Annotated in this window: 53 protein-coding genes, 2 pseudogenes and 1 riboswitch (1 of these 56 cut by a window edge); of the genes and pseudogenes, 23 read left to right on the top strand and 32 right to left on the bottom strand. The window is 66.9% G+C overall.

Going from position 1 to position 55,354, the window contains the following annotated elements; all coding sequences use genetic code 11:
• The 4 genes from ACM14_RS11655 to ACM14_RS11640 all read left to right on the top strand — a co-directional run.
• On the top strand, positions 1-1,046 hold the 3' portion of the coding sequence (locus tag ACM14_RS11655) for a bifunctional diguanylate cyclase/phosphodiesterase (RefSeq protein WP_063325636.1). It extends 739 nt beyond the left edge of the window; 1,046 of the gene's 1,785 nt are visible here — the last part of the coding sequence; the start codon falls outside the window, past its left edge; its stop codon occupies positions 1,044-1,046.
• 86 nt (positions 1,047-1,132) lie between these two features.
• A riboswitch (yybP-ykoY riboswitch) is annotated at positions 1,133-1,316 on the top strand.
• Between the two features lie 14 nt (positions 1,317-1,330).
• Positions 1,331-1,900 carry a manganese efflux pump MntP gene (gene mntP / locus ACM14_RS11650; protein ID WP_043824905.1) on the top strand — a complete coding sequence of 190 codons (570 nt, stop codon included), beginning with the start codon at positions 1,331-1,333 and terminating at the stop codon, positions 1,898-1,900.
• A gap of 164 nt (positions 1,901-2,064) precedes the next feature.
• Positions 2,065-2,472 (top strand): PRC-barrel domain-containing protein, encoded by a 408-nt coding sequence (locus ACM14_RS11645; RefSeq protein WP_034395775.1) that lies wholly within the window; start codon positions 2,065-2,067, stop codon positions 2,470-2,472.
• A 150-nt stretch (positions 2,473-2,622) separates the two neighbouring features.
• The gene (locus ACM14_RS11640) at positions 2,623-2,997 is read left to right on the top strand and encodes a cytochrome c (protein ID WP_043782271.1); all 375 of its coding nucleotides are present in this window, start codon (positions 2,623-2,625) and stop codon (positions 2,995-2,997) included.
• 2 nt (positions 2,998-2,999) lie between these two features.
• Here the strand turns inward: ACM14_RS11640 and ACM14_RS11635 are convergent, their stop codons facing one another.
• Entirely contained in the window at positions 3,000-3,935 is a 936-nt protein-coding gene (locus tag ACM14_RS11635; protein ID WP_012206203.1) for a LysR substrate-binding domain-containing protein, read from the bottom strand.
• A 90-nt stretch (positions 3,936-4,025) separates the two neighbouring features.
• Here ACM14_RS11635 and ACM14_RS11630 point away from each other — a divergent pair, with 90 nt between their 5' ends.
• A complete protein-coding gene (locus ACM14_RS11630; protein WP_065346250.1) occupies positions 4,026-5,387 on the top strand; it encodes an MFS transporter in 1,362 nt (453 codons plus the stop codon).
• Positions 5,384-6,022 (top strand): LysE family translocator, encoded by a 639-nt coding sequence (locus ACM14_RS11625; protein ID WP_065346220.1) that lies wholly within the window; start codon positions 5,384-5,386, stop codon positions 6,020-6,022. Before ACM14_RS11630 ends, ACM14_RS11625 begins: the two co-directional genes overlap by 4 nt.
• A gap of 116 nt (positions 6,023-6,138) precedes the next feature.
• Here the strand turns inward: ACM14_RS11625 and ACM14_RS11620 are convergent, their stop codons facing one another.
• Together ACM14_RS11620 and ACM14_RS11615 are read right to left on the bottom strand one after the other, a co-directional pair.
• Positions 6,139-6,444 (bottom strand): antibiotic biosynthesis monooxygenase, encoded by a 306-nt coding sequence (locus ACM14_RS11620; RefSeq protein ID WP_043821188.1) that lies wholly within the window; start codon positions 6,442-6,444, stop codon positions 6,139-6,141.
• 165 nt (positions 6,445-6,609) lie between these two features.
• Complete coding sequence (locus ACM14_RS11615) at positions 6,610-7,605, bottom strand: NAD(P)H-quinone oxidoreductase (RefSeq protein ID WP_139093413.1); 996 nt, start codon at positions 7,603-7,605, stop codon at positions 6,610-6,612.
• Between the two features lie 140 nt (positions 7,606-7,745).
• On the opposite strand from ACM14_RS11615, the gene ACM14_RS11610 reads away from it, so the two are divergent.
• Positions 7,746-8,642: a LysR family transcriptional regulator gene (locus ACM14_RS11610; RefSeq protein WP_034398816.1), complete on the top strand. Its 897-nt coding sequence runs from the start codon at positions 7,746-7,748 to the stop codon at positions 8,640-8,642.
• Here ACM14_RS11610 and ACM14_RS11605 read toward each other — a convergent pair.
• The 6 genes from ACM14_RS11605 to ACM14_RS11580 are packed head-to-tail and all read right to left on the bottom strand — an operon-like array spanning position 8,614 to position 14,142.
• Positions 8,614-10,575, bottom strand: a complete 1,962-nt coding sequence (locus ACM14_RS11605; protein WP_065346218.1) for a response regulator — start codon at positions 10,573-10,575, stop codon at positions 8,614-8,616. The two genes, ACM14_RS11610 and ACM14_RS11605, sit on opposite strands and share 29 nt — an antisense overlap.
• Positions 10,576-10,620: 45 nt before the next feature.
• Positions 10,621-11,481: a sensor histidine kinase KdpD gene (locus tag ACM14_RS11600; protein WP_043821193.1), complete on the bottom strand. Its 861-nt coding sequence runs from the start codon at positions 11,479-11,481 to the stop codon at positions 10,621-10,623.
• Entirely contained in the window at positions 11,478-12,476 is a 999-nt protein-coding gene (locus ACM14_RS11595; RefSeq protein WP_254662034.1) for an ATP-binding protein, read from the bottom strand. The genes ACM14_RS11600 and ACM14_RS11595 overlap by 4 nt, the downstream gene beginning before the upstream one ends.
• Positions 12,477-12,523: 47 nt before the next feature.
• On the bottom strand, positions 12,524-12,928 hold the full coding sequence (locus ACM14_RS11590) for an anti-sigma regulatory factor (protein WP_012206212.1): 405 nt from the start codon (positions 12,926-12,928) through the stop codon (positions 12,524-12,526).
• Entirely contained in the window at positions 12,918-13,292 is a 375-nt protein-coding gene (locus ACM14_RS11585) for an STAS domain-containing protein (protein ID WP_012206213.1), read from the bottom strand. Before ACM14_RS11585 ends, ACM14_RS11590 begins: the two co-directional genes overlap by 11 nt.
• 7 nt (positions 13,293-13,299) lie before the next feature.
• The gene (locus ACM14_RS11580) at positions 13,300-14,142 is read right to left on the bottom strand and encodes an STAS domain-containing protein (protein ID WP_065346216.1); all 843 of its coding nucleotides are present in this window, start codon (positions 14,140-14,142) and stop codon (positions 13,300-13,302) included.
• Between the two features lie 436 nt (positions 14,143-14,578).
• Here ACM14_RS11580 and ACM14_RS11575 point away from each other — a divergent pair, with 436 nt between their 5' ends.
• Complete coding sequence (locus tag ACM14_RS11575; protein WP_043821199.1) at positions 14,579-15,280, top strand: pentapeptide repeat-containing protein; 702 nt, start codon at positions 14,579-14,581, stop codon at positions 15,278-15,280.
• Between the two features lie 35 nt (positions 15,281-15,315).
• Here ACM14_RS11575 and ACM14_RS11570 read toward each other — a convergent pair whose 3' ends face one another.
• Positions 15,316-15,816 (bottom strand): hypothetical protein, encoded by a 501-nt coding sequence (locus ACM14_RS11570; protein ID WP_139093412.1) that lies wholly within the window; start codon positions 15,814-15,816, stop codon positions 15,316-15,318.
• Between the two features lie 103 nt (positions 15,817-15,919).
• Positions 15,920-16,183 (bottom strand): VF530 family DNA-binding protein, encoded by a 264-nt coding sequence (locus tag ACM14_RS11565; RefSeq protein WP_034395743.1) that lies wholly within the window; start codon positions 16,181-16,183, stop codon positions 15,920-15,922.
• Positions 16,184-16,389: 206 nt separating this feature from the next.
• Between ACM14_RS11565 and ACM14_RS11560 the strand changes: the two genes are divergently transcribed.
• From ACM14_RS11560 to ACM14_RS11535, 6 genes are all read left to right on the top strand, one after another.
• Positions 16,390-17,946, top strand: a complete 1,557-nt coding sequence (locus tag ACM14_RS11560; RefSeq protein ID WP_065346214.1) for a methyl-accepting chemotaxis protein — start codon at positions 16,390-16,392, stop codon at positions 17,944-17,946.
• A 26-nt stretch (positions 17,947-17,972) separates the two neighbouring features.
• Positions 17,973-18,278, top strand: a complete 306-nt coding sequence (locus ACM14_RS11555) for an NIPSNAP family protein (protein ID WP_012206218.1) — start codon at positions 17,973-17,975, stop codon at positions 18,276-18,278.
• A 112-nt stretch (positions 18,279-18,390) separates the two neighbouring features.
• The gene (locus ACM14_RS11550; protein ID WP_065346213.1) at positions 18,391-19,383 is read left to right on the top strand and encodes an ABC transporter substrate-binding protein; all 993 of its coding nucleotides are present in this window, start codon (positions 18,391-18,393) and stop codon (positions 19,381-19,383) included.
• A gap of 19 nt (positions 19,384-19,402) precedes the next feature.
• Positions 19,403-20,266 (top strand): ABC transporter permease, encoded by an 864-nt coding sequence (locus tag ACM14_RS11545; protein ID WP_065346212.1) that lies wholly within the window; start codon positions 19,403-19,405, stop codon positions 20,264-20,266.
• Entirely contained in the window at positions 20,263-20,988 is a 726-nt protein-coding gene (locus ACM14_RS11540) for an ABC transporter ATP-binding protein (RefSeq protein WP_065346211.1), read from the top strand. Before ACM14_RS11545 ends, ACM14_RS11540 begins: the two co-directional genes overlap by 4 nt.
• A gap of 47 nt (positions 20,989-21,035) precedes the next feature.
• A complete protein-coding gene (locus ACM14_RS11535) occupies positions 21,036-22,403 on the top strand; it encodes an LLM class flavin-dependent oxidoreductase (protein ID WP_065346210.1) in 1,368 nt (455 codons plus the stop codon).
• A 31-nt stretch (positions 22,404-22,434) separates the two neighbouring features.
• On the opposite strand, the gene ACM14_RS11530 is transcribed toward ACM14_RS11535, so the two are convergent.
• Positions 22,435-23,328: an amino acid ABC transporter substrate-binding protein gene (locus tag ACM14_RS11530; protein ID WP_065346209.1), complete on the bottom strand. Its 894-nt coding sequence runs from the start codon at positions 23,326-23,328 to the stop codon at positions 22,435-22,437.
• An 8-nt stretch (positions 23,329-23,336) separates the two neighbouring features.
• Between ACM14_RS11530 and ACM14_RS31505 the strand changes: the two genes are divergently transcribed.
• Entirely contained in the window at positions 23,337-23,639 is a 303-nt protein-coding gene (locus tag ACM14_RS31505; protein ID WP_139093411.1) for a hypothetical protein, read from the top strand.
• Here the strand turns inward: ACM14_RS31505 and ACM14_RS11525 are convergent.
• On the bottom strand, positions 23,603-24,304 hold the full coding sequence (locus tag ACM14_RS11525) for an alpha/beta fold hydrolase (RefSeq protein WP_139093410.1): 702 nt from the start codon (positions 24,302-24,304) through the stop codon (positions 23,603-23,605). The two genes, ACM14_RS31505 and ACM14_RS11525, sit on opposite strands and share 37 nt — an antisense overlap.
• A 224-nt stretch (positions 24,305-24,528) precedes the next feature.
• Between ACM14_RS11525 and corA the strand changes: the two genes are divergently transcribed.
• Both corA and ppk2 read left to right on the top strand, forming a co-directional pair.
• Positions 24,529-25,503: a magnesium/cobalt transporter CorA gene (corA, locus tag ACM14_RS11520; protein WP_012206223.1), complete on the top strand. Its 975-nt coding sequence runs from the start codon at positions 24,529-24,531 to the stop codon at positions 25,501-25,503.
• A 114-nt stretch (positions 25,504-25,617) separates the two neighbouring features.
• Entirely contained in the window at positions 25,618-26,538 is a 921-nt protein-coding gene (ppk2, locus tag ACM14_RS11515) for a polyphosphate kinase 2 (protein WP_065346208.1), read from the top strand.
• 138 nt (positions 26,539-26,676) lie between these two features.
• Here the strand turns inward: ppk2 and ACM14_RS11510 are convergent, their stop codons facing one another.
• Positions 26,677-32,709 (bottom strand): DUF4011 domain-containing protein, encoded by a 6,033-nt coding sequence (locus ACM14_RS11510; protein WP_065346207.1) that lies wholly within the window; start codon positions 32,707-32,709, stop codon positions 26,677-26,679.
• 201 nt (positions 32,710-32,910) lie between these two features.
• On the opposite strand from ACM14_RS11510, the gene ACM14_RS11505 reads away from it, so the two are divergent.
• Entirely contained in the window at positions 32,911-33,798 is an 888-nt protein-coding gene (locus ACM14_RS11505) for a LysR substrate-binding domain-containing protein (protein ID WP_065346206.1), read from the top strand.
• Positions 33,799-33,856: 58 nt separating this feature from the next.
• Here the strand turns inward: ACM14_RS11505 and ACM14_RS11500 are convergent, their stop codons facing one another.
• Positions 33,857-34,726 (bottom strand): DMT family transporter, encoded by an 870-nt coding sequence (locus ACM14_RS11500; RefSeq protein WP_065346205.1) that lies wholly within the window; start codon positions 34,724-34,726, stop codon positions 33,857-33,859.
• 127 nt (positions 34,727-34,853) lie between these two features.
• Positions 34,854-35,129 carry a metal/formaldehyde-sensitive transcriptional repressor gene (locus ACM14_RS11495; RefSeq protein ID WP_026062191.1) on the bottom strand — a complete coding sequence of 92 codons (276 nt, stop codon included), beginning with the start codon at positions 35,127-35,129 and terminating at the stop codon, positions 34,854-34,856.
• A 45-nt stretch (positions 35,130-35,174) separates the two neighbouring features.
• On the opposite strand from ACM14_RS11495, the gene dmeF reads away from it, so the two are divergent.
• Positions 35,175-36,209, top strand: coding sequence for a CDF family Co(II)/Ni(II) efflux transporter DmeF (dmeF, locus tag ACM14_RS11490; protein WP_065346204.1), 1,035 nt, complete (start codon positions 35,175-35,177; stop codon positions 36,207-36,209).
• A gap of 2 nt (positions 36,210-36,211) precedes the next feature.
• Here dmeF and ACM14_RS11485 read toward each other — a convergent pair whose 3' ends face one another.
• Positions 36,212-37,882, bottom strand: coding sequence for an ABC transporter substrate-binding protein (locus ACM14_RS11485; protein ID WP_065346203.1), 1,671 nt, complete (start codon positions 37,880-37,882; stop codon positions 36,212-36,214).
• Positions 37,883-37,997: 115 nt separating this feature from the next.
• On the bottom strand, positions 37,998-39,491 hold the full coding sequence (locus ACM14_RS11480) for a M17 family metallopeptidase (protein WP_065346202.1): 1,494 nt from the start codon (positions 39,489-39,491) through the stop codon (positions 37,998-38,000).
• Between the two features lie 68 nt (positions 39,492-39,559).
• On the opposite strand from ACM14_RS11480, the pseudogene ACM14_RS32040 reads away from it, so the two are divergent.
• Positions 39,560-39,712, top strand: a pseudogene (locus ACM14_RS32040) (DUF6616 family protein); the annotation flags it as partial.
• Positions 39,713-39,767: 55 nt separating this feature from the next.
• On the opposite strand, the gene ACM14_RS11475 reads toward ACM14_RS32040, so the two are convergent.
• From ACM14_RS11475 to ACM14_RS11465, 3 genes are read right to left on the bottom strand one after another with little or no spacing between them, the layout of a single operon-like run.
• Positions 39,768-40,442 (bottom strand): RraA family protein, encoded by a 675-nt coding sequence (locus tag ACM14_RS11475; RefSeq protein ID WP_065346201.1) that lies wholly within the window; start codon positions 40,440-40,442, stop codon positions 39,768-39,770.
• A gap of 40 nt (positions 40,443-40,482) precedes the next feature.
• The gene (locus ACM14_RS11470) at positions 40,483-41,469 is read right to left on the bottom strand and encodes a tripartite tricarboxylate transporter substrate binding protein (RefSeq protein ID WP_012206232.1); all 987 of its coding nucleotides are present in this window, start codon (positions 41,467-41,469) and stop codon (positions 40,483-40,485) included.
• Positions 41,470-41,516: 47 nt separating this feature from the next.
• The gene (locus tag ACM14_RS11465) at positions 41,517-42,395 is read right to left on the bottom strand and encodes an NAD(P)-dependent oxidoreductase (RefSeq protein WP_084027353.1); all 879 of its coding nucleotides are present in this window, start codon (positions 42,393-42,395) and stop codon (positions 41,517-41,519) included.
• Between the two features lie 188 nt (positions 42,396-42,583).
• Here ACM14_RS11465 and ACM14_RS11460 point away from each other — a divergent pair, with 188 nt between their 5' ends.
• Positions 42,584-43,240 (top strand): GntR family transcriptional regulator, encoded by a 657-nt coding sequence (locus ACM14_RS11460; RefSeq protein WP_012206234.1) that lies wholly within the window; start codon positions 42,584-42,586, stop codon positions 43,238-43,240.
• A gap of 6 nt (positions 43,241-43,246) precedes the next feature.
• Here the strand turns inward: ACM14_RS11460 and ACM14_RS11455 are convergent, their stop codons facing one another.
• The 6 genes from ACM14_RS11455 to ACM14_RS11430 form a co-directional block, all read right to left on the bottom strand.
• The gene (locus ACM14_RS11455) at positions 43,247-44,524 is read right to left on the bottom strand and encodes an MFS transporter (RefSeq protein WP_065346199.1); all 1,278 of its coding nucleotides are present in this window, start codon (positions 44,522-44,524) and stop codon (positions 43,247-43,249) included.
• 84 nt (positions 44,525-44,608) lie between these two features.
• A complete protein-coding gene (gene aroQ / locus ACM14_RS11450; protein WP_065346198.1) occupies positions 44,609-45,046 on the bottom strand; it encodes a type II 3-dehydroquinate dehydratase in 438 nt (145 codons plus the stop codon).
• 55 nt (positions 45,047-45,101) lie between these two features.
• Entirely contained in the window at positions 45,102-46,160 is a 1,059-nt protein-coding gene (locus ACM14_RS11445) for a Gfo/Idh/MocA family protein (protein ID WP_063325662.1), read from the bottom strand.
• Positions 46,161-46,171: 11 nt separating this feature from the next.
• Positions 46,172-47,323, bottom strand: a complete 1,152-nt coding sequence (locus tag ACM14_RS11440; protein ID WP_065346197.1) for a porin — start codon at positions 47,321-47,323, stop codon at positions 46,172-46,174.
• A gap of 91 nt (positions 47,324-47,414) precedes the next feature.
• A complete protein-coding gene (locus ACM14_RS11435; RefSeq protein WP_065346196.1) occupies positions 47,415-48,248 on the bottom strand; it encodes a shikimate dehydrogenase in 834 nt (277 codons plus the stop codon).
• 48 nt (positions 48,249-48,296) lie between these two features.
• Positions 48,297-49,691 carry an MFS transporter gene (locus ACM14_RS11430; RefSeq protein WP_065346195.1) on the bottom strand — a complete coding sequence of 465 codons (1,395 nt, stop codon included), beginning with the start codon at positions 49,689-49,691 and terminating at the stop codon, positions 48,297-48,299.
• Positions 49,692-49,887: 196 nt separating this feature from the next.
• Here ACM14_RS11430 and ACM14_RS11425 point away from each other — a divergent pair, with 196 nt between their 5' ends.
• Positions 49,888-50,658, top strand: a complete 771-nt coding sequence (locus tag ACM14_RS11425; RefSeq protein ID WP_012206241.1) for an IclR family transcriptional regulator C-terminal domain-containing protein — start codon at positions 49,888-49,890, stop codon at positions 50,656-50,658.
• A gap of 17 nt (positions 50,659-50,675) precedes the next feature.
• Positions 50,676-51,113 (top strand): DUF4440 domain-containing protein, encoded by a 438-nt coding sequence (locus ACM14_RS11420; protein WP_254662033.1) that lies wholly within the window; start codon positions 50,676-50,678, stop codon positions 51,111-51,113.
• A gap of 16 nt (positions 51,114-51,129) precedes the next feature.
• Here the strand turns inward: ACM14_RS11420 and ACM14_RS11415 are convergent, their stop codons facing one another.
• The 5 genes and pseudogenes from ACM14_RS11415 to ACM14_RS11395 all read right to left on the bottom strand — a co-directional run.
• Entirely contained in the window at positions 51,130-52,155 is a 1,026-nt protein-coding gene (locus ACM14_RS11415; protein ID WP_065346193.1) for an aldo/keto reductase, read from the bottom strand.
• A 72-nt stretch (positions 52,156-52,227) separates the two neighbouring features.
• Entirely contained in the window at positions 52,228-53,124 is an 897-nt protein-coding gene (locus ACM14_RS11410) for a sugar phosphate isomerase/epimerase (RefSeq protein ID WP_065346192.1), read from the bottom strand.
• Positions 53,125-53,189: 65 nt separating this feature from the next.
• Complete coding sequence (locus ACM14_RS11405) at positions 53,190-54,074, bottom strand: 4-hydroxyphenylpyruvate dioxygenase (RefSeq protein WP_012206245.1); 885 nt, start codon at positions 54,072-54,074, stop codon at positions 53,190-53,192.
• A 51-nt stretch (positions 54,075-54,125) separates the two neighbouring features.
• Positions 54,126-55,085 (bottom strand): Gfo/Idh/MocA family oxidoreductase, encoded by a 960-nt coding sequence (locus ACM14_RS11400; protein WP_012206246.1) that lies wholly within the window; start codon positions 55,083-55,085, stop codon positions 54,126-54,128.
• Positions 55,086-55,167: 82 nt separating this feature from the next.
• Positions 55,168-55,354 (bottom strand): annotated as a pseudogene (locus tag ACM14_RS11395) (protocatechuate 3,4-dioxygenase); the annotation flags it as partial.

Genomic DNA, 55,354 nt, shown 5'->3' with positions numbered 1-55,354 from the left:
CCAGGTTTGCCTGGGTGATCAGCGCCGGCAGGCAAGAAGATGAGGAGGCATTGGTCAACCAATTGCTGGAATACCTGCAAAAACCCATCACCAGCGCCGATCTGCGGTTCGAACTTCAACCCAGGGCAGGCGTGGTGCGGTTCTACCTGAACCAGGACGAGGTGGACGATGTCATTCGCAAGGCGATGGTGTGCGTGCAGCAGGCCGGATACAACGCTCGATCGTTTCACCGCTATGAGGAGAATGAGGACAGTCTCCAGCAACGATCCTATCGGCTCCTGCGGGACTTCGGACATGCGCTGGGCAATGGGCAGCTGCGGCTGGTGTACCAGCCCAAATTCGACAACCACAGTTTCAGCTGCAAGGGGCTGGAGGCGCTCATACGCTGGAAGCATCCACAAATGGGAGAAATCCCGCCCAGCGAATTCATCCCTCTGGTTGAAGCCACGCCGTTGATCCACAGCCTGACACGGTTCGTGATCAAAACGGCGCTGGCGCAGGTGGCGGCCTGGAAAGCCGAGAAACTCGATCTTCAGGTCTCCATCAACATCTCCCCGCGCAATCTGGATGAGGTCGATTTTCCGGACTACCTGAACGCCATGTGCAACCAGCACGGCGTTCCGCTGAAAAACATCGTGATCGAGTGCACAGAAAGCGATGTGCTGACAGGCCATGGCACGGTTCAGGCGCTTCAACAGATCAGGAAACTCGGCATCAAGGTTGCACTGGATGATTTTGGCGCCGCATATTCCAATCTTGCATCGCTCAAGAATCTGCCTGCCGAGATATTGAAGATAGACCGGTCCATGGTCTGCGACATCGATACCAATGACCGGGCCCTGTCCGTATTGAAATCCATCATGACCATGGCCTCGGATCTTGGCTATCGCCTGGTGGCAGAGGGCGTTGACAGCGCCGAAGTCTTTGATTTACTGGTTTCCCTGGGTTTCGATGAAATACAGGGCTACTATTTCAGCAGGCCCATTGAAGCGTCGGAAATCAGGAAATTCGTTGAAGAGCGCAATCGGTACGCCAACGGAAAATAGCGGCAGCCACGAAGATACGAATCATTTCCAGAGAGCCGCATGCCGATGGGGGCATAGGCCCCGATCACGCCCTGCGCTCCTAGAATCACGCATCCCTTGGGGAGTAGCCTGCTTGCAACCTGCAAGCGCCTGCGTCAACACACTCGGCATCCTGCATGCTGTGGCGCAGGCATCCGTTCTTCGGTTGGCGAGACCATCGGCATTTCACCGCGACACAGGTCACAAGGTCGGGCAGCGGTGAAGTGCCGTTGTGCGCTTGCCCGGCCGTGAAGAACCCCTCCCAGATGAACGCCGCATCCATCCTGCTCCTGGCCTTTGCCATGTCCACCGACGCCTTTGCCGCCGCCGTGGGCAAGGGCTCCGCCCTGCTCAAACCCCGCTGGTCCGAAGCCCTGCGCACAGGCGCCATCTTCGGCGTCATCGAAGCCCTGACGCCGCTGGCCGGCTGGGCGCTGGGCTATGCGGCTTCCGACTACGTCAAGGCATGGGACCACTGGATTGCCTTCGTGCTGCTGCTGGTGCTGGGCGGCCGCATGCTGCTGGGCGCCCTCAAGGCCGCTGACGGCGAAGAAGAGGCCAAGCCCGCCCGGCACGGCTTCTGGCTGCTGGTGGCCACCGGATTCGCCACCAGCATCGATGCCATGGCCGTGGGCGTGGGCCTGGCCTTCCTGGATGTGAGCATCACCACCGTGGCCCTGGCCATCGGCTTTGCCACCTTCGCCATGGTGACCCTGGGCGTCATGGTCGGCCGCCTGCTGGGCAGCATTGCGGGCCGCTGGGCGGAGGCCGTTGGCGGTGTGCTGCTGATCGGCATCGGCTCGGTGATTCTGTATGAGCATCTGAGCGCCATCTGATTGGGGGCCTGCACCCCGCCAGCGCACGGTTGCGGGAGCTTGTAGGCAAGCTCCTCGCCGCGCCGCTCGATTGGCTGACAGGCCTTTGCTTGCTTTTCCGATCTCCGTGCGCTTGGGCAGCGCTCCTAATGAGGGCTTCAAATTTTGTTTTCCAGGAGTTCTCTATGACAGGTCACAAGACGCTGAAGATGGGTTTGATCGCTGCCGCACTGATCGCAGGCGCAGCCTCCACCAGCTGGGCCCAGCCCGTGGCGGGCACCACCACGCTGGGCGTGGCGGCCACTGAAGTCCAGGCCGTGGCCACGGGCTGGAGCCTGAAGAAGTCCGTGCTGGGCAAGAGCGTCTACAACGAGGAAGGCAAGGCCGTGGGCAAGATCGACGATGTGATCGTCGCACCCGACAAGGCCGTGTCGTACGCCATCATCGGCGCAGGCGGCTTCCTGGGCATGGGCAAGCATGACGTGGCCATTCCCGTGAACCAGTTCCGCGTGGAAAACAACAAGATCACCCTGCCCGGCGCCACCAAGGACGCGCTGAAGGCGCTGCCCAAGTTCGAATACGCGAAGAAGTAAACCAGGCGCGCCCTGTCGCCTCATTCACAAGCCCTGCACTGCAGGGCTTTTTCGTGGGCGCGTGGCTGGCAGCCAGGCAAGCGTCCAGAGTGGCCGTGGAAGGCAATATGATCGCGGCGGATCAGATTCATACAAAAAATCCACGAGCAAATGAAAATACTCCTCGCCGCTTCATTGGGAATATCGTTGGCCATTCAGGCATCGCCCTGCTTTGCGGACAACAGCAATGGGAAGCAGCTCTATTCATCGAGATGCGCCATGTGCCACGGGGCAGACGCCAGGGGCACGGGCCCGCTGGCCAACAAGAGCAACCCTCCCACGCCCGACCTCACGACCGCCGCCTTCAGAAAAAGGCTGCATGATTATCCGGGCGTGATTGTCTCGTCCGTCATTCTTCGCCCGAATGGAGATTTGATTCCCCGGACCTTGCGGGAAAACGGCGTGAAAGTACCGCCCCATGCCTGGACGGTGAAGGATTTTCGTGACCTGAATGAGTATTTCAGTGGCCTGATCACGAAGAAATAAATTCAAATTGCGATTTCCTGCCTGCGCACATGCTCGCGCACTGCATCGACCAGGATGCGCGCAAGGCGGTCCACGGGCTCCGGGGCATCCAGCGCGGCGCGGCCCAGGATCAGGTCCATGGACGGCAGGGCCGGCAAGCCAAGGGCCTGTGCATCCAGCGGCCTGACGTGGGCGGGCAGGCCGAACGGCGTGCGCACGGACAGGCCCAGGCCGGCCGCCGTGGCGGCCCAGACGGCGGTCAGGCTGGCGCTGTTGAAGGCGTGCCGCCAGGCCAGGCCCTTTTTGTCCAGGGCGGCCGTCACGATGTCCCGCAGGGGGCAAGGCGCCTCAAGCATGGCCAGGGGCAGCGCCTCATCGCCCTGCGCCCCGCCGTTGAGGCCGCGCGCCCAGCCGGCCTCGGCCGCATCCAGCGATGCCGGGCCAATCCACTGAAGCGGCAGCCGCATGATGTGCTCGCCATGCACGCAGGCATGGTTCATGCCCACATCCCAGAGCAGCGCCAGGTCGAACTGGCCCAGGGCCATGCGTTCGCGCAGTTCATCGCTGCGGGCCACGCTGGCCTCGATGCGCACGTGCGGGTGGGCACGTGCGAACTGCCCCAGCACATGGGGCAGCACGCTTTCGCCCAGGTCTTCCTGCAGGCCCAGGCGCACCAGGCCGCGCAGCTCGCTGCCGCGCACGGCCGCCACGGCGCGGTCGTTGAGTTCCAGCAGGCGCAGCGCGTAGCCGCGCAAGGTTTCCCCCGCCTCCGTCAGCACCAGCCCCCGGCCGGACTTGCGCAGCAAGGGCGTGCCGCATTGGGATTCCAGCTTCTTGAGCTGGGCACTGACGGCCGATGTGGAGCGGCCCAGCCGGTCCGCCGCCCGGGCAAAGCTGCCCAGTTCGACGCCGGTGCAAAAAGTGCGCAGCACATCCAGGTCATAGAGAACGCGTGTCATTGCCAAGCCCCCGATCGTGCTGAAAAAATGGATTGTAGATACGAAATTATGTGATTTTCAGGATGGTTGAGGCCCAACATACTGCCGCCCATGACCTCCTCTTCTCCTGCACCCGGCGCCGATCCGGGCCCCCTGCCCTTGCCCTCCCCGCCCCGCCACCGATGGAAGGTGCTGGCGGCAGGCGTCATCGCCAATGCCGCGTTTTCCGTGGCTTTCAGCGGGATTCCCATGACGGCCATCCTCATGCGTTCGGGCTACCAGCTGGACACCCGGACGCTGGGCCTGGCGCTGGGGCTGATGGGCCTGGGCATTGCGCTCAGTGAATTGCCCTGGGGATTGCTGACGGACCGCTGGGGTGACCGGCCGGTGCTGCTGCTCGGCCTGTGCGGCACGGCCGTGGCCCTGGCGGCCATGGCGCTATGGGCTTCGCCATCGCCGGCCCATATCCCGCCGTTTGGCTTGCTGGCTGGCGGCCTGGTGCTGGTGGGGCTGCTGGGCGGCAGCGTGAACGGCGCCAGCGGTCGGGCAGTCATGGGCTGGTTTGCCGAAGGCGAGCGCGGCCTGGCCATGAGCATCCGCCAGACCGCCGTGCCGCTGGGTGGCGCCATCGGCGCGCCCTTGCTGACCAGCCTGGCCACGCATGCAGGCTTTGCCGCCGTCTATGGCGTGCTGGCTGCGCTGTGCCTTGGGGCTGCCGCATTCGCCGCACTGTGGATTCAGGAGCCGCCGCAGTCACCGTTTCGAAGCAAGGCCGCCGCGCCGCACCATGCCGGAGCCACCACGCCCGGACCATTGCGCGATCTGCAGGCCTGGCGCATGGCCGCCGGCATCGGCATCCTGTGCGCCCCGCAGTTCGCCGTGCTGTCCTTCGGTACGGTGTTCCTGCATGACCATGCCCAGTTGGGGCTGGGCGCGGCGGCGGCCGTCATGTCGGTCGTGCAACTGGCTTCCATGGCCTTGCGGATCTGGAGCGGCCGCTGGACCGACAGGCACCGGAACAGGCCCGCCTTTCTGCGCGCCTGCTGCCAGCTCACCCTGGCGCTGTTCGCGGGCCTTGCGGGCCTGAGCTGGGCCGGCCACCCGGCCGGGTCTGCTGCGATGGGTGTGGCTCTCATGGTGATGCTGGGTATCTGCGGCATCTGCGTGTCCGCCTGGCATGGCGTGGCCTACACGCAGCTGGCCGGAATGGCCGGCGCAGCCCGCGCGGGCACGGCGCTGGGCATGGCCAATACCTCCGTGTTCGCGGTCTGCTTTCTGGTGCCCCTGGCCATACCGCATCTGCTGTCGGCCCAGGGCTGGGGGCTGGTCTGGGCCTGTGCGGCGGCCTGCGCGGGCTGGGCCATGCAGCTGTTTGCACGGGCCGGTGCCATTCGCAACGCCAAGGCCGCGAAGACCCCCCAATTGCACGAGAATGTTGGCTGTCTTCCCCCACCGACCTCCCCCCGATCATGACCATCGCCCACTGGCTTGTTTTCTGCGGCGTCTCGCTGTTGATGTGCTTCACCCCCGGCCCCGCCGTGTTGCTGGCCATCTCCAACTCGGTGGACGTGGGCGCAAGGCGAACGGCACTGAGCTCGCTGGGCAGCTCGGTCGGCATCTTTGTGGTGTCCGGGCTGGCGATGATCGGCATGGGGACCATCCTCGCCATGTCGGCCCATGCATTTCTGGCCATGAAGGTGGCGGGCGCCATGTACCTGATCTGGCTGGGCGTCAAGCCCTGGCGCAGCAAGGACGGCTTGCTGGGCAGCGATGCGGGCCTGGCTCCCACCCAGCGGCGCGAGCGCAAGAACTGGCAACTGGTGGCCCAGGGCATGGGCGTGTCGCTGACCAATCCCAAGGCCATCCTGTTCTTCTCGGCGCTGTTTCCCCAGTTTGTCGTCCCGGGCGAGCCGCTGCTCACGCAGTACCTGGTGCTGACCACCACCTTCGCGGTCTGTGCCCTGATCTCGCACGCCTGCTACGTGCTGCTCATCTCCCTGATCAAGGGCCACCTGGTGGCACACGCCAAGCTGTTCAACCGCATCGTGGGCGGCACCTTCATCGCGCTGGGTGTGGGACTGCTCAGGACACGGCACAAGCTGGGCTGAGTGTGTGCGCAGCCCCTGCTCGCACGGGCCAGGTGCGCTGCGCAAGCCAATGCAAGCCCGCCCCCAGCGCCCGCCACGCCCACGAAGGGCGGGCGGCGCGGCCGCAGATGCCAGGCTCAGTTCGCCCGCGCATCCCTCACCACGAAATGCTCCACATGCGGTGCCTGCGCAAAGTACGGGCCGATGATGGCGCGCCACTGCGCGAAGGCGGGTGACTCGCGAAAGCCCACGGTGTGGTCTTCCAGGGTCTCCCAGTTCACCTGCAGCACGTAGCGGCCGGGCGTTTCCATGCAGGCAAGTATGCTGTGCCCACGGTATCCCCCGGCCTTGGACAGCACGTCGGCCACGGCCTGGGTCAGGGCCTGGCCGAATTCCTCGTGCCTGGCGGGATCGACCCTCAGTTCGGCAATTTCAACAATCATGGATATCTCCTGGAGAGGCGGCTCGATGTCGGCACGGAGGGCGGCCGGGGTCATCGCTCCTGGTTGAGAGACTGGATGCGCGCAGGGCTGCGCGCATCCGGAGACTTGGAATATTGCAGAACTTGAGGATTCCTGCCCAGGGGGTGCGCGCCCCGGGCAGGCGCCTTACTGCCCGGTCTGCTCGGGGATCAGCAGCAGCTTGCCCACGCTCTGGCCCGATTCCATGCGCCGGTGCGCCTGCGCGGCCTCGGCCAGCGGGTAGGTGCTGTCGATCACCGGGCGGATGGTGCCGGCCGCCAGCGCGGGCAGCCAGCGCTGGGCGAAGCGCTGGACCATGGCCTGCTTGACTTCGGGCGGGCGCGACTTCATCACCGTGCCGAAGATCCGCAGGTGCTTGTACAGCAGCACATCCATGGGCACGGCCGCCGCCAGCGCGCCGCCCAGCAGGCCCACGCAGACCATGCGCCCGCCCATGCCCAGCGAGCGCATATTGCGCTCGAGGTAGGGGGCGCCAATGAAATCGACCACCACATCCACGCCCTTGCCGCCCGTCCTGTCGGCCACCACGGCCTGGAAGTCTTCGCTGCGGTAGTCGATGAACACGTCGGCGCCAAGGCCCGTGACGGCGTCGCGCTTGTCGCCGCTGGCCGTGGCAAACACGCGCGCGCCGGCCGCATGCGCCAGTTGCACGGCCGCCGAGCCCACGCCGCTGCCCGCCGCGTGGATCAGCACCGATTCGCCGGGCTGCAGGCTGGCCAGGTGGAACAGCGCCTCATGCGCCGTGACGAAGACTTCGGCCACCGCGCCGGCGTCGGTCAGCGACAGGCTCTCGGGCACATGCATGGCCATGCGGTAGTCGATGCGCGACAGCTCGGCATAGGCGCCGCCGCCCACGATGCCCATGACGCGGTCGCCCACGGCAAAGCCCTGCACCTGCGCGCCCACCTCCACCACGGTGCCGGCGATCTCCAGGCCCATGAGGTCGGATTCGCCAAAGTGGGCGCGGCCATAGGCGCCCTTGCGGTGGGATACATCGGCACGGTTCACGCCAATCGCGGCGTTGCGCACCAGAAGGTCATGGGGCCGGACTTCGGGCCGGGCCACGTCGCGGGCCACGAGCACTTCGGGGCCGCCGAAGTCGTCGAAAACAATGGCTTGCATGCTTGTGCTGTCTTTCATTGCGCAATGAGTATTCAAAAAAGGGTTGAAGGTCCGATACCCAAAGCTTACGACTGCTCCAGGCCGCTCAAACGCAGCGATTTCGCTCTACAGTGCTGCAAATCTGCATCACCAAAACCGCCATGAACTGGGATGACACCCGCATCTTTCTCGCGCTGACGCGCACGCCCTCCCTGCGCGCCGCCGCGCGCAGCCTGGGCGTGGACCAGGCCACCGTGGGCCGGCGCCTGAACGCGCTGGAGGCCGAGCTGGGCAGCAAGCTGTTTTTGCGCGCCAGGGATGGCTACCTGCTCACCGCCGCCGGCGAGGCCGCGCTGGGCGCCGCGCGGCGCATGGAAGGCGCGGCGCTGGACCTGCGCACGCGCATCGAGGGGCTGGACGACAGCCCGGCCGGCCTGGTGCGCGTGACCAGCACCGACTCGATCGCCACCGAATTCCTGCTGCCCGCCATAGAACGCCTGCAGCAGCGCTGGCCCGGCATCCGCGTGGATCTGGAGGTATCCACGCACATGCTGAACCTGGGCCGCCGCCAGGCCGATATCGCGTTTCGCAACGTTCGCCCCGAGGCACCCGAGCTGGTGGTGCGCCGCGTGGTCGCCTGGCCCGTGGGACTGTTTGCGAGCGCAGCCTACGTGGCGCGCTTTGGCCAGCCGTCGGCAGAGGACGAGTTGCGCGGCCACCACCTCGTGGTCTATGGCCCCTTCCTGGAACAGCGGCCCGTTCCCACCATGGTCGATGTGCCCGCGCGCCAGGCCCGGATCGCCATGGCCGCCAACTCCAGCCTGCTGGTGCGCAAGGCCGTGGCGGCCGGCATCGGCCTGGGCGAAATGCCCGTGAGCATGGGCGAGCGCGAAGGCCTGCTGCGCATCTGGCCCCAGCGCCAGCGCTCGGACGACTACGAGGTCTGGCAGGTCATGCACCCCGACCTGCAGCGCACGGCCCGGGTGCGCGTCACGGCCGAGTTCCTGGCCCAGGCGCTGGGCCAGACGATCAGCCCTGCTCCAGCAGCACCCGGATGAGGAGGTGCGGCTGCAGCGGCTTTTCCAGATAGTGGTCAAAGCCTGCCTGCAGCGCCTGGGTGCGGTCCTGCTCCCGGGCAAAGGCGCTGAGCGCCACGATCTTCACCTGTCTTGTTCCGCCAAAGTGCGCGGCCTCCGCTTCGCGCAGGGCCTTGACCAGCTGGAACCCGTCCTTTCCCGGCAGCCCTATGTCGCTGACGATGAGGCTGGGCCACTGCGCCTGGACCAGGGCCATGGCCTGGTCGAAGTTCTCGGCACTCCTGACGGTGGCGCCCTGGTCGGTCAGCACCACTTTCAGCATTTCGCTGGTGTCCGCGTTGTCTTCAACGATGACGATGTCCTTGCCTTTCAGGGATTCGCCATTTTCAAGATGCACATTCATCGGGTCGGCCTGGGAGGCGCTTGCCTCGTGCAGCGGAATCTCCACCCGCATGGTGACGCCACGGCCCACGCCTTCGCTGTGGGCACGCACGGTGCCCCCATGCAGCTCCACCAGGTGCTTGACGATGGACAGCCCCAATCCCAGGCCGGAATGGCCACGGGTGGCGGGGGCGGAGGCCTGCGAGAAGCGCTCGAAGACATGGGGAAGGAATTCAGGCGCGATGCCCACGCCCTCGTCCGCCACGCTCATCACCAGGCTTTCGTCACTGATTTCAAGGCCCACCTTCACCACGCTGCGCGCATTGGAGAACTTGATGGCGTTGGAGACCAGGTTCCACAGGATTTGCTGGAATCGCGTGACATCGATCCACGCCATGATTTCATCGGACGGCGCCTCGAACTGCAGGGTGATGTTCTTGTCGGCGGCGTTGTCGCGCAAGGGCTCCAGGCTTTGCACGGCCAATGAGCAGACATTGACCTCCTCGCGGTGCAGATTGAGTTTTCCCGTCGTCAGGCGCGAGATATCCAGAATGTCCGCAATGATGCGGCTTTGTGCCTTCACGCCTTTCTCGATGGCATCTATGCCCTTCTTGAGCATGGCCTCGCTGAGGTTGGCGCGCTTGAGCAAATGCGTGCCCCCGTTGAGCAGGGACAGCGGCGTGCGCAGTTCATGCGAGAGCACGGCGACAAAATCATCCTTGGTGCGGCTGATGCGCTCTGCGGCCACGCGCGCCGCCTGCTCCTGCTCCAGCATCTGCTGGCGCTGCCTCTCGAACTCCAGGGACTCCGTCAGGTCCTGGGCCACGGCCAGGCGGATGCCGGGCTCGATGGGATCGGAGAACTTCCAGGAGATCAGGCGCTCCTGCCCGTCTGCCGGGAGGATGGGGAACTCGCCGCGCCAGGACTTTTCGGGGTCTTCGGCCAATTGCTGCGCAGCTTTTTCCCGAACGGCCTGCGGAACAAAGCCGATCAGCGGCTTGCCCGCCAGGTCTTCAATGCCGCGCTGCAGCAGTGCCTGCGCCTGGGAGTTGGCATCGCTGATCAGGCCGCCGGCGCTGACCAGCATCATGGCCGCCGGCGCCTGGTCATAGATGGCGCGAAAGCGTGACTCGCTGCGGCGCAGCCCGTCTTCCGCCAGGCGTGCGCGGATCAGGGCATGCAGCGTGGCAATCAACAGCTGCGGCTCCACGGGGTGCACCATGTAGGCATCGGCCCCGGCGTTGAGGCCCGCCACCTGGTGGTTGCTTTTCACATACTCGGCCGACAGGTGCACCACGGGAATCAGGCTGGTGTGCCGCGCACCGCGGATGGTGCGGCATACGTCAAAGCCCGAGATATCGGGCAAGTGCACATCCAGCACCACGGCTGCCACGCCGGTCTCCGACAGGGCAATGGCCTTTTCCCCGGTTTCCGCCTCGACCGTCTGGAATCCAGCCGCCCTGATGACCCGTGCCGTGGAGTAGCGCGTGGCAGGGTTGTCGTCAACGACAAGAATGGTGTGCAGGCTTCGGTCGAATGAGGGAAGAATCATTCCAGTCGTGTTCTTGGGCATGATGTTCCTGTTGTTTTTGATGGGATGAAGACCGGCTTGGCCGTATCAGGCCTTCAGATCCTTGGTATCGACCGGAAGATGCGCGGGAACGATCACGGAAAAGGTCGAGCCTTCGCCCAGGGCGCTTTGCACTTCCACCCAGCCCCCCAGAAGCTGCGCCAGCTGCTTGGACAGGGCCAGGCCCAGGCCCGTGCCCCGCAGGCGCTTCTGGATGGGTGAATCGACCTGGGTGAAGTCATTGAAAATCGCGTCGTGGAATTCCGAGGCGATGCCTATGCCGGTATCCGCCACCGAGAATTTCACCAGCATGTCCCCCACCAGTTCTGCCGACACCTTGATCTCACCCTGCGGCGTGAATTTCAGCGCATTGGAGATGAAGTTTCTGAGGATCTGCGAGAGCTTGCGGTTGTCGGTGTAGAAGCGCGGCAGATCACCGGGCTCTTCGAACACCAGGCTCAACTCCACGTTGTCCGCCATGGCCTTGAACATGCCGCGCAAGGCGGCAAACAAATCCATCATCTCGAACCAGCCCGGCGAGATTTCCAGGCGGCCCGCCTCGATCTTGGCCAGGTCAAGCAGGTCGTTGACCATCTCGGAAAACTCGGCGGCGGTTTCCTGGATGAAGCCGACCTGCCGGGTCTGCTCGGTGGTGAGCGGTCCATCCACATGGTCCAGCAGCAGGCGCGCGTTGCTGCGGATGGCGCCTATGGGCGTGCGGAACTCATGGCTCATGTAGGAGAGGAAATGGCTCTTGAGTTCGGTGGCCTTGCGCAGCTTCTCGGCCTGCACATCCAGCTCACCGTAGAGCGCGACCACGCCGCGATTGGTCTCGTCCAGCTCCTCGCGCAAGGACCTGATCTCGGCGCGGCACAGTTCCAGTTCGGCTTTGAGCTCGTCTTCGTTCATTGTTCTTCCTCGGCCTTGAGGACGACCACGGTGGCGTCATCCCTGCTGCGGGTGTTGTGCCAGAGAAGGCAGGCGGCCAGCAGGCCGGGGTCCCTGCCCAGCAGGCCCGCATAGTCCTCATGCTTCCAGCGGGCAGACACGCCGTCGGAGTGCAGCACCAGAACGCCATGGTCAAGACTGGAGCAGTCGTCCACCCTGGGCCGCGAGATCTGTACACCTGCCGTGCCGTGCTGGCTGCTCAGGGAAAGGCTGGCCACGCCATTGAAAAGCCTGCCACTGATGTTTCCCGCACCGCAGCTGTGCACGGCCTGTGCGCCGAAGCGCACCGCCAACAGGGCCGCCCCGCGCGTGCCGCGCAGCGCTGCATGGGCCTGGGCCACGAACTCGTCCAGCGGCATGGCGGCATCGGCACCGCCGTTCCGGTTCTCGTTCCCGTTCCCATTCCAGTTCTGCGACGCAAAGACATCGACCGCCGCACGGGCCGCCTCGCCCGCCAGCGGTCCATGGCCCAGGCCGTCGACCACCAGCACCTCGGCCAGCCCCACGCCTGACCTGACCGCCCAGGCGTCGCCGCTGATGGTCTCGGGCGCAACGGCCAGGCAAACGGCGCCCATGCGCAGCGACAGTGCCGACGGCGCCCTGCGGCCTTCGCGCAGCCGCGCCAGACTCACCGTGCCGGTGGCTTCGGAGACGACAAAGAAGTCGTCGGCCACCCTGGAGATGGCCCCCAGGCCCGTGCCCGGCGAGCCCGAGCCGGTGCTCACCCCGTCCTGCATGGCGGTGGCGATGTCCTCGATGCCCGGGCCGCGATCGACACAGATGATTTCGATGTCATGCAGGGGCGGCCGCGCGGCTATCCAGATTTCAGCATCCCGCGCATGCCGCACCAGGTTGGTGGCCAGCTCGGTCGCCACCAGCCCCGAACGGCCCATGTCCTCGTCGCCCCAGCCCATGTCGGAGGCCAGTGCAACCACATGGCGCCTGACCTCGCCCACACGGCTCGCATCGCCTATTGGAAATGAACGATGGGTCCAGCCCCGGATTACTTCCACTTGGTGATACTCACTCGTGTGCCCTGGCCCAGCTCGGTTTCTATCTTGAAATCATTCACCAGCCGCTTGCTTCCCGGCAGGCCCAGACCCATTCCCATGCCGGTGGTGAAACCATCGGTCATGGCCATTTTCAGATCCTTGATTCCAGGCCCTGTGTCTTCAAAAATCAATTGCAAGGCCTGTTTTCCATTGACTTCGATGATGGCCCAGTTCATGTGGCCACCTTTTCCATGAATCAGCGTATTGCGGGACAGCTCGCTTGCAGCGGTAATCATCTTTGTCTGATCGACCAGCGAGAACTTCAGCATCTGGCAAAGCGAGCGCACCGTTTGGCGCGTGGCAACAATCTGCTGCTCGTTTTGTAACGGCATTTGGCCGCTGCGATCATGTTCCAAGGGTGGCTCCCGACTGCTGGGCCCGCAAAAGGGCCATTCCCCTCTCGACGGTCATCGCCGTCCTGACCCCGCCAAGGGACAGGCCCAACTCCACCAGGGTGATTGCAACGGCAGGCTGCATGCCCACCACGACGGTGGCGGCAGACAGGATGCGGGCAATGCCCGAGATGGTCACCAGCATGCGCCCGACGAAGGAGTCCACCACCTCCAGCGCCGAGATATCGATCATGACGCCGCTGGCGCCCGTGCTCGCGATGCGCTCGGCCAGGTCGTCCTGGAGCGCCAGCGCCGTCTGGTCCTGCATGTCGATCTGGATGGAAACCAGCAGCACATCGCCCATGCGCAGGATTGGAATGCGGTCCATGGATGGCTCACTCCTGTGCTTGGCGGGTGATGCGCCAGCCGGTCTTGCCCATGGCCAGCTTGAGCGCCTCGGCCAGCGTGGCCTTGGTGGTGATGTCGCGCATGTCGATGCCCAGGTGCACGATGGTCTGGGCAATCTGGGGCCGGATGCCGCTGATGATGCAGTCCGCGCCCATCAGGCGAATGGCCGTCACGGTGCGCAGCAGGTGCTGGGCCACCAGCGTGTCCACCGTGGGCACGCCGGTGATGTCGATGATGGCCAGCTCCGACTCGGTCGACACCAGGCTTTGCAGCAAGGACTCCATCACCACCTGGGTGCGGTTGCTGTCCAGCGTGCCGATCAGCGGAATGGCCAGCACCCCCTCCCACAGCTTGACGACGGGGGTGGACAGCTCCAGCAATTCTTCCTGCTGGCGGATGATGATCTCCTCGCGTGCCTGCTGGAAGCTGCTGACCGTGTGCTGGGCCATGTTGTCCACCAGCACGGTGGCCCTCCAGATTTCCTGGATGGCCGCAGCAGGATCGCCCGACAGCCCGCGCTGGATGTGTGCGAACAGCGGCTTTTTCAGCGACAGGATGAACTGGCTGGTTTCTCCGGCACGCTGGCCCTGGGCGGCGCGGGTGCGGGACAGCTCGGCCAGCAGGCGCCGCGCGGGATTCCAGCCCTCGTCCGAAAACCTTTGCGGATCGGCGCCGGAGGCGAAGGCGCCCACAATGGCGTTGATAATCCCCCGCGCTTCTTTTTCAGAATTCTTTCCAAGCGTGGAATCACCCATGCTGGCCTGGGCCATCCAATCATGGATCAAGGCATCAATATCATTTTGGAGTGTTTGCTGGATAATTCCGGTCATAGATATTTGCTGGATTTCAAATCAATTATTCGTTGAGGCTGCCAGGGAACTGCATTGGTGAAAATACAGCTGGTGTACCAACCATGTTTTTCTACAGATTATTCACTGATGCCCTCGTCACGCGAGACACAATTTGTAATATCAAATGGCATCTTCCTGTAAGGGTTTTTCGACAGATGCATGTCCGCCAAGCCGCGACCTGGTCAGCAAGCCCCCGGTACGCAGCCACGGGTGACGCGGGCACGCCGGTTCCGCCCCTCCTGGAGGGCGGAACCGGCACCGGAGGCAGCCCGCAACCCGTGTGCTCACAGGTTTTCTCATCCGTCAAACTGCGCAATGCATGCCCTTGGAAAATCCCAAGGACATTTCACACCTGGGCGCGGCAAGGCCATACACTGCCCAGCCTTTCTGAAATACGCCATGCCTGATATTGACCATGCAAACAACGCCTTCCACAAAAACCATCGTCAATCAGATTTTTGATGAGGACCGTTTGTCGGAGCTATTGAAACAAGAAGCCTCTCATGGCCTGGGTTTCGAGCAATGCGAATTCGATGGATTGAATCTCTATCAACTCGATTTGCAGGGCGCGCAATTTGTGGAGTGCAGTTTTGCCGACACCTGCTTTGAAAGCTGCCAACTGGCCGGCACCCGCTGGCTGCATTGCAAGGCGGGCCGCGCCGATTTTCGGCTGGCAAACCTGACGGATGCCCTGTTTTGCCAGAGCGACCTGAACAACACCAACTGGGAATTGGCCAAGCTGGCCTCAGCGCGCTTTCTCGAAGTCAAGCTGACCGGCGCCAGGTTTGGCGGTGCGCAAACCCTGGGCATTGATTTTCATGAGTCCCTGCTGATTGGTGCCGATCTGCGCGGCATGTCCTTCCGCAAGAAAACGCTGGAAGGCCTGAACTTCAGCGATGCCGATCTGGCCGGCTGCGACTTCCGCGATGCCGTTTTCCACAAGGCAAGCCTGCGCGATGCCCATCTCAAGAATGCCCGGTTCGATGGCGCGGACCTGCGCTCGGCGGACTTGCGCGGCTTGACGATTGCCTCGCTCAGCCAGCATTTCAAGGGCAGCCTGATCTCGCATGAGCAGGCTGCCGAGTTGGTGGGCGGGCTGGGCGTGCGCGTGATGTGAAGTCGAGGCGGGTGCGCCGCCACCGCCATCCGCACTCAGTAAACGATGTCGTGCTCGTACAGCAGCCTGGAGATGTCCTTGGGCACAAAGCCTGTCAGCAGCGAGTTCTCGTCCAGCAGATTGATGAACTCCCCCGCCGTGCCGGACTTGGAGTGGTCAATGATGAAGTCCAGGAACTCCTCGCTGACGCGGTCACCGTCCTGCTCGAAGGACCAGCTGTGCTCCTGGCCGCCCGACTGGAAGCGCAGCGTGACGGTGTCGCCCTCCATGCCGGATTCGATGCCCTCATAGCCGATGGCGCCACCGCAAGCCTTGGCGAAGCGCTTGAGCAGGGCCACGTAGTCTTCGTCGGCCTCGTTGTCTTCCCCAATGCCGCCATCGAACAATTTGACCTGGGCGGCCTTGGTGTGCTGGCGCAGTGCCGCCATCAGGGCGTACTCGTCCTCGATGGAGGCGATGTCGAAATCCGCAGGCACGATGCCGTGCGTCTTCATGGCGGAGGCAATCACGGCGACAGGGTTCTGGCTCTGGGTCATGGCGGTGTCTGAAAGGGTTGCGGGATCGGAGACGGTGCCGATGATAGGCGCAGCCTGTGCCTGCGCACTGGACATCTTGTCCGGTGGCATCCGGCTTGCGCCTTCAGTCTGTGGAAGCGGGGCTGCGCCTGTCCTTGCGCAGCATGTCCAGATAGAGCGCTTCCACCTTCTCGCGCGCCCAGGGCGTCTTGCGCAGGAATTTGAGGCTGGAGCTGACGCTGGGGTCCAGCGTGAAGCAGCGCACCGGAACCTGCCGTGCCAGGGCAGGCCAGCCATAGCGGGCCTCCAGGGCACGGACGATGGCTTCGAGCGTGACGCCGTGCAGCGGATTGCGGGGCTGGGCAGCGGGGGGCGGAGTTTCTTGCATGGGGTGATTCTCCCTTGTGATGGACCGCAAGCCTGGCAGTGCGGTGCACGCGCTGGTGCCGAGGTTGGCAGCGGCAGGACAGGTTCCGCAGAAACGGGACCGCGCCGGCACTGTGCGAGCGCGGAAAAATTTGTAAACACATGAAACCAAAGAGGAAGTTTCTGTAGCATTCACGGCGTCCCTGCCTCTTCTTCGAACCCGCTTCCATGCCTGCCCTGTCCCTTCGCCAGAAACTGCTGGCTCCGCTGGTTTTCTGCCTGCTGGCGCTGCTTGCGCTGACCCTGTTCAACGCCTACCAGGCACGCAGCAAGGCCTATGAGGCCCGGCAGCAGGCGCTGCGGGACTTTGTCGATTCGGCAGACAGCCTGATTGCCGCCATTGCGGCAGAGGCCAAGGCCGGCAAGCTGCCTGAAGAAGACGCCAAGGCCACGGCCATTGCCCGCGTGGGGCAGCTGCGCTATGCCGGTGGTGCGGGCTACATCACCAGCATCACGACGGATTCCGTGGTGCTGAACAACCCCGCAAGCCCGGGCATCAACGGCAAGAACATGGCCGGCTTCCAGGACGCCAAGGGCAGCTACCTCTACCGCAGCATCGCCGCCGTGGGCGCTTCTGCCCAGGGCAACGGCTACCTCACCTACTGGTGGCCCCGTCCCGGCGCGAAGGAGCCCAGCGAGAAGCTGGCCTATGCCAAGCGATCCACCTCCTGGAACTGGGACCTGATCGCGGGTGACTATGTGGACGACATCCAGCACGCCTTCATCGCCACCATCATCAAGTCGGTGGCGGCGCTGGCGGTGCTGGGCGCACTGCTGTCGTTGATCGCCTGGATGGCCACGCGCAGCGTGCTCCAGGCCATCGGCGGAGAGCCGGCCGTGGCGGCAGCGATCGCCAACCGCATCGCCGCCGGGGATCTGTCGCAAACCGGGCTGGAGGGGGCATCGCACGCACCGGAAGGCAGCGTGATCGCGGCGGTGCAGCGCATGAGCGAGCAGCTGCGCCAACTGGTGACGCGCATCCACGACACGGCGGGCATCATCCACCGCTCGGCCGGCGAGATTGCCACGGGTAGCCTGGACCTGTCGCAGCGCACGGAGCAGCAGGCCAGCTCGCTGGAGGAAACGGCGGCCTCCATGGAGCAGTTGACCGCCACGGTGCACCAGAACGCGGAAAACGCGCAGCAGGCAAGCCAGATCGCCTCGGGCGCCTGCGCGGTGGCCGAGCGCGGCGGCACCGTGGTGGACCAGGTGGTGAGCACGATGGGCGAGATCAATACCTCGTCGCGCCGCGTGGTGGACATCATCGGCGTGATCGACGGCATCGCCTTCCAGACCAACATCCTCGCGCTGAACGCGGCCGTGGAGGCTGCGCGCGCTGGCGACCAGGGGCGCGGCTTCGCGGTCGTGGCGGGCGAGGTGCGCACCCTGGCGCAGCGCAGCGCCTCGGCCGCGCGCGAGATCAAGACGCTGATCCAGGCCTCGGTGGAGCGTGTGGATGCCGGCGCCACCCTGGTGGACCAGGCCGGGCAGACCATGCGCGAAGTGGTCACCACGGTGCGCAACATCACAGGCATCGTGACCGAGATCGCCTCGGCCAGCCGCGAGCAAAGCACCGGCATCGAGCAGGTGGGCCATGCCGTGACCGACATGGACCGCGTGACCCAGCAGAACGCCGCACTGGTGGAACAGTCCTCGGCCGCCACGCAGGTGCTGCAGCAGGAGTCGGAGAAGCTCTCCCGCCTGACGGCATCGTTCAAACTCTAGGCTTCGCTTCCCTTCTCTTTTCAGACATGATCACCTGCTACCTGCGCTACATCATCGACCCGTTCAAGGCCAAGGAATTCGAGGAGTACGGCAAGACCTGGATTCCGCTGGTCGAGAAATTCGGCGGCAAGCACCACGGCTACTTCCTGCCGTCCGAAGGCGCCAACAATGTGGCGCTGGCCATGTTCAGCTTCCCCAGCATGGCGCTGTACGAGGAGTACCGCATCAAGTCCATGCAGGACCCCGAGTGCCAGGCCGCCTTCCGCTACGCGGAGGACACGCGCTGCATCCTGAGCTACGAGCGCAGCTTCATGCGCCCGGTGTTCGGCTGAACCTCCCCCCGCGCCACGCCCATGTGCGTGGCGCGCGTTTGCAAATACGGAATCGGTATTTTCACAACTGAAGCACGCTAACTAGCATCCATCCCATTGCAATCTTTTGAGGATGGAGCGCGTGAACAAGCGTCGTTTCCTGCTGGCCGGCCCTTCTCTGCTGGCCGCTGCCGCCCTGGCTTCCACCACCGCCGCGCGGGCTGCGGCGGATCCCCGGACCCGATTGGTCGTCGCCGACCAGAGCGAGTTGCTGCGCCACCTGCTGGATGCCAGCGGTGAGCGCAAGCGCCTGGGCTTTCAGCTGGAGCTGCCCAACTTCGCGGGCGGCCCGGCCATCTTCGAGGCCATACGCGCAGGCGCGCTGGACATTGCCTATGTGGGCGACACGCCGCCCATCCAGGCGCGCGCCGCCGGTGTGCAGTTGCCCATCATCGCCACCTTCACGCGCGAGCGCGCCCAGTACCGGCTGGTGCAGCGTGCCGATGCAGGCATAGAGCGCCTGGCCGACCTGCGCGGCAAGCGCCTGAGCTATGTGGAAGGCTCGGGCCGCCAGGTCTTCCTGATCGAGGCATTGACACGCGCGGGCCTGACGCTGGCCGACGTGAAGCTGGTCAACCTGCGCGTGGCCGAACTCAACGACGCGCTGCGCGCCAAGGCCGTGGACGTGGCCGTGCTCATGGAGCCCCATGTCACGCGCCTGGGCAAGCAGATCGGCGCGCGGCCCGTGCCCGATCCGCAGGAGCGCACGCTGCTGCCCGCCACCTCGTACATCTACGCACGGCCCGACGTGCTGGCCGACCCGGCCAAGTCCCAGGCCATCGTCGATTTCCTGGGCGCCTTCGTGCGCGCAGGCAAGTGGAGCAATGGCCACGAGCAGGAATGGGGCCGCCACTACTACACGCAGTTCCAGCGCATCGATGCGGAGAGCACGGCGGCCATCCTGGCATCGCAGTCCGACCTGCTGTTCCAGACGGCCGCCGAGGCGCAGCCGCACCACCAGAAGCTGATCGACATCCTGCACGCCGCCGGCAGCCTGCCGCAGCGGCTGGATGCGGCCGGCTCCTTCGTGACCACCTACGACCGCGTGATCGTGGCCAACCGATGAACCGGCCAGAAAACACACGATGACGCAAGCGCAACTGGACATCAACGCGGCCGGTCTGGCACCGGCCACCGCAGCCACCGCTCAATCCGAGCCCGCCACCCGGGCCGCCGTGCAACTGGTGCCCGCGCGCCTGTCGCAGGGCGCGCTGCTGGTGGGCCCCGGCCTGCTGCTGGTGCTGTGGGAGGCGGCCTCGCGCCTGGGCTGGCTGTCGCCCGAGACGCTGACCGCGCCCTCGCAGGCCCTGGTCGCCGGCTACGGCATGGTGGCAGACGGCAGCCTGCTGCCCCACCTGCTGGCATCGGCAGGCCGTGCCTACAGCGGGTTGCTGCTGGGCGTGGTGGCTGGCGTGCTGCTGGCCCTGGCCTCGGGCCTGACGCGCACGGGCGAGGCCCTGCTCGACGGCCTGGTGCAGATCAAGCGCGCCGTGCCCACGCTGGCGCTGATTCCCCTGGCCATCATCTGGCTGGGCATTGGCGAGTCCATGAAGATCTTCCTGATCTTCACGGCCGTGCTGGTGCCCGTCTACATCAACACCCACGCGGCCCTGCGCGGCATCGACATCGGCCATGTGGAGCTGGCCCAGACCCTGGGCCTGTCGCGCGCCGAATTCATCCGCAAGGTGGCGCTGCCGGGCGCACTGCCGGGCTTCTTCGTGGGCCTGCGCATTGCCGTGTCGCTGTGCTGGACGGCGCTGGTGGTGCTGGAGCTGATCAACACGCAGACCGGCATCGGCTACCTCATGAACCGCGCCCGCGACTGGGGGCAGACCGATGTGATCGTGGTGGGCATCCTCATCTACGCCCTGCTGGGCCTGCTGTCCGACGCCGTGGTGCGCCGCATCGAGGCGCATGTGCTGTCCTACCGGAGGTCGCTGGGATCATGAGCCATCACCCCACCCCGGGTGCCGTGCGGCTGCAGCGCTTCACGCGCAGCTTTGGCGGCAAGAACGTGCTGGACGCCATCGACCTGGACATTGCCCCGGGCCAGTTCGTGGCCCTGCTGGGCGAGTCCGGCTCGGGCAAGACCACCTTGCTGCGCGCGCTCGCGGGGCTGGACGGCCATGCGCAGTCCAGCGGTGCGGCCAGTGCGCAGGGCAATGTCTCAGTGCTGTTCCAGGATGCTCGCCTGCTGCCCTGGCTGTCGGTGCTGGACAACCTCACGCTGGGTCTGGACGCGCGCGCCGTGCTGCCCGCAGCACGGCAAATCCTGCACGACGTGGGCCTGCAGGACAAGGCCGGCGCCTGGCCCGCCACGCTGTCGGGCGGGCAAAAGCAGCGCGCATCGCTGGCCCGCAGCCTGCTGCGCAACCCGCACGTGCTGCTGGCCGACGAGCCCTTCGGCGCGCTGGACGCGCTCACGCGCATGCGCATGCACGGCCTGCTGCTGCGCCTGGTCGAGCGCATACGGCCCACGGTCATCCTCGTCACGCACGACGTGGACGAATCCCTGCTGCTGGCCGACCGCATCCTGGTGCTCAGGGACGGCCGCATCGCCGAGGACCACGCCGTGGACCTGCCCCATCCCCGCCGCCCCGACCATCCTGCCTTCATGCAGCTGCGCGCCACCTTGCTGCGCAGCCTGGGCGTCGAGACAGAGATCGCCTGACGCCGGCCCCGCCCGCGAAACAACCCACACAACAAAGGACTGCTCCCATGTCTCGGCAACTGCACCTGAACCTGTTCCTCATGACGCGCGGCCACCATGAAGGCGCCTGGCGCCATCCCGGCGCCAACCGCAAGGCGCTCACCGACCTGGAGCTGTACGTCGATGCCGCACGCATCGCCGAGGCCGCCAAATTCGACGCCGTCTTCCTGGCCGACAGCCTGGTCGGGCCCGAGAACGGCCAGCAGATCACCTCGGGCCTGCTGGACCCGCTGGTGCTGCTGACGGCACTGGCGCTGCGCACCGAGCGCATCGGCCTGATCGGCACCGCCTCCACCACCTACAGCCATGCCTATACGCTGGCGCGCCAGTTCGCCTCGCTGGACCATCTGTCCAAGGGGCGGGCGGGCTGGAACATCGTCACTTCCTGGGCGCCCAACGCGGGCCTGAACTTCGGACTGGCCGACAACGTGGACCACGGCGACCGCTACCGCATCGCCGAGGAATTCGTGTCCGCCGTCGATGCACTGTGGCGCAGCTTTCCGGCCAGCGCCCTGCTGGACGACACGGCGGCCGGCCAGTTCCTCGACGCATCGCAGATCCAGCCCATCCACTTCGAGGGCAAATACATCCGCACGCGCGGCCCGCTCAACGTGCCCGGCAGCCCGCAGGGCCGGCCCGTCTTCGTGCAGGCCGGCCAGTCCGAGTCCGGCCGCGCCTTTGCCGCGCAATGGGCCGAGGCCATCTTCACGGCCCACGGCTCGCGGGAATCGGCCCAGGCCTTCTATGCCGACATCAAGGGACAGGCGCAGCAGCTGGGCCGCCGCCCGCAGGACATCGTGATCCTGCCCGGCATCAGCGCCGCCATCGGCTCCACCGAATACGAGGCGCGCCAGGTCTGGGAAGAGCTCGACAGCCTGACCAGCATCGAGGTCGGCCTGGCCCGCCTGTCCGCACGCTTTGGCGGCCACGACTTCTCCGCCGTGCCGCTGGACCGCCTGCTCACGCGCGACGACTTCCCCGATCCCGACAAGGTCGAAGCCTCGCGCAGCCGCGCCGTGGGCTACGTGGAAACCAGCCTGCGCGACGGCCTCACCCTGCGCGGCCTGCTCAAGCGCCTGGCCGGCGCCCGCGGCCACCTGGCCGTGGCCGGCACGCCCGAACAGGTGGCCGACATCATCGAAGACTGGTTCAAGCACGGCGCAGCCGACGGCTTCAACGTCATGCCGCCCATACTTAACCAGCAGTTCGAGCTGTTCACCAGCGAAGTTGTGCCGATCCTGCGCAAGCGCGGCCTGTTCCGCGAGGAATACGAAAGCCGCACGCTGCGCGGGCATTTCGGGCTGGGGGAGCTGGCGGGGAAGGGAGCGGTTGGTGCCCCAGCCGCCCGCCCAAGGGAGCAAGCGCTGGCGGCTTGACCGATGCAGCGCTGCGGCTGCACAGACAGGCCTACAGCAGAATGTCCGCCGTGGGGTACTTCCAGAAGTCGCGCAGCAGGTAGCTGATCGGCAGGTTCAGATTCGTGGAGCTGGGTGGAATCGGCTGCAGGAACCACTTCTCGTAGATGGGGTGGATTTCGCGGCTGGTGATGATCCGCTTCATCTCTTCATCGACCAGTTTCTTGAACGCGGTATCGGCCTTCGGCAGCATGATGGCCAGGGGTTCGGTGGACAGGAACTTGCCCACCACCTTCAGGGCGCGTGGATCGGGCCGTGCAGCGGCCAGCCCGTTGAGAAGCACGTCATCCATCACGAACGCGTCGGCTTCGCCCTTCTCCACCATCTCCAGGGCCCTCGCGTGATCGGGGGCCTCCACAATGGTGATGCCCATGAGGCGCTGCCTGTTGGCCTGCGTCACCAGGGCCATCGGGCTGGTGCCCTTGGTGGAAACCAGCTTTTTGCCCTTGAGATCCTCCATCGCGTTGACGGTGCTTTCGGCCTTCACGAGCATCCGGGCGCCGGTGATGAAATGGGGAACCGTGAACGCCACGGTCTGGCGCCGCTGCGCGTTGTTCGTGGTCGAGCCGCACTCCATGTCGGCCTTGCCCTGCTCGATCACGGCCATGCGATTGGCGGGCGTGACCATCAGGAACTCCACCTTCATGTCCTTCCTGCCTGTCTGCTTGCGCACCGCCTCGGCCAGGCGAAGGCACAGATCCAGCGCGTAACCGACGGGCTTGCCGCTGCGCGTGTCGATGTAGGAGAAGGGGACCGACGATTCCCGGTGCGCGATCACCAGCGCGCCACCGGCATTGATCTTGTCCAGCACACCGGCTGTCGATACGCCGCTCAAGGCCAACAGGCCCAACGCACCCAACGCAATTCCCCACTGGCGAAAGATCATCGAAGTCCTTGGATCGCAAGCGCTGGGCGGCGCCCAGCAGTGTCGTGACAGGTTATACACGTATTGTTACCAGATGTGCAAACCTGAGCTTACGCGCCCCCATCCTCATCCAGCAGTTCGAATCGTTCGCCAGCGAAGTCCTCCCCATGCTGCAAAAGCGCGGCCTGTTCCGCAAGGAAGACGACAGCCGCATGCTGCGCGGGCATTGCGGGCTCGGGGAGCTGGCAGGGGCGGCGAGTGGGAGAAGGCGTTGGCTGTCTGATGCAAAGCCGACCTATCGTGGCGCGGCCATGGCAACACAGGCCTCATGAAACGCCACGATGGCCTTCGTGCAAGCCTGGGGCTCCGCCTGAAAAATGAAATGCGGCCCGGCAATGCTTTCAACGCGCGCATTGCCGGATATGGATGCCACGAGGCCCGCCGCATTGGCTGGCATCAGCCTGTCGTGGCTGGCTCGCAGATAAAGCAAGGGCTGCCGCACACGAACGCCCTGCGCCAGCAGATCAACCTCCAGAGCCTGCCGGACGCGGCCCGCCCAAACCACCGGAGCAACCGTCTGCAGGGCCTGCTTGAGCAAGGCGCGCCCGGACGCTGTCGCATGGCCATTGCTCAGCACTCCATCGAGCAGCCACATCGGAGCGCATGCCGCCGGGACCCATGCCAACAGCCCAGACAGGCTAGAAAGGACTGACTTCAAGGGCAAATCCAGGCGTGCGAACGAGGCTCCCAGAATGACGCCCCGAACCCGCGTGAGGTGCTCCGCCGCCAGGCGCAACGCCAACGGTCCCGAGAACGATTCGCCGATCAGCAAAAACGGCCCGGCGGGCAGACGGGCTCGCACATGGCCCAGCAGTTCGTCATAGGAAAGCGGCTCATCCGTCGGATAGGTGATGACCTGCACCTGAAAGAACGTGGACAGAACCTGCGCGAACTCCGCCAGCAGCAAGCCTGTGCCGTCCAGACCAGGCAGGATCACCAGTCTGGGCAAATCCTGGCCCTGGCCATGGCTCTGCCCCTTGTTCTCACCCGCTCCACCACTCACTCCCCTCATCGGACATCGCTCCCTCAAAGGCCCAACCATAGCCGAAGCACGCCCTTGATTGGCGCCCGCATGTGCGGCAGCCCCGGACCTGCTCCAGGCTATCCGCCCTCCCCCGTTGTGGCAGGATCACCAGCACCAGAATTACCGAGGGAACTCCCATGCTGATCAACTGCGTCGCCTACGAAAACGGGGCCAAGCTGGCGGACATTCCCGTCGCCGACATCAGCAACTACATAGAGCGGCCCGGCTGCTTCGTCTGGGTGGCGCTGGCGGACGCCACGCCGGCCGAGCTGGAGGAGATGCGCCAGGAGTTCGGCCTGCACGCCCTGGCCGTGGAGGATGCGCTGCACGGCCACCAGCGGCCCAAGCTGGAGGAGTACGGCAGCTCGCTGTTTGCCGTGATGCACCTGCTGGAGCCCGAGCCCGAGCGGCCCGGGCACTTCAACCACGGCGAGGTCGATGTCTTCGTGGGCTCCAACTACGTGCTGTCGGTGCGCAACCGCAGCAAGCGCGGTTTCCTGGGCGTGCGCGAGCGCTGTGAGAGCGAGCCGGAGCTGCTGCGCCACGGCTCGGGCTTTGTGCTGTATGCGCTGATGGATGCGGTGGTGGACCGCTACTTTCCCATCATCGACGCGCTGGAGGTGGAGCTGGAGCAGATCGAGCAGCAGATCTTCACCAAGGGCGCGGCGCGCGACAACATCAAGCAGCTGTATGAACTCAAGGGCCGCGCCATGGACCTCAAGCACGCCGTGGCCCCCCTGCTGGAAGCCGTGGGCAAGCTCAACGGCGGGCGCGTCCCCCAGATCTGCGTGGGCTCCAGGGACTACTTCCGCGATGTGATGGATCACCTGGGCCGCATCAACGCCCAGATCGACACCATGCGCGACACCGTGGGCACGGCCATCCAGGTGAACCTGTCCATGGTGTCCATCGAGGAAAACGAAGTCACCAAGCGGCTGGCAGCCTGGGCCAGTATCTTCGCCATCTGCACGGCCTTCTTCGGCGTCTGGGGAATGAACTTCGAGAACATGCCCGAACTGAAGTGGCAATACGGCTATCCGGCCGCACTGCTGTTCGTGCTGGGTGTTTGCGGCCTGCTTTACTACAAGTTCCGCAAGGCGGGGTGGCTATAGGCGGCGGGAAGGCGAGCGGTGCCAGGGTATTCACCCAGCCACACCGTCACAGCCGCGTCACACATCCACGCCACCATCCCAGGCGCCAACTCCTGGACGCCCGGATTCCCCACCATGTACGACGAACTTCTGCCCGACCACCATGATTCGCTGATGCAGCGCATCGAACGCGATCTGCTCGACAGCTACGACGAAGAACTGGAGATGGAGATAGACGACGCCCGCCTGAGCAGCGGTGGCGACGATCTGGACGGTGCCGACTCCGTGAGCCGCCAGACCTACTTCCGCGAACTGCTGCGCCTGCAGGGCGAGCTGGTCAAGCTGCAGGACTGGGTGCAGCACCACAAGAAGAAGGTGGTCATTCTCTTCGAGGGCCGCGATGCGGCCGGCAAGGGCGGCGTGATCAAGCGCATCACCCAGCGCCTGAACCCGCGCGTATGCCGCGTGGCCGCCCTGCCCGCGCCCAACGACCGCGAGCGCACGCAGTGGTATTTCCAGCGCTATGTCTCCCACCTGCCTGCGGGTGGCGAGATCGTTCTCTTTGACCGCAGCTGGTACAACCGCGCGGGCGTGGAGCGCGTGATGGGCTTTTGCTCCGACGAGGAGTACGAGGAGTTCTTCCGCTCCGTGCCCGAGTTCGAGAAGATGCTGGTGCGCTCGGGCATCACGCTGGTGAAGTACTGGTTCTCCATCACCGACGACGAGCAGCACCTGCGCTTTCTGGGCCGCGTGCACGACCCGCTCAAGCAGTGGAAGCTCAGTCCCATGGACTTCGAGAGCCGCCGCCGCTGGGAGGACTACACCAAGGCCAAGGAAGCCATGCTGGAGCGCACCCACATCGCCGAGGCGCCCTGGTGGCTGGTGCAGGCCGTGGACAAGAAGAAGGCGCGGCTCAACTGCATCTCCCACCTGCTGACGCAGCTGCCCTATGAAGAGATAGAGCACCCGGCCATCGTGCTGCCAGAGCGCACGCGCAATCCCGAATACACACGCAACCCCGTTCCCCAGCACATGTACGTTCCGGACAAGTACTGACACCCCCTGAGGCGCTTCGCGCCTTCCCCCTCTCTACCCGCTTTGCGGGGGAGGGGGACGACACCCCCGGTGCGGGGGCGGCCCTTCCTTGGTGTCTCTGGCTTCAGCAAGTGCCCATTTCATGCGCACGGCCGACTTTCAGACCTTATGCGCCTCGCCGTCCTCCACGGATGCCTCGGACGCCTCAGGCGTCTCTGGCGCTGGCTCTGCCCCGGCGACTGCAGCCGCCTGCGGCACCTCGGCAACCTCGGCCGCACGCTTGCGCCGGTCCTGCTCCAGCAGCGCGGTCAGCGCCGCGTGGATGCGCTCCAGCGTGCCGCCCGGGTTGACCCACCAGTCCGTGGACCAGATGCGCAGTATCTGCCAGCCCAGGCCGCGCAGCACCTGCTCGCGCAGCTTGTCGCGGTCGCGCGCCGTGGCCGAGCGGTGGTAGGTGGCGCCGTCGCACTCCACGCCCGCCAGGTAGCTGCCCGCATGGTCCGGGTGCACCACGCCCAGGTCCACGCGGAACGAGGATGCGCCGATCTGCGTGTGCACGCGCCAGCCCTTGCGCTCCAGCGCCTGGGCCACGCTGGCCTCGAACGGGCTGTCGAAATCGCCCTGGCTGCCATGGTGCGACTCGGCCAGCGCGCGCGGGCCGCGCTCGGCAAATTCCAGGAAGTGCTTGAGATCGCGCACGCCCGCTGCCTGGGTGCGCGACAGGTCCATTTGCTCGCCGCGCAGGCTGGAGAAGATGCGCAGTTCCTGCCGCGCCCGCGTCACCGCCACGTTCAGCCGCCGCTCGCCGCCGTCGCGGTTGAGCGGGCCGAAGTTCATGGACACCGCGCCCGAGATATCGGGCCCGTAGGTGATGGAAAAGTACATGATGTCCCGCTCGTCGCCCTGCACGCTTTCCAGGTTCTTGACGAAGACGGGCTCCAGCAGCGCATCGGAGAAAAACGGCTCCAGCCCCGGGTCCTTGCGGCGCTCCTCGTCCAGCAAATCCTCGATCAGGCTTTGCTGCTCGGAGTTGAAGGTGACCACGCCGATGGTGGCACCCGACTGCGCAAACCCCGGCGACTTCAGCCGCGCCACCAGGTCGGCCACCAGGGCCTTGGCCTCGGGCTGGTTGATGCGGGCGCCACCCTTCTCATAGCGGCCCTGCACGGCGTGGAAGCTGACGGCGCGGTCATCGGTGACGGGCGAGGGAAAGGTCACCAGCCCGCCGCCGTAGTAACGGTGGTTGCTGAAGGCGATCAGGCTTTCATGGCGCGAGCGGTAGTGCCACGACAGGTTGCGCGTGGGCAGGCTGGCGCCCAGGCATTCGTCCAGGATGCTTTCCATGTCGCCTTCCACGCCCTGCGTGTCGTCGTCGAAGGTGTCGGAGGTGTCGGCGCGGCCGAAGAAGCTGGTGGGCGGCAGCTGCTTGGGGTCGCCCACCATGACCACCTGCCTGGCACGCGCCATGGCGCCGATGGCGTCCCAGACGGGGATCTGCGAGGCCTCGTCGAAGATGACGATGTCGAAGTTGCTGGTCTCGGCGCTCAGGTACTGGGCAATGGACAGCGGGCTCATCAGCAGGCAGGGCGTCAGGCGCAGCACGGCCGAGGGGATCTGCTCCAGCAGCTGGCGCAGCGGCAGGTGCTGGCGCTTCTTGGTGATCTCGCGCCGCAGAATGCCCCACTCGCTGTTGCGCTGGATGCTGTCGGCCGACGGCAGGCCCGCGCACAGCCGCGCGCGTATCCACTGGCGCGTGACCGAGGTGAATTCATCGTCCAGCGCGCGGAAGTCGGCAATGCGCCGCTCATGCTCGGCAGAGACGAAGCGCTTGAGCACCTCGTCCTCGTCCACGGCCAGCGCCAGCCACCAGCGCGCGTAGTTGACCTCGAAGGCCTTGGGCGCTTGGGCCGGCGCCAGGCTGCCGGACTCGATGGCATCGGCCAGCGCACCCAGCCCGCCCGCGCGGGCCGCGGCCTGGGCATTGCGCCAGGCGCACCAGGCATGCAGGCCGCCCTGCCCGGCCAGCACGCCGCCCGCCGTGGCCGCCAGTTGCTCGGCCGTGCTCTGGGCCAGGGCACGCTGCTGCGGCTCGCCATGGGCTGCCGCCGCGCTGAAGGGGTCTATGGCCGCGTGCAGGCCGGCCAGGCTGTCCAGCAACTGCTGGCAGGCCATGCCGACCGCGGCGCCCTCGCCCAGCTCGGCGCTGCGCAAGGCCAGCACCTGGTGCAGCGCCTGGCGTGCCTGGGCCAGCTCGGCCTCCTGCCAGCCCAGCCCGGTCAGCCCTGCCTGCAGCGATCCCTGCAGGCGCAGCGCATGCTCCACGGCTTGCGGGCGCGTGTCCAGGCCGTCCCAGACGCCGGGGCAGCGCAAGCGCAGATCGTCCAGCGCCAGCAGTTGTTCCTCGATGGCGCTGCGGGCCGCCAGCTGCGCATGGGCCTGCTGCAGCGCCGCACCACTGCGGCCCTGGGCCACGGCGGCGTGCGATGCCATCAGGCCGCCGCGCCGCGTCAGTTGCAGGCGCTCGCGCTCGAAGGCCAGCCCGTCCTGCAAGGCCTGGGCATCGGTTTCCAGCCCGCGCCACAGGCCGTGGCTGGCATCGGCCAGCGGCAGGTAGCCATCGAGCTGGCGGTCGATCTGGTACAGGGCCTGCAGGCGCTGCACTTCGGCCGCCCAGCGCTCACCGCCATGGCCTTCGGCCACGGCCTCCAGTCCGTCGAGCGAGAAGGATTTCTGCGCGCGCGCGGCCAGCAGGGCCGCATTGGCCTTCAAGGCGCTGCGCGCATGGTCGGTGCGCGTGCGGTGTCCGGCCCACAGGCCGTCGGCTGCGGCGCCGGGCTGGATCTGGTCCAGTTCCTCGCGCAGACCCCGGATGCGCACCAGGGCGGCCAGGTCATCGGCCACGCGCGGCTCGCCCGTGCCCTCGATGGTGGCCTCCAGCGCCGCGCGCACCTTGCGCCGGCCCAGCCAGGACAGCGGCCACAAGGACTTGCCGGCCCTGGCCCATTCGCGCTGCAGCTGCGAGACATTGAGCTGGCCCACGCCCGGGCCGTACTTGACGGACAGGCCCTGGCGCAGCGCCGCGATCTCGTCGATGCACTGCAGGCCGCGCTCCAGCTCATCGCCCAGGGCCACGGGCCAGGGCGTGCCCAGCCCGGCCTGCAGGCGCCGGCGCTGCGCCAGCAGGTCCAGCGCCTGGGCCAGGCGCGCATGCAGCTCGGCCGGCCAGGGCGCCGGAATCTGTGCAGACAGATCACCGTGCTGCGCCAGCAGCTGCAGGCCCGATTGCAGGGATTCTCCAATGCGCGCGCCGTCAGGCAGCACGCAGAAGGCCAGGTTGCGGCCTGCGGCCGCAGGCAGCGCGCGCGCGATCACGCCCAGCGCCGAGCGCGCCTGGCGCCCCAGCGCCGGCCACTCGATGCGCAGCAGCCGGCCCAGCTGCTGCGCCGCCTCGGCAAAGCCCTGGCCTGCATCGTGCAGCGCCTGGGCGGCATCCACCATCTGCTGCTGCCAGCGCACGGACCAGTCGCTGGCCTGCACCGTGGCCAGGGGCCCGTCCTTCAGATGCTGCGCGCCCACGGCCTGGGCATTGGCCTGCAGGCGGCCCGCAGTCTCGCGCAAAAGGGCCAGGCCCGCTTCGTCATGGGCCTGGGGCGTGGGCCAGTGAAATCCCAGGCGCGGCAGCGCCTCGCCACCGGCCACGGCGCCAATGGCGCGGTAGATGGTCCAGCCGTTGGCGTGGCGCCGGTGCAGGCGCTCCACATAGGCCGACAGCTGCTCGCGCAGGCGGCCGAGCTGGCTGGCCTTGGCGGCCCAGGCCTCGGCATCCACCTGGCCATGCGAGTCCCAGGATTTCTGCAGCTGGCCCAGCACGTCGAGCTTGCGGCTCTTGTTGGAGTGCAGCTCCAGGCAGAACTCGCCCAGGCCCACTTCGCGCAGGCGGCGGTAGACCACGTCCAGCGCGGCGATTTTCTCGGCCACGAAGAGCACGCGCTTGTCCTCGGCCAGGCACTGCGCGATCAGGTTGGCAATGGTCTGGCTCTTGCCCGTGCCCGGCGGGCCGATGAGCACGAAGTCCTTGCCGCGCGCAGCGGCCATCACGGCCGACAGCTGCGATGAATCGGCCGGCAGCGGGCTGAAGACCTGCTGCGGCGCGAACTCCTGGTCCAGCCGCCGCGTGTCGGGAAAGGCGATCTCCGAGCGATAGGGCTCGCGCGGCGTGTCGATCAGGTGGGCGACCACGGGCGAGCTGCGCAGCTGGTCGGCGCGCTCGGCCAGGTCCTTCCACATCAGGTACTTGGCGAAGGAGAACATGGACAGCACCACGTCCTCGCTGACCTCCCAGCCGCGCACGTCCTTGATCGCCTCGCGCACGCGGGCCCAGATGCCGGCGATGTCCAGCCCGGCCTCGTCGCGCGGCAGGTCGCCTGCGGGCACGCCCAGCTCCAGCTGGAAGTCCTGGCGCAGCATCTCGACCAGCGTGGGGTTGAAGCGCGGCTCGTCCTCATGCGCCTGCAGCGTGAAGCCCGAGCGCGCGCTCTTGCGCTCCAGCGTGACGGGCAGCAGGATCAGCGGCGCGCGCACGCGCACATCGGGCTTGTCGGGCCGGCTCCAGACCAGAAAGCCCAGGGCCACGAACAAGGTGTTGGCGCCGCCTTCCTGCAGCGCGTTGCGCGCGCCGCGGAACAGCTCCACAAAGCGGCTGTCCAGCTCCAGCGGCTCCAGGTCGATGAAGACCTCGCGCCGCTGCAGCGCCTCTTCGGCGTGCGCGCCGCGCAGGTCTTCCAGGCTGCGCGCCTCGTGCAATGGCTGGCTGCGCGGGTCCTTGCCCTGCATGAGCTCGGGGCTGGGCAGCAGCTTGAGCACCTGGCCCCGGGCCAGCGTGTCCTCCAGCGCGGGCGCGGCCACCTGCAGCAGCAGCGATTTCTTGCCGGGCTTGAAGTTGAGCAGCGCATTGCGCAGCGACAGGTCCAGCAGCCGGCGCTGCCAGCGCGCCAGCCTGTCCTTGGGATCGAGTTGGGAGGTGGGCACTTCGCGTGCCTGCGCCTGCGCCAGGAGTTCGGGCGGCGGCTCCACGGTGAGCCGTGGCTCGACCTGGCCTTCGCCCGCCTCGGGCGCGGCGTCCTGCGGCTGAGCCAGCGCCAGCGGGCGGATGCGCTGCATGCGTGCGCGCCGCACGTCCACCAGCAGCTCGAACTGGTCCTCATGCTCTTCGGCCAGCTGGCGCGCGCCCTGGGCAATGGCCTGGCTGAAGGCCACGGCCTGGCCTTGCGCGGCCAGCGTGGTCTCGAAGACCACCAGCTCCTGCAGCTTGAGCCGCTTGCGCACGGCCGTGATGTCATCGACCACGGCGGTCGAGAATTCCTGCCTGCCCAGCCACAGGCCCACGAAGGCATGGCCGCGCGTGAAGACCAGCAGCGGGTTCAGGTGCGCCTGCTCCAGGCAGGAGGCGAACAGCAGCGTCAGGTCCAGGCAGGTGGCCAGGCCCGCATCCAGCACCTGGGACGCGCCGCGTATCTTCTGGCCCGCATGCTCGAAGCTGGCCGGCGGCAGCGCGTAGTTGAGTTTCTTCTGGAGCACGGAAGTCCAGATGGCCGAGGCCAGTTCCCAGGCCCGCTGCGGCCCCTGTTCATAGCCGTTGATGGCGCCGGACTTGCCCGCCGACTCCAGCGCCTGCGCCGCGCCCTTGAGGATACGGTCCACGGCCGGATCGTTGGGTTGCACGAAGGCCGCCACCATCTCGGGCAAATGCCCCAGGCCGCCCCACTGGTTGCGTGCCAGCAGTTCCAGCGGGTGTTCGTGCCGGGCCAGCACCGTCTCTGCCGGCTGGCCGCTGCGCAGCTCCAGCCGCAGCACGGCGGGCTCGGCCTCGGTCAGGCGCGAGAGCAAGGCGCCGTCCAGCGCCACATCCAGGTCGGTCAGCGCATAGGTGCTGTGCGCGGCCACCGACTCCAGGCGCCAGGTGCGCGGCTTGATGAAGGCAGGCTCCGAGGCCAGGTGCAGGCTCAGCGCCTGCAGCGGCAGCTCGCTCTCGTTGACGATGGCCAGCTCCAGCAGCGCGGGCACGGCGTTCTGGAAGTCGGCGAGATTGAGCTTGGCGACGGTGCCGATGCGCAGCTGCGGGGCCGTCTGCGGCGCCTGGGCGGCGGCGGGGGCGGCATCTGCGGGGGAATCTCGGCGGGGGTCTTCTGTCATGCGCGGTAGTCCTTGGCTGGCCAGCAGGCGGCGGGAATTGTCGAAATCCCGTCATATTCCTGGCCTGACGATTGTCCGCTGCGAATGGGGCGCCGTGTCCGAGATGGGCGGTTTTCAGGGGTCACTGTTTGCAAAAAATGAGAGCATGGATGAAGGCGCCGGCCACCGGCGCGCCCGGCTCCAGTACGATGCCGGCCAGCCATGCGCAACATCCCGCCCCTTCACCTCATCGCCGCCTTCGATGCCGTGGCGCGAAGCCAGAGCTTCAAGCAGGCGGCCGAAGAACTAAACCTTTCGGACAGCGCCGTCAGCCACCGCATCCGCGAACTGGAAAAGCTGCTGGGCACCCCGCTGTTCCACCGCACCACGCGCGTGGTCACGCTCAGCGCCGAGGGAGCCTGGCTGCACCAGCAGACCCGCGCCCCGCTGCAGGCGCTGGAGACCACCTTCGGCAGCCTGGTGCAGGGGCGCGACGTGGTGCGCATCAGCGCCCTGCCCTCGTTCGCACGGCTGCGGCTGGTGCCGTCGCTCACGGCCTTTCAGCGCAGCCACCCGGAGGTGTCCATCGCCATCGATCCGACCACGCGCACCGTCAACCTCCAGCAGGGCGAGGCGGACATCGCCATCCGCTTTGCACACCAGGCGCCTCAGGCACCTCTGGCATTCCACTGCGAACGCCTGCTGGACGACGAATGGTTTGCCGTGGCCGCGCCACGCTACCTGGAGCAGTTCGAGGGCCTGGATCTGGCCGGGCTGTTCCGGCGGGCCAGCCTGCTCTCGCACAGCCGCCAACCCTGGGAGCCCTGGCTGCAGGCCGCGGGCCTGCGCATCTCGGCAGCCCAGCGCCAGCTCAGCTATTCGGACACGGGCTTCATGCTGGACGCGGCGCTGAACCTGCAAGGCATTGCGCTGGGCCGCCGCTCCCTGGTCCAGCGCCTGCTGGCCGAGCGCAGCCTGGTGCGCGTCTCGGACACGGCCATCCCCTGCAGCCAGAGCTATTTCCTGCTGGCTTCCGAGCGCGCCATGGTCTCGCGCCATGGCGCGGCCGTCATGGACTGGATTCGTGCGGTGGCGGCCGAGGCCGGATAGCCGGGCGCCGCCGCCAGCCACCCGCGTTCACGCTTCGCACGCTCACGCCCCCACATCCTCAGCGCGCCATGGTCAGCGCAATGCCCAGCAGCACGCCCGCCATGGCCGCCGCCTTGGGCCGCAGATGGCGTTCGGCAAAGAACCGTGCCGACAGCGCAAACACCATGACCAGATTGGCGCGGCGCAGCACCGAGATCACGGCAATCTGCGCGCCCTCCATCTGCACGGCGGCCAGGTAGATGGACTCGGCCAGCACATAGGCCAGCGCAATGGCGGGCACGGCCCAGTTGCGCCCCAGCAGGCTGCGCAGCTCCAGCCCGCGCCAGATCCAGGGCAACAGCAGCAAGGCCAGGGCGCCGCGCTGCAGCGCAGACCAGGCCTGGACGGCAACCAGGTCCATGCGCAGCGTGGCCAGAATGTGCTTGTCGTACAGGGCATTGGCCGAAGACAGCAGCGTGGCCGCCAGCATGCACAGCACCCAGAGATTGCGGCCAAAGCCTATGCCCTCCTTCCGGCCGACCAGGGAGAACAGGTAGTACGAGGCCATGGACACCGCCAGACCCAGCCATTGCCACCAGCCCAGGTGCTCGGACAGCAGGAGCACCGCGCCCAGCGCCGTCCACAGCGGCCCGCTGGCACGCACGCCCGCAGAGATGGACAGCGGCAAGGCCTTCACCGAGTAGTACGACAGCACCCAGGTGGCCACCATCATCAGCGACTTGGGCAGCAGCAGCATCTGCTGGCGCAGGTCCAGCGCGGCGGACGAGGAATCGCCCATCGCCACGAAAGGCAGCCACAGCAGCGCGCCCAGCGCCGAGCACCAGAACACCACCTCCAGCACGGACTTTTCCCCCAGCGCCAGCTTGGTCAGAAAGTCATATGCCCCCAACACCAGGCCGGCCAGCAGCCCCAACACCATCCAGTCCATATCCGCCTGCACTCCTGCATTGACAAGGGTGCAAGCGTAGGAGCGATGGCTGCAGGCATTGCTGAGACCTGTGCGGCGATTGCGCAATCGCGCTCATGAATGCGCGGCCCCGCGGCAGGGCCGGCCATCACTTCATGTACGAGCGCATCACCGACAGCACCAGGTCCACGTCGTCATCACGGGCCTGGCCGCCGGCCGTGCCATCGGCCAGATGGGTGCGCACATGGCCTTCGAGCACCTCGAAGATCATGCCGTTGACGGCGCCGCGCACGGCTGCCAGTTGCTGGAGGATGGCCGCGCAGTCGTGCTCGGCCTCGAGCGCGCGCTCCAGCGCCTGGGCCTGGCCCTGGATGCGGCGGATGCGCGTGAGCAAGCGCTTCTTGTTCTGAATCGTATGTGCCATGAGGGCCATTCTAGGCGCCTGCACATACTGGGGTACAGTATCTGCATGCGCAGCATTCCATCCCTCTCGACCGCTGGCGGCGCCAGCCCCAGGCAGCATTCACACCGTTTCGACGAAGGCAACCCGCTGGGCGAGCGCCGTGCCATGCTGGCTGCGGGGCTGACGGCGGCCATGATGGTCGGGGAGATCGCAGGCGGGTACGGATTCAACTCCATGGCGCTGCTGGCCGATGGCTGGCATATGGGATCGCACGCGCTGGCGCTGGGGCTCTCAGCTGGCGCCTATGCGGCCGCGCGCAGATTGGCGGGAGATACGCGCTTTGCCTTCGGCACCTGGAAGATCGAGGTGTTGGCCGGCTACACCAGCGCCATCTTGCTGCTGCTGGTGGCGGGCGGCATGGCCTGGCAGTCGGTGCAGCGCCTGTTCTCGCCCTCGCCCATCCACTACGAGCAGGCCCTGGGCGTGGCCGCGCTGGGCCTGCTGGTCAACCTGGTCTGCGCCTGGCTGCTGAAGGGCGGGCACGGGCATCACCATGGTCACGGTCACAACCACGGACATCACCACGGGCACGGCAGGCATGCGCACGGCGGCCACGCGGGCGACCGCCATCACGGCGACCACGGTGACCATGACGACCACGGCGATCTCAACCTGCGCTCGGCCTACCTGCATGTGCTGGCCGATGCCGCCACCTCGGTGATGGCCATCGCCGCCCTGTTCGGCGGCATGGCCTGGGGCCTGGGATGGCTGGACCCGGCCATGGGCCTGGCCGGCGCCGTGCTGGTGGCGGCATGGGCCCTGGGCCTGCTGCGCGACAGCAGCCGCGTGCTGCTGGACGCCGAGATGCACGCCCCCGTGGTCCGCGAGGTGCGTGAGGCCATCGCCCAGGCGCCGTTTGCCGCGCAGATCTCCGACCTGCATGTCTGGCGCGTGGGCAAGGCGCGCTACGCCTGCATCGTGGCGCTGGACGCGCCCGCAGGCGTGGACCCCGATGCCGTGCGCCAGCTGCTGGGCGTGCACGAGGAACTGGTCCACGTCACGGTGGAGGTCAACCGGCCGCAGCCGGCTGCGACACACTGAGCCTATTGCGCGCCGGCCACCGCAGCCTGGCGCGCACCGGGCTGCTTGAACAGCTTGAAGTACGGCGTGTTCGACGGATTCACCGGGATGTCGAACTTGCGCACCATGGCATAGGTCTGGATCTGGTCGTGCAGCGGCAGGTAGATCAGCTCCTTTTGCACCGTGCTCCAGATGGAGTGGATGGTGGCATCGCGCTTGCGCGCATCGCCCTCGGAGGCCAGGGAGACGATCTGGCTGTCCAGCTCGGCATTGCTGTAGCGCGTGGCATTGGTGTTGCCCCGGCCGTTCTTGCCGCGCGTGTGCACCAGGTAGTCGAAGACATAGGCCGAGTCATAGGTGGGCACGCCCCAGCCGTAGAGGTAGAAATCCGTTTCCTGGTTGTTGATGGCCGCCGTCTGGATGGCCAGCGGCCGGGACGACACGGCGGTCTTCACGCCGATGCGGCCCAAAAAGCCGGCGATGGCCTGGCAGATGGCCTCGTCGTTCAGGTAGCGGTCGTTGGTGCAATGCAGGGTGATGCCGAAGCCGTTGGGATAGCCGGCCTCGGCCAGCAGTTTCCTGGCCTGGACAAGGTCGGCCTTGCCCACGGCGCCAAAGGATTTCTCGTAGCCGTGCACAAAGGGCGGCGCAATGATGTTGGTGGGCACGGACAGGCCGCGCATCACGGCGCGCTGTATGGCCTGCCGGTCGATGGCCAGCTGGAAGGCCTGGCGCACGCGCAGGTCGGCCAGCGGGTTCTTGTCCTTCACATCGGAATGCGACAGCGGGGCGGCGCCCACGTTCAGGCCCAGGAAGATGGTGCGGTTCTCGGCGGCCTGGTTGATGCGAAAGCGCGGGTCGGCGCTCAGGCGCGCAATGTCCTGGATGGGCAGGTCCTGCACGAAGTCCACCTCGCCCGACAGCAGCGCCGCCACGCGCGTGGCCTGGGACTTGATGGGCAGGTAGACCAGTTCGTCGATTTCCAGCGGGAACAGCCCCTTGCCCCAGTAGCCGGGAAACTGCCGCAGCACGGTGCGCGTGTCCTGCTCGCGCGAGGCGATGACGTAGGGCCCCGTGCCGTTGGCGTTGCGCGTGGCGTAGTTCTCTTCCTTGGCCAGCGCGTTCTGCGGCTGCTCGGCACCATGGGTCTTGGCCCAGGCGGCGCTCAGGATCTGGATGTTGATGAGGCTGGCCGGCAGCAGCGGGTTGGGCCCGTTGGTCCTGATGTGCACGGTGAAGGCATCGACCTTGGTCACGTCGGTGATCGAGGTCAGCAGCGAGCGCATGTCCGAGGTGGCCGAGCGCGCACGGCGCAGCGAGAACAGCACGTCGTCGGCCGTGAACAGGCTGCCGTCATGGAACTTCACGCCCTTGCGCAGCTTGAACTCCCAGACCGAGGGGTCGGCAGTCAGCGCCCAGGACGTGGCCAGGGTGGGCAGCAGCTTGCCATCGGCCGTGCGGATGATCAGCGGCTCGTAGATCTGGTGCAGCAGGTTGTGGTTGGGGCCGTTGTTCAGCGCATGCGGGTCCAGCGTGGATGCGTCGGTGGAGCGCGCCCAGCGCAGGGTTTCGGCCTGGGCGGGCGGTGCGCACAGCAGGGCTGCGGCCAGGGCGGGAAGCAGTGCGGAAGTTCGCAGGGTGCGCAAGTGGGTGCGCAGCAGGGAAAGGCGAGGCAGGAAGCGTCTTTGGGTCATGAAGTGTCCTGGCAGCCGGAACAAGATCGCAGGAAGGCGGCGGCGGGTGCCGCGCCGGCTGCACCAGACGGCCGATTGTGTGGAGCCACCAGCCCGCCGCAAAGCCCGATTGCGCCTATGCAAATGCGCTGCGCGCAGATGCAAAGCGCTGCGACAGCAGGGCGTACAGCGCGCGCAGGCCCTGGGCCTCGCCGCCCCTGGGCCGGCCGGGGCGCTCCTCCAGATTCCAGGCGAACAGGTCCAGGTGCAGCCAGGGCAGCTCGGGCGGCACGAAGCTCTCCAGGAACAGCGCAGCCGTGATGGCGCCGCCCTGTGGCGTGCTGGCGGCGTTGAGCAGGTCGGCCTGGTCGGAACGGAGCATGCGGCGGTACGGGGCCCACAGGGGCAGGCGCCACAGCGGGTCGGCCTGCGCGCGGCCCTGGGTCAGCAGGGCCTCGGCCCAGCCGTCATGGTTGCTGAACAGCGCGGGCAGGTCCGGCCCCAGCGCCGTGCGCGCAGCGCCCGTAAGCGTGGCCAGGTCGATCAGCAGCGCGGGCGGCGTGGGCGCGCTGCAAATGGCGTGGTGCAGCGCATCGGCCAGCAGGAGCCGGCCTTCGGCATCGGTGTTCTCGATCTCCACGCGCCGGCCGTCTCCGGCCTCGATGATGTCGCCGGGCCGCAGCGCACCGGCACCCACGGCATTCTCCACCGCAGGCACCAGCAGCTTCAGGTGGATGGGCAGGCCCGCCTGCATCAGCAGATCGGCCAGGGCCAGGGCGTGCGCGGCGCCGCCCATGTCCTTCTTCATCCAGCGCATGCCTGCGGCGGGCTTGAGGTCCAGCCCGCCGGAGTCAAAGCACACGCCCTTGCCGATGAGCACCACATGGGGCAGCGCGGCATCGCCCCAGGTCAGCTCGGCCACGCGCGGTGTCTGGGCCGCTGCCCGACCCACGGCGTGCACCAGGGCAAAGCCTGCGGCAGGCAGTTCGTCGCCCACCCATTGCCGGTAGCGCGCTCCATGGCGCGCGGCCAGGTCGGACACGGCCTGGGCCAGCTGTTCGGGACCCAGCTGGTTGGCAGGCAGGTTGACCAGCCGCCGCACCTCGCCAATGGCTGCGGCCATTGGCGCAACAGCGGCCTGCTCATCGGGGCTTGCCACCAACCGAGCGAGTGATAGAGCGAGTGATGGAACGGTTGCCGCATCCGACTGCCGCGCCTGGCGGGTCGATGGCAACGCGCCCAATGCCCAGCCCAGGAGCAGATGCGGCCTCTGAGCCTCATCCGCATCGGTGAGCGTGTAGGTGCCGGGCGGCAGCGCAGCCGGCAGGCCGGCCAGCTGCCACAGCGGCTGATCCGGGTCCACGCCGACCAGCACGCCAGCGAGGGCAGTGCCATCGCCCTGCCCTTCCCTCTGCACTTCAGCCTGCATGCCGGGCAACAGCAGCATGCGGCCCGGCTGCGCATCAAAGCCTGCGGCGCGCGCCCATCGGGCCTGGGCCGGGGGCAGTTGCTCCAGCACGGCCGCCAGCGTGGCGGGCGTGGCACGGTGCAACGCCGTGGCGGGTTGGGATGAAATGGCAAAGGCGCCGGGACGGGAATCGGAATGGACAGTTGTGATGGGGCTGGACATGGCGTGGTCAAAGCGCGCCAGCCTAAAGGCCAGCCCGGCTATCGCAAACAAGCCTGCCGCATATGGATATGCGCATCTGGCGCTTTCCCGATACAGCCGCGCGCGATGCCCTGCTGACGGGCATCAAGGCCAGCGGCTGGTACGGCTACTTCGACCATGTGAACGCGGCCAGCGGCACGGGTGGCCTGGAAAGCCATCAGAAGGCGCTGGCCGAGGCCTGAGGCGGACGAGCGATGGGTGCTGGATGGGTGCTGTATGGGTGATGCCACACCGGCGCTACGGCTGAATCGGGCACCCCAGACGCTTGAGCGTCTCGTCGATCCATGGCGCGCTGTAGGTACCGGCAGCGATGTCGGCCACCATCTTGGCCTCAACGACCTGCTTTCCGTGTGCTGCATCCAGCAGGGCCTGCGCCTGCGCATGCGGTACGCACAGCAAGCCATCGTCATCGCCAATCATGAGGTCACCGGGCTCGATCACCATGCCATCGATGGCAATAGGCACATTGATTTCGCCCGGGCCGTCCTTGTAGGGTCCGCGGTGCGTGACGCCCGCGGCGAATACCGGGAAGCTGCCAGCACGAATCCATGCCGCATCCCGGATCGCGCCATTGATCACGATGCCGCCCAGCTGGCGACGCATGGCGTCTCCGACCATGATTTCTCCGATGAGTGCGTTGGTGAGGTCGCCCCCCGCATCCACCACGATCACGTCACCTGGGCTGGCCAGTTGAAGTGCCTTGTGGAGCATGAGGTTGTCGCCCGGGCGTGTCTTGATGGTCAACGCGGGGCCTGCCATGCGCCCGCCGCCGTGCATGGGGCGCAGCCGCGCGCCGCCAGCCGTCATGCGGGCCATGCAGTCGCTGACGTTGGCAACAGGCACGTCGAGATAGCGCCTGGCAATATCGAGGCTGACAGCGCGTTGCCGCTTCAGAATTTGAAGACCGATCATGGTGTGGTTCTCAGAGTGGATGGGATGAAAGCCGTGCCGCTCAATCGAGCGTGGTGCCAGAGCTCTTGACGATGGGTGCCAGGCGTGCGCGGTCGCTGGCGTAGAGCCTGGCCATGTCCTGCGGTGTGCCGGTGATGAGTTCGGCGCCGGAGTCGGCGATCTTCCTGGCCGTGTCGGGTGCGTTCACCACCTTGTTGATGGCTTCGTTGAGCTGCTTGACGATGGCGTCGGAGGTGCCGGCCGGGGCCATCACGCCCCACACGCTGGCCAGCTCCACGCCCTTGATGCCGGATTCGGTGTAGGTCGGCACGTCGGGCAGCAGCTTGGAGCGGCTCGCGGTGGTCACGCCGATGGCGCGCACCTTGCCCGACTGGATGTGCGACAGCAGCGTGGGGACGGAGCCCATGTACATGTCGATGCGCCCGCCCAGCAGGTCGGGCATGGCCTGCGCCATGCCGCGAAACGGCACGTGGGTGAACTTCACATTCGAGCTTTTCTGCCAGGCCTCGCTGATGAGGTGCGAAATGGTGCCGGTGCCCGGCGTGGCAAAGCTCAGGCGCCCGGGGTCCTTCTTCGCCGCCTGGACGATGTCGTCCAGGGACTTGTACGGCGAATCGGCATTCACCACGAGCACGGCCGGGCCGGCTGCGACCAGGGCCACGGCGCGCAGGTCCTTGTCGGGGTTGTAGGTGAGCTTGGAGTACAGCAGCGGGTTGAGAACCACGTTGTCGGTCTGCGCCATCACCAGGGTCAGGCCGTCGGCGGGGGCCTTGGCCACCTGGTCCAGGGCCAGGTTGCCACCGGCACCGGGCTTGTTCTCCACCACGATGGCCCACCCATGGGCCTCGGTGAGCTTGGTGCCGACCAGCCGCGTGAGGTTGTCGGTGCCGCCACCGGCCGGAAAGGGCACGATGAACCTGATGGGCCGCTGCGGATAGGTGCCCTGGGCATGGGCCGGGGCCATGGCGGCAGCGGTCAGTGCCAGCAGGCCGGCGAGGGCCAGGCGGCGTCGGGTCGGGGTCGTCATTGCGGATGTCTCCTTTGGTGGTGTCGGTTGGCGCAGGGGTACGTTGATCAGGCTTGGCTGGCGAGCACGTGGCTGCCCAGCCAATCGATGGCCTCGTCGGTGGAGGTGCCGGTGAACGGCTGCGCCGCATGCGCCCGGGCCGTGGCGGCGAACAGCGCCTCGACGGCGGGCGAGGCGATGGGCGACAGGCCGTTGCGGGCCATCTGCTGCCGGGCCTCGGCCACCTCGTTGCGGCGGCGTGCGGAATGCGGGATGTGCGTGCGCACCATGGACTCCATCAGCGTGCGCAGCGGTGTCTCGTCGATGTCCTGCAGCACGGCATGCAGCTGCTCGCGCAGGCCCATCTGCTGGGCCGTCACCAGGCACTCCACGGCCAGCGCCTCGGTCCCCTTGGTGTAGATGCTGCGCAGGAGCTTGAGCGCGGCGGCATCGCCCGGCTGTCCGCCCACCACGCGAACGCAGCCGCCAAAGGGCAAGAACAATTCCTGTACAAAACCGGCCTTGCCACCGGCCACGAGCAGCGGCGTCTTCCTGCCGCCCAGGTTGACCGCGCCGGTGATGGCCACGTCCACGAAGTGCACCGCCCTGCCCTGGGCGACGCGCCGGGCCAGCTCGCCGCATTCGCGCATCTCCTGCGGGTCGGCCGTGGTCATGTCCACATAGACCACGCCATCGCGCAGATGGGGCAGGCAGGCCTCGAACAGGCTGCGCGCCACGGTGCCGAACACGGCGCTCACCACCACGTCGGCCTCGGCCAGCCAGGCACCGGGCGCGGTATGCACCTGCGCACCAGCGGCCTGCACGGCGTCGGCCACCGCAGCGTTGGGCTGCAGGTCGCACAGGCCCACCAGGCTGTGCCCCTGCTCCACAAAGGCCTGCATGTAGCAGGCGCCGACCATTCCACCACCCAGTATTGCGAACTTCATAAAAGTACAAATTTAAAACATTGAGCGCAGTCTATGGAGTGCACCTCCGATCTATCCATAGAGATTTCCCGTAGAACTGCGAATATTTGTACTTGTTTTGTATTTTTTCGAATGAAGCGCAGCGCAGCGAGCCCCTCCGTCGTCACCTAGAATCGGCGCACCATCCCCACCCACCTGGTGCAAACACAGTGCAAAACGTGAAAGACAAGGCGTACGAGGTTCTGCGGCAGCGGCTCATCGGCGGCCACTACCGACCCGGCGAACAGCTCAAGGAGGAGCCCATTGCCCGCGACCTGGGACTGAGCCGCACGCCGGTGCGCAATGCGCTGCACCGCCTGGTGGAAGATGGCCTGGCCACCGATGGCGCGGGCCAGGGTATCCGCGTGTCGGAGTGGAGCGATTGGGATGTGGAGGAGACCTTCCAGCTGCGCATGCTGCTGGAGCCGTACGCCTCGTTCCTCGCGGCCACGCGCGGCGGCGAGGGGCTGGCCGATGAGCTGGAGGCCAGCAACCAGCGCATGGAGGCCGGCATTGCCGCTGGCCACGACGGCATTGGCGAGGTGCAGTCAGCCAACCGGGATTTTCACCACGCGCTGATCGAGGCATCGGGCTCGCCGCGCCTCAAGACCATGCTGGCGACGATGATCGACATGCCGATCATCAAGCGGTCGTTCTACATCTACACGCCCGAAGAGCTGGTGCAAAGCCTGCACCACCACTGCGACCTGGTGATCGCCATACGTGCCAGGGATGGAGAGCTGGCACGCCAGGTGATGCAGCTGCACCTGCGCATGTCCTACCACCGGTTCATGAAGCATCGGGGGGAATACCGCGCGGATGCATGAACAGTGTCATGACCGGGGCTGAACCCTTTGCGCTGACCGCAACCGGTACAGCCACGGCAGCCAGACAAAGGCGATAAGGACCAGCACAACGCCTGCCAGCGCCATGGGCAACACCATCGGCCAGGCACCGTGGCGCATCGTCGGATCGACAAATTGCGCCGCCAGCTGGCCGGCGCAGAAGGCCACGCACATGATCGCGAAGCCCGAACACGACACGGCCCGCCCGGCCAGCTGCGGCGGCAGGCCACCCACCGCGCCCGCCTGGCCGCAAGGCTGGTGCAGGCCATGGCCCAGCGCATACACCGCGTGCCCCAGCAGCAGTGGAACGGGCGAGGCCGGCGCCAGCACGCAGCCGGCGATCTGGATGCACGGCCCCAGCAGACTGAGCGAAGCGCCCAGCTGCACCGTGCGCACCGGCCCGTGGCGCGACAGCAGGCGCCGGCACCATGTGATGCCCAGGATGTAGACCAGCGAGCCGCCCGCTGGAATCCAGCCGTAGAGCACGGGCGACAGGCCGAACAGGTCGACGTACACCATCGGCGACAGCAGCAAAAAGCAGAAGATGCCGCCGTAGGTGGCTGCGGCCAGTGCCGTCCAGGCGCAAAAGCCGGGGTCGGCGATCACCTGGCGCACACCGCCAGCGGATACGGATACGGATACGGATACGGATACGGATACGGGTACGGATGCGAGGACCGGGGAAGACTCCGCTGGCGCTTGCCGCGTCTCGCTGAAAGTGCGCCAGCACAGTGCCAGCAAAGCCAGCGAGTAGACGCCCATCGCCACCAGCACCCAGCGCCAGCCGGTGGCCTGGACTCCCCATGCACCGGCAATCGGCGCCACCAGGGCCACCAGCCCCAGGCCCATCAGGCCGCGGGCCATGATGCGCGGCCCTTCATGGGCCGGATACAGGTCGCGCACCGCAGCCCGTGCGCACACCAGGATGGCAGCCATGGCCGCGCCCTGCACGGCGCGCCAGGCCACCAGTGCGTCCGCGCTGCCCGCCAGCGCGCAGCCTGCCGCCGCTGCCGTGTAGCAGGCCAAACCCGTCAGCAGAACGGGCCGGCGCCCGAAGCGGTCGGCCAGCGGCCCGCACACCAGCTGGGCGACACCGAAGGCCAGCATGAACACGGTCAGGCTGCTGCTGGCCGAGCCCAGGTCGCGCGCGATCTCGGGCAACGCCGGCAGATAGCCATCGGTGGCGACCGGCTGCGCGGCCAGCAGCAGCGGCAGCAGCAGGAGGAAGGAAACGGAGCGGCGCGGGCCGGGATCGGCGAAGTTCATCTCAATGAAGCCTGGTCACGGCATGCAGCGCGTCGAGCGAGGGAGTTCGAAGGACGATACATGGCCAGTTGCGCGCCATGCATCCTATGCGACGGCGGACAGTACGGCCCGCAGGCCCAGCAGATAGCTTTCCGCGCCGAAGCCGCAGATCTGGCCCCGGGCGATGTCGGCAAACACCGAGTGGTGGCGAAAGGGCTCGCGCGCATGGATGTTGCTCATGTGGATCTCCACCACGGGCACGGTGAGCATGGCCAGCGCGTCGCGGATGCCGTAGCTGTAGTGCGTCCAGGCGCCGGCGTTGATGAGCACGCCATCGACGCCGTCCCGAAAGCCCTGGTGGATGCGATCGCACATGGCGCCTTCGCAATTGGTCTGGAAGCTGTCCACCTCGCAGCCCAGCTGGCTGCCCAGGCTGCGCAGCGAGGCGTCGATCTCGGCCAGCGTGACCGTGCCGTATTGGGCAGGGTCGCGCTGGCCGAACATGTTGTGGTTGATGCCGTGCAGCATCAGGATCTTTTTCATGGTGGCTCCGTGGCTCGATGTCATGGATGGAGGATGCGCGCCGGTGGTGTTCGGGTCACGCCGTGGTGTCGATGGCGGCGCCCATGCGGGCAGCCTCTGCAATGGCCTCGGTGATCTGCAGGTTGCGCAGGCCATCGTGCACGCTGACCAGGGGCTGCGCCAGGCCGCGCGCCACCTGCGCGAAATGCGCCATCTGGCGCACCAGCGGGTCTTCGCGCTCCACGGCGGCCACATCCAGGTCGAAGGGCTCATTCCAGGAGCGCTGCCCGGCCGATGCATAGGTCTTCAGCCGCATGCTCGGTATGGCCAGCGAGCCGAAGGTGCCCGCCACCAGGTAGCAGTCTTCGTCCTCATAGCTGGCATAGGCCTTGTTCTCCTGCGAGGTCTGCTCCCAGCTGCGCGCGCTGGCGGCCGTGTCCGAAAGCACAAAGCTGCCCAGCGCACCGCTGGCAAAGCGCAGGTTGATGGCCACCGTGTCTTCCACGGCAAAACCGCGCGTGGCATGCGAGGCGAAGGCCTGCACGGCCACGATGTCGCCGCACAGCATGCGCAGGTTGTGGACCTCGTGGATCATGTTGAGCAGGATGGGGCCGCCCCCGGCCTCGCGGCGCCAGGGGCCTTCCTCGAAATAGGCGTCCGGCTTGTAGAACAGGGCCGCGCCGGTCACGGCCACCAGGCGGCCCAGCCGCCCCTGGGCAATGAGGGCCGCGGCCCGCGCCATGATCGGGCTGTGGGCGCGGTGGTGGCCCACCAGCACGCGGGCGCCGCTGCGCTCGGCCAGCGCGGCCAGGCGCTGTGCCTCGGCCACGGTGGAGGTGACGGGCTTTTCCAGCAGGATGGGCAGGCGCGCATGCATGCACTGCGCCGCCTGCGGGGCATGCAGGCGGTTGGGCGTGGCCAGCACCACGGCGTCGGGCCGGTCATGGGCGATCAGCTCGCCCAGGTCGCGCCACAGCGGCACTCCGGCCCTTTGGGCAAGCTCCCGGGCTGCGGGCGCCGGGTCCACGATGGCGGACAGACGGCAGTCCGCCTGGGCCCCGATGGCGGCGATATGGGCCTGGCCGATCGCGCCGGCGCCGGCCACGGCAATGCGAAGCGGGTGCAGCTGTGCCATGGCATGCCCCCTCAGAAGCGGTGCAGCACGCCCAGCTGCACGCCCTTGATGGTGCGGCCGTTGACGTCGTCGGCCGATGTGAAGTTGGGCTTCATGCCGCCCGAGGCCGCCAGCCTAAAGCCCGCATTGCGGTCGTTCTTCAACTGCTCGGCCACCGCGTAGAGCATGGTGCGCTTGGACAGGTCGTAGTAGGCCGCGACCGCGCCGCCCGATGCGCCGCGCCCGCTGTCCGAGCCATCCTGTATGCGGCCCCACAGCGCGCCCACGCGCAGCTGCGGCGTCACGCGGTAGTCGGCCGACAGCTGCCAGACGCGGTAGAAGCGCCGCACATCGGCATTCGTGCCCGCCACCAGCCCGCCCACATTGCCCAGCACCGTGCCCGTGTTGTTGCCCGCCGAGCCCGCCGTGCTGTTGTTGGACCGCACAAAGGCCAGCTGGACCTTGCCCTTGCCGTAGTCGTAGTTGGCGTAGAGGTTGTCGTAGCGGACCGCGTCGGTATAGGCCGCGCTCTGCGGCGCACGCGCATACAGCCCCGCATAGCCCACGCGGTAGGGGCCGTGCAGGTAGTCCAGGCCCAGCTGGTAGATGGCCTGGCGCGCTGGAGCACCGGTCTCGGCCATGGCGTAGTGGGCCTCGAACAGGACACCGGCCATGCGCGGCGAGGTGTAGGAGATGTCGTTGTCGAAGCGCGAGGGCACGCCGAAGTTGTTGACCATCGATCCCAACGTGCGCGAGGTGAAGTCGATGTAGTCGCCGCGCCCGAAGATCACGGTGTTCTGCCGTCCCAGCCGCACCTCGCCCCAGCCGCCGCCCAGGCCCACCCAGCTTTGGCGGTCGAAGCCGCGCGTGCTGTCGGCCTGCGTGCCGTTGTCGGCGTTGATGCCCATCTCCAGCTGGAACTTCGCGTACAGGCCGCCACCCAGGTCTTCCTGTCCGCGAAAGCCCAGGCGGCTGCGCAGCAGGGCACCGTCCTCCAGCGTGGTCATGGATGCGCCCGAGCTGCTGCGCATGTGGTTGATGTACTGGTCCACGCTGCCGTAGATGGTGACCGAGGACTGGGCGTGGGCGCCCGCGCCCCAGGCGCCCAGCACGGTGGCGAGGGCCAGGATGCGAAGGGCCCCGCGCTGCGGCACTCGCGGTGTCTGGTGCATTTGCTGTTGCATGGTCTTGTCTCCTTCTCTGTGAAAAATGCTTTTTCGGGCGTGGCTGCGCCCTGCCCTGGACGCATTCAGGGCCGGTTGTCTGTCGGCTGGATCAGTAGGAGATGTGGGCGGTGGCGCGCAGCTCGTCGGGCGTGGCGCTGCCGAAGCCGAAGAATTCGAGGTAGGCGGGAATCATCTCGAACAGCATGTCCGTGCCCACCTGGAAGTCGCAGCCCTTGTCGCGCACGGCGCGCAGCAGGGGCGTGAACTCGGACTTCATCACCACCTCGCCCACAAAGGTGGTGGGCGCAATGCGCTGCACATCGAACGGCAGCGGGTCATCGTCCTTCATGCCCAGCGGCGTGGCGTTGACGACCACGTCAAAGCCCTGCGGGTCCCTGGAGCCCGTGCCCACCTTCATCCTCGGGTAGTAGGCAGCGAGCCGCCCGGCCAGGGCCTGCGCGCTCTCGTCCCGCGTGTCGAACAGCATCAGCTCGCCCACGCCGGCCGCCGCCAGCGAGGCGGCAATCGCCGAGCCCACGCCACCCGCCCCGGAAATCAGCACCCGCGCGCCCTGCAGCTGCCGCCCCTTGCGCAGCACGCCGCGCACAAAGCCTGCGCCGTCGAACTGGTCGCCCAGCAGCGAGCCGTCCTCGCGCCGCAGCACGGCATTGCAGGCGCCTGCAATGTGCACGGCAGGCGTGACCTCGTGCACCAGGTCCACCACGGACACCTTGTGCGGCATGGTGATCAGCGCGCCGCGCAGGTTGGTGAAACGCATGATGGCCGCGAAGTCCGGCGCGAAATGCGCCGCCTTCACGCCCATGGGCACGACGCAGGCGTCTATGCCCCGGCCGTCGAACCATGGGTTGTAGATCATGGGCGACTTGAAGGTCTCGGTCGGGTCGCCGATGTGCGCGATGAGGGTGGTTTTTCCGGAAATCATTCCCTGGGCTTTCGGATGCTTGGGTTGGCGGAATGTGGCGTGTGCAATTCAACGGCCGGACTGGGCCAGGGCCTGGGTGCGCAGGCGCTCGTACTCGGCGGGGTCCACAGGCTGCGCACCGGCCTCGCCCAGATCCTCCATGCGCACGCGGTAGGTCTCGCGGGCGCTCCAGGCGGCCAGCGCTGCGACCACGGTGATGCCGAAGGCGATCAGCCCCACCGTCAGCCAGATGTTCTGGGATCCCGGAGGCGCCACGGCCGTGAACAGCGCGGGCAGCATGGCGGTGATGGCCGTGCCCACGTTCTGCGAGATGGCCATGGCCGAGACGCGTGTGCGGGTCGGGAACAGCTCGGGGTAGAAGCTGGGGAACACCGCGTTGTAGCCCTGGTAGACCACGCCCCACATCAGGATGGACATGGCGAAGGCCAGCGGCATGTTGCGCGTGCTGATGGCGTAGAGGTAGCCGATGGCCAGCAGCCCGGACAGCAGCGCGCCGAAGATGATGGGCGGGCGCCGGCCGATGCGGTCGGACAGGTTGCCCACCATGGGGATCACCAGCACCGCGACGATGTTGCCCACCACGGGAATCCACAGGTACATGTCCTTGGCGAAGCCGATGCCGTAGGCGGGCTGCACCGCGTAGGCCGCGCCGAAGATGGTGGCCACCACGGGGATCACGTTCATCAGCGCCATGCAGACCACGCGCAGCATGTCGGGCGAATGGTGGCGGAAGGCCTCGACCACGGGCGAACGCGGACGCGCCTCGCTGCGGCCTGCTGCCGTGAAGGCCGGGGTTTCGTTGACCTCGCGGCGGATGATCCAGCCCGCGATGATGACGACGAAGCTCAGGATGAAGGGAATGCGCCAGCCCCAGCTGTTGAACTGCTCGGTGGGCATGTAGTGCGCCAGCGGCAGGAACACGGCCGCTGCCAGGATCTGGCCGGCCTGCACGCCCTGCAGCGTGAAGCTGGCGAAGAAGCCGCGCCGCCCGAACGGGGCATGCTCCAGGATCATGGAGCTGGCGCCCGAGATCTCGCCGGCCACCGCAAAGCCCTGGATCAGCCGCATCAGCACCAGCAGCGCCGGTGCCCACAGGCCGACCTGGTCGTAGGTGGGCAGCAGCCCCACGGCGATGGTGGAAAAGCCCATCAGGAACATGCACCACACCAGCACCTGCTTGCGCCCGTGCGTATCGCCCAGGTGGCCCAGCACGAAGGCGCCGATGGGCCGCGCCACATAGCCCACGCCATAGGTGGCCAGCGAGGCGATGATGGCAATCGCCGGATCACCCTGCGGAAAGAAGATCTGCGGAAAGATCAGCGCCGCAGCCGTGGCGTAGATGAAGAAATCGTAGTACTCCAGGGCCGAGCCTATCCAGCCGCTGGTGGCGGCCTTCCTGGGTTGGTGCTGCGTTGACTGCGTATGTACCGGTGTTGCGCTCATGTGTTGTCTCTTCCGGGCAAAAGATCCCCGCTGCGGCACGTGATGGATGCTTGCGGCCAGGCCAGCGGGATGTAAAAAATGTAGTTCCCGCCTATGGATCTGCCCAAGCCAATTTCCAGGGGCATGTGCGCTGATCGCACCGCGCTGTTCGATAATCGCACGCACCCAGGGTTAATACGGAAAAATCAAAACCGTCATGACAACACCTTCCACCCTCGCCCAGCGCGACTGGATTGCCGGACTGGAACGCGGCGTATCGATCATCGAAGCCTTTGACGACGCCCACCCGCGCATGACGGCCGCCGAGGCCGGCCAGCGCACGGGCATGACGCGCACCGCCGCGCGGCGCTACCTGCTGACGCTGCAGCACATGGGCTACGTGGCGGGGGACGGCAAGCTGTTCTGGCTCACGCCGCGCGTGCTGCGGCTGGGGCAGTCGTACCTGGAGTCGGCGCGGCTGCCGCGCATCGTCCAGCCGTTTCTGCAGCGCGTGGCGGCCGGCACCCATGAAACCGCCTACCTGGCGGTGCTGGACGACGACGAGGTGGTCTACATCGCGCGCAACGGCCCCAACCGCAACATGAACACCGGCTACGTGCTGGGCGCGCGCGTGCCGGCCCAGGTCACGGCGGCCGGCATGCTGATGCTGTCCATGCGCAGCGACGCCGAGCTGGAGCACTGGCTGGACAACCGCGCGCTGACGGTCTTCACCTCGCACACCATCACCTGCCCCGCCGAAATGCGCCGCGAGCTGGCCCTGATCCGCACCCAGGACTGGGCGCTGTGCGAGCAGCAGCTCAACCTGGACTCGCGCGGCATTGCCGTGCCGCTGCGCGACCGCCACGGCGCGCTGGCCGGCGCCCTCAACATCACCATGCCCATGGGCCGCGAAACCGGCAAGGACGCCGTGGCGCGCGTGCTGCCCATGCTGCGCGAGACGGCGCAGGCGATGAGGGATCTGATCTGATGGTGAACAACATGGCCATGGCGCAACTTCCTGACCTGGACATGCATGGCGGCGACGACCGTCTGCTGCAGCATCTGCAGGCACTGGAAGTGCGGCTGCACGATCCGCAGGTGCGCTCGGACGCAGGCCAGCTGCAGGCGCTGCTGCATGAAGACTTTCTGGAGTTCGGCCGATCGGGCGGCGTGCACGACCGGGCCGCCACCGTGGACAGCCTGGCAGCCGCCTTGCCAGCACAGGCCCCTGCCCGGCTGGTGTCAGGCGGCTTTGCCCTGACGCGCCTGGGGCCGGACAGCGCGCTGCTGACCTACCGCTCGGCCAGCGAGGCCGAGGATGGAACGGCCGGCAGGCATACGCTGCGCTCCTCGGTCTGGCTGCGCACGGCCCGGGGCTGGCAGATGCGCTTCCACCAGGGCACGCCCACGGCGCCATTCGACCTGGCCGCATCCATGCCATGAGCGGCCTGCGGCGTGTTCAGACGGTCTCGAACGCGTACTTTTCCGTATCCACCTCGCGTTGCGAGGCCACGGCATAGCGGTCGCCCTGGATGCGCTCGGGCTTGAAGAGGTCGTCCAGTTCGGCCAGCAGGGCCGCATCCAGGCGCACGGCGCCGCCGCGCAGGTCTTCGTGCAGGTGGTCCACGCTGGTGGTGCCCGGCAGGGCAATCACATGCTCGCCCTGGTGCAGCACCCAGGCGATGGCCAGCTCGGCCAGCGTGCAGTCGGCGCGCTCGGCAATGGACTGCATGGGCGCGAGCAGCTGCAGGTTCTTCGCATAGGCCTCGGGCGCGAAGCGCGGCATGGCGGCTCGGATATCGCCCTTGACCAGGCCCTCGACCTCCTGGAGCTTGCCCGTGAGGAAGGCGCGGCCCAGCGGGCTGAAGGCCACGTAGGCAATGCCCAGTTCCTTGCAGGCCTGCAGCGTGCCCAGCTCGGCATTGCGCGACCACAACGAATACTCGCTTTGCAGCGCGGCGATGGGGAAGGTGGCATGGGCGCGGCGCAGCGCGTCGGCGCCGATCTCGGACAGGCCCAGGGCGCGCACCTTGCCCTCTTCCACCAGGCGCGACATCTCGCCCACCGATTCCTCGATGGGCACGCGGCGGTCCCAGCGGTGCAGGTAGTAGAGGTCGATGACATCGGTGCCCAGGCGCTGCAGGCTGTCTTCGCAATTGCGGCGCAGGGTCCTGGGGTGGCCATCGATCACGCGGCGCACCACGCCGTCGTCGCCGCGCACGCCGGCCATGCCGCATTTGCTGGCCAGGGTGATGTGGTTGCGGTGGGACTTGAGCACGGGGCCGACCAGGGATTCGTTGGCGCCGAAGCCATACAGCGCCGCCGTGTCGAACAGCGTGACACCGGCGTCCAGCGCCGCATGCAGCACGGCCTTGCCCTGCTCGGGCGACGGCGGATGGCCATAGGCGTGGCTGAGGTTCATGCAGCCCAGGCCGACGGCGCTGACGGAGAAGGGACCCAGGTGGCGAGTGGACAGGTTGGTCATGGTTTTCTCACAGGGAAAAGAAGCAAGGGAGCGGCCAGCGCTCCCTTGCAATGTCGAAGGCCCATTTTGCCGTCAAACCGACGTGCCCCTCACGCCCGTGCGCGCCCAGGCCGGCAGCGGCACGGGCCGGTGCAGCACGTCGTCGTTGAGCCACAGGGCGCTGCGGCGCGCACGCTCGGCCACGGTGTCCAGCGGCAGTTGCTGGTAGTCGTCGTTGAAGACCTCGAAGCTGTAGTCGCCCCGGTAGCCCAGGCGGTCCAGGCGCAGCACCAGGTCGGCCAGGCGCTCGCTGTGCACGCCCTCGCCCGGGAACACGCGGAAGGTGCGCGCCGTGGCCATGCGCTCTTCGAAGGTGGGGGCGTCGTGCCACATGAAGTCGGACAGCTGCACCAGGAAGATCTTGTCGCGGTCGATCAGCTCCAGCGCGTCCAGCGGCGTCTTGGCGGCCAGGATATGGAAGGAGTCCAGCCCGATGCCCAGATTGGACGTGTCGGCACGGCAGACCACGTCCCAGCTGGTGGTGAACTCATTGACGGAGCGGCCCCAGGACAGGCCCTCGTAGGCGATCTTCACGCCCAGCGGAATGCCGAGCATGGCCAGCTTGCGCAGGTCGCGCGCAATCACGTCGAGATCGCCCGTGGCATGGCGCGAAGTGGACGAGCAGGCCAGCAGCACGGGGCTGCCGATCTCGGCGCACATCTCCAGCATGGATTTGGCGATGTCCACCTTGTAGTGGTGCAGGTGGTCGGACAGGCCCTCGAAGTCGCGCAGCACCTGAAAGCCCGTGGGCCGCAGGCCGCTGGCGCGCACGGCCGCCGCTGCCGCCTTGACGCCGCCCGGATGGCCGGCCAGGTCGCGCGCACTGAGCATGACCTGGGTGAAGCCCGCGCGCCGGATGGCGTCGAGCTTGGCCTCCAGCGAGCCATTCAGAGTGATGGTGTCCATGCCATAGCTGTCCAGCAAGCCCATGTTGCCCTCCAGGATCGTTGTGTGTATCGGCGGTTGAATCGGACGGCGGCGCGCCAGGCTTTGCGCTAGGCGTCGCGGTGCACAAGCTCGAACACCACGGTGCCCATGGCGTTGCGCGTGAGCGCGCCGCGGTCATCGGGGTGCAGGCGGCTCGATTCCACGAACTCCACGCCGCGCTGGCGCAGCGCCTGCACGGCGCCAGGCACGTCGGTGGTGCCCAGCCCGATGCGCTGCAGGCGCTCGGGCATGTCGTCCCACTCCAGGCCCGGATCGGGCTCGATGAGCTGCCACAGGAAGCGCTTGCAGGGGCTGCGCATGAGCTTGCCCTTGGGCAGGATGCCGAAGCGCTGCGCGTCGGGCAGCAGGTGGAAGTCGAACATGCGTTCGAAGTAGGTGATCCAGTCGGCGCTGCGGCCACGCCCTATGTACTGGACCACGCCGAAATAGCCCAGGCCGGCCAGCGCCGGTGGATGGGGATCGGCCCCGGCGATGGGCTTGAAATCGATGTCATAGATGGAGAACTCCTGCCATCGATCGACAAAGTAGAAGCGGCTGCCACCCGGGCCGTGGATGGCCGGGATGTGCAGCTCCATCGCCTGGGCCTGGCTGGGCGCCGCCCAGGCTCCCAGCTCGATGCAGCGCGTATGCGCCTGCAGGGCATCCTGCACGCGCAGCGCCACGGCCGAGATGACGGGCTGCCCGTCCGAGGCGGCATTGGCCAGCGCATCGGCAGCGCCCGCATTGACCACCAGGTTCATGTCCCCCTGCCGGTACAGCGTCACCTCGCGCGAGCGGTGCCGCGCCACGGGGCGAAAACCCAGCCCCTCCAGCACCTGGCCCAGGGCCTGGGGCTGGCTGGTCGTGTACTCGATGAACTCTATGCCGTCGATCCCGAGGCGATTGGACGCCTCGGGCACGTCTTCCCGGCTGCTGGAGGAGGAATCGGTCATTGCGGTACTCCGGATGGAAACATGGTGCGCTGCGACGGCTCGCCGGGCGGGTCAGGCCTGCAGTTGCTGCTCTAGATCATGGAGGACCTGATAGCAGGGCAGGACCTGGGCCACGCTGGAATTGGGCTCGCGGCCTTCGCGGATGGCGGCGAAGAACTCGCGGTCCTGCAGCTCGATGCCGTTCATGGAGACATCAACCTTGGAGACGTCGATCTTCTCTTCCTTGCCGTTGACGAGGTCGTCATAGCGCGCGATGTAGGTGCCGGTGTCGCCGATGTAGCGGAAGAAGGTGCCCAGCGGGCCGTCGTTGTTGAACGACAGGCTCAGCGTGCAGATGGCGCCATTGGCGGCCTTGAGCTGGATGCTCATGTCCATGGCAATGCCCAGCTCCGGATGGATGGGGCCTTGGACGGCATTGGCCTTCACGATGGGGCTGCCGGCCTGGTAGGCGAACAGGTCCACGGTGTGGGCAGCGTGGTGCCACAGCAGGTGATCGGTCCAGCTGCGGGCCTGGCCCAGCGCGTTCATGTTGGTGCGGCGGAAGAAGTAGGTCTGCACATCCATCTGCTGGATGTTGAACTCGCCGGCCGCGATCTTCTTGTGCACCCACTGGTGGCTGGGGTTGAAGCGGCGCGTGTGGCCGCACATGGCCACCAGGCCGGTCTGCTTTTGCAGATCGGCCACGGCCTGGGCGTCCTTGAGGCTGTCGGCCAGCGGGATCTCCACCTGCACATGCTTGCCGGCCTTCAGGCATTCGATGGCCTGGGCGGCATGCATCTGCGTGGGCGTGCACAGAATGACGGCGTCCACCTCGGGCAGGGCCAGGCTGTCGGCCAGCTCGGTGGTCACATGCTTGATGCCGTACTTGTCGGCCACTTCCTGGGTCTTGGCCAGCTCGCGGCCCACCAGGGAGACGACTTCAACGCCGTCGATGTTCTTGATGCCGTCCAGGTGCTTGATGCCGAAGGCACCGGCGCCCGCCAGGGCGACTTTGATGGTCTTGTTGCTCATATGAGTCTCCGTAGAGCCGCCTCAAGGAGGCGAAGGCCCCCTCGGGGGGCAGTGAATACACGCAGTGATGAACGTGGGGGCCTCAGCCGTTCTCCAGGATGAGATGTCCCACGGCCGTATTGGACGCGGGCACATGGTAGAAGCGGTGGTTGACCTTGGGCAGCGGCGCGGGGCCATCCACATCGGCCATGGCGCCGCGCGCGATCAGCCACATCACCAGCTCGATGCCTTCGGAGCCAGCCTCGCGCACGTAGTCGATATGCGGCATC

It is taken from the genome of Delftia sp. JD2 (genome assembly GCF_001682645.1).
Classification (GTDB): Bacteria; Pseudomonadota; Gammaproteobacteria; order Burkholderiales; family Burkholderiaceae_C; genus Comamonas; species Comamonas acidovorans.
Note: the sequence above shows the minus strand (reverse complement) of the source record. Positions and strands in the feature narration are given on the sequence as shown.

Bases quoted from the DNA above. Each gene is read 5' to 3' on its own strand.
- mntP (WP_043824905.1), top strand. From the start codon at position 1,331: ATGAACGCCGCATCCATCCTGCTCCTGGCCTTTGCCATGTCCACCGAC.
- ACM14_RS11645 (WP_034395775.1), top strand. From the start codon at position 2,065: ATGACAGGTCACAAGACGCTGAAGATGGGTTTGATCGCTGCCGCACTG.
- ACM14_RS11640 (WP_043782271.1), top strand. From the start codon at position 2,623: ATGAAAATACTCCTCGCCGCTTCATTGGGAATATCGTTGGCCATTCAG.
- ACM14_RS11635 (WP_012206203.1), bottom strand. From the start codon at position 3,935: ATGACACGCGTTCTCTATGACCTGGATGTGCTGCGCACTTTTTGCACC.
- ACM14_RS11630 (WP_065346250.1), top strand. From the start codon at position 4,026: ATGACCTCCTCTTCTCCTGCACCCGGCGCCGATCCGGGCCCCCTGCCC.
- ACM14_RS11625 (WP_065346220.1), top strand. From the start codon at position 5,384: ATGACCATCGCCCACTGGCTTGTTTTCTGCGGCGTCTCGCTGTTGATG.
- ACM14_RS11620 (WP_043821188.1), bottom strand. From the start codon at position 6,444: ATGATTGTTGAAATTGCCGAACTGAGGGTCGATCCCGCCAGGCACGAG.
- ACM14_RS11615 (WP_139093413.1), bottom strand. From the start codon at position 7,605: ATGCAAGCCATTGTTTTCGACGACTTCGGCGGCCCCGAAGTGCTCGTG.
- ACM14_RS11610 (WP_034398816.1), top strand. From the start codon at position 7,746: ATGAACTGGGATGACACCCGCATCTTTCTCGCGCTGACGCGCACGCCC.
- ACM14_RS11605 (WP_065346218.1), bottom strand. From the start codon at position 10,575: ATGCCCAAGAACACGACTGGAATGATTCTTCCCTCATTCGACCGAAGC.
- ACM14_RS11600 (WP_043821193.1), bottom strand. From the start codon at position 11,481: ATGAACGAAGACGAGCTCAAAGCCGAACTGGAACTGTGCCGCGCCGAG.
- ACM14_RS11585 (WP_012206213.1), bottom strand. From the start codon at position 13,292: ATGGACCGCATTCCAATCCTGCGCATGGGCGATGTGCTGCTGGTTTCC.
- ACM14_RS11580 (WP_065346216.1), bottom strand. From the start codon at position 14,142: ATGACCGGAATTATCCAGCAAACACTCCAAAATGATATTGATGCCTTG.
- ACM14_RS11575 (WP_043821199.1), top strand. From the start codon at position 14,579: ATGCAAACAACGCCTTCCACAAAAACCATCGTCAATCAGATTTTTGAT.
- ACM14_RS11570 (WP_139093412.1), bottom strand. From the start codon at position 15,816: ATGACCCAGAGCCAGAACCCTGTCGCCGTGATTGCCTCCGCCATGAAG.
- ACM14_RS11565 (WP_034395743.1), bottom strand. From the start codon at position 16,183: ATGCAAGAAACTCCGCCCCCCGCTGCCCAGCCCCGCAATCCGCTGCAC.
- ACM14_RS11560 (WP_065346214.1), top strand. From the start codon at position 16,390: ATGCCTGCCCTGTCCCTTCGCCAGAAACTGCTGGCTCCGCTGGTTTTC.
- ACM14_RS11555 (WP_012206218.1), top strand. From the start codon at position 17,973: ATGATCACCTGCTACCTGCGCTACATCATCGACCCGTTCAAGGCCAAG.
- ACM14_RS11550 (WP_065346213.1), top strand. From the start codon at position 18,391: ATGGAGCGCGTGAACAAGCGTCGTTTCCTGCTGGCCGGCCCTTCTCTG.
- ACM14_RS11545 (WP_065346212.1), top strand. From the start codon at position 19,403: ATGACGCAAGCGCAACTGGACATCAACGCGGCCGGTCTGGCACCGGCC.
- ACM14_RS11540 (WP_065346211.1), top strand. From the start codon at position 20,263: ATGAGCCATCACCCCACCCCGGGTGCCGTGCGGCTGCAGCGCTTCACG.
- ACM14_RS11535 (WP_065346210.1), top strand. From the start codon at position 21,036: ATGTCTCGGCAACTGCACCTGAACCTGTTCCTCATGACGCGCGGCCAC.
- ACM14_RS11530 (WP_065346209.1), bottom strand. From the start codon at position 23,328: ATGATCTTTCGCCAGTGGGGAATTGCGTTGGGTGCGTTGGGCCTGTTG.
- corA (WP_012206223.1), top strand. From the start codon at position 24,529: ATGCTGATCAACTGCGTCGCCTACGAAAACGGGGCCAAGCTGGCGGAC.
- ppk2 (WP_065346208.1), top strand. From the start codon at position 25,618: ATGTACGACGAACTTCTGCCCGACCACCATGATTCGCTGATGCAGCGC.
- ACM14_RS11510 (WP_065346207.1), bottom strand. From the start codon at position 32,709: ATGACAGAAGACCCCCGCCGAGATTCCCCCGCAGATGCCGCCCCCGCC.
- ACM14_RS11505 (WP_065346206.1), top strand. From the start codon at position 32,911: ATGCGCAACATCCCGCCCCTTCACCTCATCGCCGCCTTCGATGCCGTG.
- ACM14_RS11500 (WP_065346205.1), bottom strand. From the start codon at position 34,726: ATGGACTGGATGGTGTTGGGGCTGCTGGCCGGCCTGGTGTTGGGGGCA.
- ACM14_RS11495 (WP_026062191.1), bottom strand. From the start codon at position 35,129: ATGGCACATACGATTCAGAACAAGAAGCGCTTGCTCACGCGCATCCGC.
- dmeF (WP_065346204.1), top strand. From the start codon at position 35,175: ATGCGCAGCATTCCATCCCTCTCGACCGCTGGCGGCGCCAGCCCCAGG.
- ACM14_RS11485 (WP_065346203.1), bottom strand. From the start codon at position 37,882: ATGACCCAAAGACGCTTCCTGCCTCGCCTTTCCCTGCTGCGCACCCAC.
- ACM14_RS11480 (WP_065346202.1), bottom strand. From the start codon at position 39,491: ATGTCCAGCCCCATCACAACTGTCCATTCCGATTCCCGTCCCGGCGCC.
- ACM14_RS11475 (WP_065346201.1), bottom strand. From the start codon at position 40,442: ATGATCGGTCTTCAAATTCTGAAGCGGCAACGCGCTGTCAGCCTCGAT.
- ACM14_RS11470 (WP_012206232.1), bottom strand. From the start codon at position 41,469: ATGACGACCCCGACCCGACGCCGCCTGGCCCTCGCCGGCCTGCTGGCA.
- ACM14_RS11465 (WP_084027353.1), bottom strand. From the start codon at position 42,395: ATGAAGTTCGCAATACTGGGTGGTGGAATGGTCGGCGCCTGCTACATG.
- ACM14_RS11455 (WP_065346199.1), bottom strand. From the start codon at position 44,524: ATGAACTTCGCCGATCCCGGCCCGCGCCGCTCCGTTTCCTTCCTCCTG.
- aroQ (WP_065346198.1), bottom strand. From the start codon at position 45,046: ATGAAAAAGATCCTGATGCTGCACGGCATCAACCACAACATGTTCGGC.
- ACM14_RS11445 (WP_063325662.1), bottom strand. From the start codon at position 46,160: ATGGCACAGCTGCACCCGCTTCGCATTGCCGTGGCCGGCGCCGGCGCG.
- ACM14_RS11440 (WP_065346197.1), bottom strand. From the start codon at position 47,323: ATGCAACAGCAAATGCACCAGACACCGCGAGTGCCGCAGCGCGGGGCC.
- ACM14_RS11435 (WP_065346196.1), bottom strand. From the start codon at position 48,248: ATGATTTCCGGAAAAACCACCCTCATCGCGCACATCGGCGACCCGACC.
- ACM14_RS11430 (WP_065346195.1), bottom strand. From the start codon at position 49,691: ATGAGCGCAACACCGGTACATACGCAGTCAACGCAGCACCAACCCAGG.
- ACM14_RS11425 (WP_012206241.1), top strand. From the start codon at position 49,888: ATGACAACACCTTCCACCCTCGCCCAGCGCGACTGGATTGCCGGACTG.
- ACM14_RS11420 (WP_254662033.1), top strand. From the start codon at position 50,676: ATGGCGCAACTTCCTGACCTGGACATGCATGGCGGCGACGACCGTCTG.
- ACM14_RS11415 (WP_065346193.1), bottom strand. From the start codon at position 52,155: ATGACCAACCTGTCCACTCGCCACCTGGGTCCCTTCTCCGTCAGCGCC.
- ACM14_RS11410 (WP_065346192.1), bottom strand. From the start codon at position 53,124: ATGGGCTTGCTGGACAGCTATGGCATGGACACCATCACTCTGAATGGC.
- ACM14_RS11405 (WP_012206245.1), bottom strand. From the start codon at position 54,074: ATGACCGATTCCTCCTCCAGCAGCCGGGAAGACGTGCCCGAGGCGTCC.
- ACM14_RS11400 (WP_012206246.1), bottom strand. From the start codon at position 55,085: ATGAGCAACAAGACCATCAAAGTCGCCCTGGCGGGCGCCGGTGCCTTC.